A 55,888-nucleotide genomic window follows, 5' to 3' on the forward strand; every position below is an offset into this window, starting at 1 on the left:
ATTACAGGTTTGGTGATGATGGCGGAAGGGAACCACGCGTACCCATCCCGAACACGAACGTTAAGCCTTCCAGCGTCGATGGTACTTGGACCGCAGGGTCCTGGGAGAGTAGAACGTCGCCAAGCTAATAAAGACAGCCCGTATGGATTTAACTCCATACGGGCTGTCTTTGCATATATGCGTGCATCGAGTTTAGGGCCTGCGGACCGTCATCTCATCCAAGCTTTTGAACACATAGCCCTGCTGGCGGGCTGCGTCGATGATGGCACCCAGTGCCTCTGTGTTGTCCTTGGATACCGAGTGCAGCAGCAGCACGGCTCCAGGGTGTAGTTGAGCCATCACTTTGTCATAAGCGTGTTTCCAGCCTCTTTGGTCCTTCGTATCCCAGTCCCTGTAGGCGACTGACCAGAATACATTGGTATACCCCAGCTCCTTGCTAACCGCCAGCGACCGCTCGTTGAAAATTCCCCGGGGCGTACGCAGGTAAGGCATCTCTTGCTGACCAGTCACGGCTGCGACCTCTGTTTTTACCTTATTCAGCTCTTCACGAATACGTTCGGCAGAGATTTGGCTCATATCGGGATGATGCCACGAATGATTCCCGATCAGATGGCCCTCGGCTTTCATCCGTTTGAGCAGTTCGGCTTGCTCCTTCACATAATGACCGGTTACAAAGAAAATAGCGGGCACCTGCTTTTCCTTCAGGACATCCAGGATGCGAGAGGTAAACCCGTTTTCATATCCATTATCGAAGGTGAGGAAGAGCTCTTTTTGGCTGGGGTCTCCCGTGAAAATAGCCCCGTATTTCTGTAGGAGCGGTTTGAAGCCTTCTTCATCAATGGAAGGATCCCGGCCGTTGACGCTTTTCTTAAATCCAAAATGATAGGCAACGTCAGCATGCACGGAATCCGGAAGGGCACATACGGTAAATAGGCAGACGGTTAATATTGTCACGACAAGCATCCAACGGCAGCGGTTCTGCTTCAATCCATATTCCTCCTGATCTCCTGAGAATAGTTAGAGTCACCCTCTGTAAATGTCTCGATTTACTATCTCACAAGATACAGGGCAGCATGTATGGAGTGCCGGGTAAGGCAGCTTTATTTGTTGGCAGTATAGGCAGTTACTTGGTAATGGCGCAGGAATTGGTCGTTCCCCGTTCGTTAGCCTGCCCAGGGGATGTGCATACTGAGAACTATAACGTATACCTAATTAAAGACTCAGCTGTATCCCCAAAAATACGCCGAAAATAGGCTTAAAGAAGGTGTTTCCGGAATTGTTGCATTCTTCAGAAAATCTGCTATAATGTTACTAAAGTCAAAGAAAGTCAAAGTCAGAAATTGACGAATTGTGTTCTCAACTTTTGTCTTGGAGGTTGAACAGATTGCGCAGTGTTTCAGAGATGATTGAGCAGCATCTGAAGCAAATCATGCAGCAAAGCCCTGATGGCGTGATCGAAATCCAGCGTAATGATCTGGCCGATCAATTTAATTGCGTACCCTCGCAAATCAATTATGTCATCAGCACGCGCTTTACTCTCGAGAAGGGGTATATTGTCGAAAGCAAGCGGGGTGGCGGAGGCTATGTGCGTATTCAGAAGGTCGTGCTTCATTCTCATGGCACCGTGCTTGACTTCATTTTCCAGAATGTAGGCAATCACATCGACCAGACGACATCCGAAGGCTTGCTGTATCAGCTGGAGGAAGGCGGATTTGTCACAGCCCGTGAGGCTGCGCTGATGAAGGCCGCTGTAGCCCGTGAGGTGCTTGCCCTGAAGCTTCCGCTGCGCGACGAGATACGTGCCAGAATGCTGAAGGCGATGATGGTTTGCTTGCTCAGCAAGTAGCTTGAGGGTCCTTATATAACGCCGAAGGAGGGACTGCTTTGATTTGCCAGGAATGCGGGAAGAAGCAGGCGACACTTCATTTTACGAAGATCTTGAACGGCGAGAAGACGGAGTTCCATATCTGCGAGTCCTGCGCACGGGAGAAAGGGGAGCTCATCCCTGGAACCCCTGGCGGATTTTCGATCCATAATTTATTAAGCGGGCTGCTTGATTTCGAGCCTTCCTCGCATAACCAGTCATCAGCGAACAAGGTACAACCGACCCGTTGTGATCATTGCGGTCTTACTTACAGCCAGTTCAGTAAGGTGGGGCGGTTCGGCTGCAGCGAATGCTACAAGCATTTCAATGAGAAGCTGGACCCATTGTTCAAGCGGGTGCATGGAAATACAACCCATACAGGTAAGGTTCCCAAGCGTTCTGGAGGGTTAATAAAGCTCAAACGGGAAATCGAAGTTCTGAAGAAAGACCTGCACGACCGCATTGAGCAGGAGGAGTTCGAAGAAGCAGCCAAGCTGCGGGATCAGATCCGGGAGCTAGAGAAGCAGGCGTCGGAAAGCCAGACAGCAGGGGAATAAGGAGGAGTACCCTATGACGGAAGCGCAACGCTTCACGGAGCATGCATTAAGCGATTGGATGAAGGAGGAAGGTCCGGACTCGGATATCGTCATCAGCACGCGCATACGAATTGCCCGTAATGTGGGGGCTTATCCCTTCCCCATGCTATCGACGAATCAGCAGTCTCAAGAGGTGCTGGAGCGCATTGGTGGCGTAGTAGGCAATGACGATCTGGATACGATCAGCCGCTTCACGCTGCTGCCTCTGTCGGAGCTCGGTGAGCTAGAACGCCGGGTGCTGGTCGAGAAGCATCTGATAAGTCCGGCACTGGCTGACGAATCGCGCAACGGAGCAGTTATTCTGTCGGATAATGAATCCATCAGCATCATGGTGAATGAAGAGGATCATCTGCGAATACAATGCTTGTGCCCCGGGTTTCAGATTAAGGAAGCTTGGGACCTCGCCAATCAGATCGACGATATTTTCGAGGTTCAACTCGAGTATGCCTTCGACGAGAAGCGAGGCTATATGACAAGCTGCCCAACCAATGTCGGAACGGGGATTCGTGCTTCGGTGATGATTCATCTTCCGGCCCTGGTGCTTACGCAGCAGATCAACCGGATATTGTCGGCCATTACCCAGGTAGGTCTGGCTGTGCGAGGACTGTATGGGGAAGGGAGCGAGGCGCTAGGCAATCTGTTCCAGATTTCCAATCAGATTACCCTCGGGCAGTCAGAGGAAGAAATCATCGATAACCTGCACAGCGTGGTCCGGCAGATTATCGAGCATGAACGCGCAGCTCGGTATAAGCTCTCTGTCGAGAACAGAGCTAAAATTCTGGACCGGGTCAGCCGTTCCTTCGGCATTTTGTCCTATGCGGCGATTATGGATTCCAAGGAAGCGGCACAGCGGCTATCCGATGTAAGGCTTGGCATAGATCTGGGTTTTATCAAAAAAGTGCCGCCGCAAGTGCTCAATGAGCTGCTTGTGATGACGCAACCCGGTTTTTTGCAGCAGTTAGCAGGAGAAAAGCTATCGCCTGAAGAAAGAGACATTAGAAGAGCGCAGCTGATCCGTGACAAGATGTCCGAATCGGACGAAGTCAGCTAACACCAAGAGCTTCATTCGCAGCAAATAATCGAAATCGATTTTTACCAATCTTGGAGGTGTTACTCATGATGTTTGGCAGATTTACGGAACGCGCGCAGAAAGTGTTATCGTTGGCTCAAGAGGAAGCTGTCCGTTTGGGACATAACAATATCGGAACTGAGCACATCCTGCTTGGATTGATCAGGGAAGGCGAGGGCATTGCCGCTAAAGCGTTGATCGCGCTCGGCCTGGGACTGGAGAAGATCCAGGATGAAGTGGAATCCCTGATCGGGCGTGGACAGGAGCAGCCGACCAACATCGCCTACACGCCTCGCGCCAAGAAGGTCATCGAGCTCTCGATGGATGAAGCCCGCAAGTTGGGACATACGTACGTGGGTACTGAGCATATCCTGCTGGGGCTCATTCGCGAAGGCGAAGGCGTAGCCGCCCGCGTGCTCAATAATCTGGGCGTCAGCCTGAACAAGGCGCGCCAGCAAGTGTTGCAGCTGCTCGGCAGCAGCGAAGTTGTTTCGCCTAGCCACGGCAATCCGGTGAACGTCAATACACCGACGCTGGATGGCCTCGCACGCGATCTGACCGCCTATGCCAAGGACGGCAACCTCGATCCGGTTATCGGCCGCAGCAAGGAGATTGAGCGCGTCATCCAGGTGCTGAGCCGCCGCACGAAGAACAATCCCGTGCTGATCGGAGAGCCTGGAGTAGGTAAAACCGCGATTGCGGAAGGCCTCGCTCAAAAAATTATCGCAAACGAAATTCCCGAAACTCTGCGCGACAAGCGCGTGATGACGCTCGATATGGGCTCTGTTGTTGCCGGAACCAAATACCGCGGTGAGTTTGAAGACCGCTTGAAAAAAATTATGGATGAGATTCGCCAGGCCGGAAACATCATTTTGTTCATTGATGAGCTTCATACGCTGATCGGTGCAGGCGGTGCAGAGGGTGCGATTGACGCTTCGAATATTTTGAAGCCATCCCTAGCCCGCGGCGAGCTGCAATGCATCGGGGCCACGACGCTGGACGAATACCGTAAATATATTGAGAAAGACGCTGCTCTGGAGCGCAGATTCCAGCCGATTACGGTGGATCAGCCTTCTCCGGAAGAAGCGATTCAGATTCTGCACGGCTTGCGCGATCGCTATGAGGCGCATCACCGGGTGAAAATTACAGACGAGGCGATCGAGCAAGCCGTCAAGCTGTCGGACCGTTATATTACGGACCGGTTCCTGCCGGATAAGGCGATCGATCTGATCGACGAGGCCAGCTCCAAGGTAAGACTTCACTCCTACACGGTACCGCCTGATCTTAAGAAGCTAGAAAACAAGCTGGAGGATATCCGCAAGGAGAAGGACGCTGCCGTGCAGAGCCAGGAGTTCGAGAAGGCCGCTTCGCTCCGCGATACGGAGCAGAAGATGCGTGAAGAGCTGGATACGACCAAGAACGAGTGGAAAGAGAAGCAGGGCCGCACGGACTCCGAGGTAACACCGGAGGATATCGCTCAGGTCGTCGCGAGCTGGACGGGGATTCCGGTCGTCAAGCTGGCGGAAGAAGAAACTGAGCGTCTGCTGAAGATGGAATCGATTCTTCATGACCGGGTTATCGGTCAGGATGAAGCCGTCAAAGCCGTCAGCCGTGCGATCCGCCGCGCCAGAGCCGGTCTGAAGGATCCGAAGCGTCCTATGGGCTCCTTCATCTTCCTGGGGCCGACAGGCGTTGGTAAAACCGAGCTGGCAAGGGCGCTCGCCGAATCGCTCTTCGGCGATGAGAATGCGGTCATCCGCATCGATATGTCCGAATACATGGAGAAGCATTCGACGTCACGTCTGGTCGGAGCGCCTCCAGGATATGTCGGCTACGAGGAAGGCGGTCAACTGACCGAGAAGGTTCGCCGCAAGCCTTACTCCGTCGTGCTGCTGGACGAAGTGGAGAAGGCGCATCCTGAAGTCTTCAATATTTTGCTGCAGGTACTGGAGGATGGCCGTTTGACTGACTCCAAGGGCCGCACGGTCGATTTCCGCAATACCTTGATTATCATGACCTCCAACGTTGGGGCTGATGTGATCAAGAAGAACTCGACGCTAGGCTTCACCGCCACGATCGATTCGGGCCGCGAATACGGCAACATGAAGGATAAAGTGATGGGCGAGCTGAAAAAGAGCTTCCGTCCGGAATTCCTGAACCGGATCGACGAGATCATCGTGTTCCATTCCCTGGATGAGCAGCATATTGCTGAGATTGTCACGCTGATGGCTGATGATCTGCGCAAGCGGCTCAAGGAGCAGGAGGTAGACTTCGTGCTTACCGATGCAGCCAAGGCTTTCCTGGCCAAGGAAGGGTACGATCCTAGCTTCGGTGCGAGACCGCTCCGCCGGGCGATTCAGAAGCATATCGAGGACCGGTTGTCCGAGGAGCTGCTTCGCGGCAACATTACCAAAGGCGATAAGTTGACGATTGATGAGAAAGACGGAGAGCTGGTCGTCGAGCGAAATCAAGGCGTTAGCACGGAAGCTTAAGATAATAAGGCCATGCTTTACCGACACCTGCCGTACCGGACAACCGGACGGCGGGTGTTTTTTGCCTGTTTGCCTACTTTATTTGCTCAACCTGAGGCCCGAAGGGTTTTCTTTGCCTCATCGTCATGGTAAACTTTGTAATGGAACTTGAGGTGACAGCAGTTATGGTTAAAACAAAAACAAAATTTTATTGCGAGCAGTGCGGATACGAATCGGCAAAGTGGCTTGGCAAGTGTCCGGGCTGCGAGGCTTGGAATACATTTGTGGAAGAAATCGAAACGATCAGCAAGTCGAGGGGCGCAGGCACTTCGATTTCCAATAAGAAAGAAAAGCCGATTTCGATCATAAATATAGAGAGCAGCGAGGAAACGCGCGTCATCACGGGCAACCAGGAGTTGAACAGGGTGCTGGGCGGCGGGCTGGTGCCGGGTTCGCTAATCCTCGTAGGAGGCGATCCGGGCATCGGGAAGTCCACGCTGCTTCTGCAGACCTCGCATGAGCTGACGGAGCAGCAGCTGAAGGTGCTGTATATATCCGGCGAGGAATCGGTCAGGCAGACGAAGCTTAGGGCCGACCGGCTGCAAGCTGTATCTCCGCTGTTATTTGTCCTCAGCGAAACAAATGTGGAGCTGATCGAAGCGGCGATTGACGAGGTGCAGCCTGACTTCGTCGTCATCGACTCGATTCAGACTGTCTTTCATCCGGCCGTGACCTCGGCCCCTGGAAGCGTATCCCAGGTCAGAGAATGTACCGGTCATTTTATGCGTATCGCGAAGGTCCGAGGTATTGCAACGGTGCTAGTTGGTCATGTTACTAAAGAGGGTGCGATTGCCGGACCAAGGCTCCTCGAGCATATGGTCGATTGCGTGCTTTATTTCGAAGGAGAACGGCATCATTCGTATAGGGTGCTGCGGGCGGTGAAGAACCGCTTCGGATCGACCAATGAGATCGGCATATTCGAAATGCGCGAGAGCGGTCTCGTCGAAGTTAGCAACCCTTCCGAGCTATTCCTCTCCGAACGCCCGCTGGGCGTGGCCGGGTCTACCGTCGTCGCCAGTATGGAGGGAACTCGTCCGGTGCTGGTGGAACTGCAGGCGCTCATCTCATCGACGAACTTTCCATCGCCGCGGCGGATGGCAACCGGTTACGATCATAACAGGCTGTCGCTGATTATTGCGGTGCTGGAGAAGCGTATGGGCATGTTTCTACAAAATCAGGATGCTTATCTAAATATAGCCGGCGGCGTCAAGCTGGATGAACCGGCAGTGGATCTGGCGGTTGCCGTCAGCATTGCTTCCAGCTTTCGTGATCAGCCGACCCAGCCCTTCGATGTCGTATTCGGAGAGGTGGGTCTGACTGGCGAGGTCCGTGGCGTATCCCGTGTCGACCAGAGGGTCCGAGAGGCGCAGAAGCTGGGCTTCAAACGGGTCATTATGCCGGAGAAAAGCTTGAAGGGGTGGACGCCGCCCCCGGGTATCGAGATCATAGGCGTACAGACGGTGGCACAGGCACTGTCTGCCGCATTGGTATAGGTCTTACAGGAGGTTCCCCAAAGCCGTATGAACGGGACTTTGGGGCCCGCATTTATAGTCGTCAGGAAGTCAGGAGGGACAAAGCTTGAGCAGGGAAGATGCAAAACGCGATGTGATGAGCCAACTGTTGCAGTTGGTGGCGCCGGGGACGCCGTTTCGCGACGGACTGGAGAATGTACTTCGCGCCAAAACGGGCGGACTGATCGTAGTCGGGTATAGCCCGGAGGTTATGGAAATTGTGGACGGGGGATTTTCGATTAACTGTGATTTTTCCCCTAACTATTTATACGAATTGGCCAAGATGGATGGTGCGATTATCCTGAGTGAGGATCTGAAGCGTATTCTGTATGCGAATACCCAATTGATCCCCGACTCATCGATCTCATCTACCGAGACGGGAATTCGCCACCGGACAGCGGAGCGGGTTGCGAAGCAGACCTCCAAGCTGGTCGTCTCCATCTCCCAACGGCGAAATGTAATCACGTTGTATCAGGGAACGCTGCGCTATGCGCTTAAGGATATCGGGGTCATCTTGACCAAGGCCAATCAGGCGATTCAGACGCTGGAGAAGTATAAGTCGGTGCTGGATCAGGATATGACCAATCTCGGGGCTTCCGAATTCGAGGAACTGGTCACGCTGCATGACGTAACCGGCGTCATTCAACGGATCGAGATGGTGCTGAGGATCAAGGCGGAGATTAACCGCTATATCAATGAGCTGGGCAATGAAGGCCGTCTCATCAGCATGCAGTTGGAAGAACTTGTAGGAAATACGGAACGTGAAGCGCTGCTGCTCGTAAAAGATTATATAAAGGAAGCGAACGAGGACAAAGTGAAAGATGTGTTCTCACAGCTCAAGCGGTCTGCCAATGATGAAATACTCGATCAGGCCCAAATTGCACGGGTGCTCGGATATCCGCATTTTTCTGCCAATGCGGAGGAAATTGTATCGCCGCGCGGCTACCGCGTGCTGAACAAGATCCCGAGGCTACCCACGATCATTATTCACAATCTGGTCGAGAGGTTCCAGCAGCTGCCTCATCTCATGATGGCAACGATCGGAGAACTGGATGAAGTCGATGGAATCGGGGAAGTGCGGGCACGGACTATTAAAGAAGGTTTGAAGCGCATCCAAGATCAGGTACTCATTGACAGACATATCTAACTTGCTTACAATCATAAGGTGACCTCATAGCAGGGACAGCATTGGGGCACAGTAAAACCAGAGGTGGACTAATCCATGATAACTAAATCTTTGCCCAATATCTTTACTATTGGGAATTTGTTCCTCGGGATCATCGCCATAATATCCGTGTTCAACAACAAACCGGAGCTGGCGGCGATCATGGTCATTGTAGCCATGCTGCTGGACGGCTTGGACGGACGGGTAGCCCGTGCGCTGAACGCCCAGAGCGAGTTCGGTAAAGAACTCGATTCCTTGTCCGATGTCATTTCTTTCGGCGTAGCGCCGGCCTTTATTATGTATGTGGTAGCTTTTACAGAGCTGAACACGGCTGCAGCGTGGATTGTAACAGCTGCATTCCCGATTTGCGGAGCGCTTCGTTTGGCCAGATTCAACGTAGTTGCCGGTACCCCGGGTTACTTCATCGGGCTTCCGATTCCTGCTGCTGGCGGCGTGCTGTGTACGCTCGCTCTCTTCCATCAAGAACTTAACACGTATGTGCTTTTATTATCGACGCTGCTTCTGTCCTACCTGATGGTAAGTACCGTCAAATATCCTAACTTTAAAAAAATCGGTATTCCGAAAGCCGCGATCTGGATTACTCCGATCGTTGTCGTCATCGCTGTTGTGCTGGCGATTCAGTTCCCGGGCACGTTGTCCAAGCTTATTTTCGTGCCGCTGCTCCTCTATGCGCTGTACGGGTTAAAAAAAAACGTTGATCGGTTCTTTGTTTCCCTCCGCAGAAAGCGGAAAAAAGAGCGGGAGGATACGGACTCCCAGACAACGATCATGTAAGGCCAGCATACCTATGGGCGGAAATGAAAAGCATTTATTTTCCTGATGGAGAATAGATGCTTTTTTATTTTCCGCTCATTTTTGTATTTTTTCTTCGCTTTCAGGGATTAGCGGACGGGCTTTTGGTTCATAATTGTAACGAAGAACTAGGAAATAAATGGAGGTGAAGTCTATGATGAACAAATGGTTCCAGCTTTTATTCGCCGTTATCGGAGGCGCCTTGGGTGTGCAGTGGAGCGATAAGCTCGGTACACCTGTATTTGAAGTCATAGCCTTGGTTACGGGAGTAGAAGCCGTAAGAGGGCAAGCCGTTTATATGTTCGTGGTGTTTGCTCTGGTCTTCTATTCCGTCAGCGCTTGGGCGATGAGCTATATGCTGAGTGCGATCCGGAGCGGGGAGGAGCGCATCGCCACGATCCCAATCATCGATCTGATCGCCGGGTCCTCCGGAATGGGCATCGGACTGCTGCTGTCCTCACTGCTGCTGCTGCCGCTGGAACGCACAGGCTATTCGAACCCGCTGCTGCATATGCTCGTGATTGGCGTTCTCGGCTATGCCGGATTCCGCTTGGGGCTGGTGAAGAAGGAAGAACTGCTGGCGATGCTGGAGAAGCGCGGTGAGGCTCGTGGACGGCGTGGGGCGCAAGGTGAAGTCAAGGGCTTCGAGGAGCACAAGATTTTGGACACCAGCGTTATTATTGACGGCAGAATCGCCGATATTTGCAAAACCGGCTTTATCGAGGGGACGCTGGTCATTCCGGAATTCGTGCTGGAGGAGCTGCAGCATATCGCGGACTCGTCCGATCTGCTCAAGCGCAACCGCGGCCGCCGCGGTCTCGATATTCTGAACAAGATTCAGAAAGAGCTGGATGTGAAGGTGCTGATCTATGAGGGAGACTTCGATGAGATTTCCGAAGTGGACAGCAAGCTGGTCAAGCTGGCCAAGGTACTTCGCGGCAAGGTGATTACCAATGACTTCAACCTGAATAAGGTGTGCGAGCTTCAGGGAGTATCCGTGCTGAATATCAATGATCTCGCCAACGCGGTGAAACCGGTCGTGCTGCCAGGTGAAGAAATACTCGTGCAAGTCATCAAGGACGGCAAGGAGCACGGGCAGGGCGTCGCTTATCTGGACGATGGTACGATGATTGTGGTGGAAGGCGGCCGCGAGTTTATCGGGACAACGCTGGATGTACTGGTAACCAGCGTGCTTCAGACATCCGCGGGCCGAATGATTTTTGCTAAGCCCAAGCTCTTGGAAAAAGCGCTCTGAACCGTTATGATAGAGTAGGCACGCACTCGTAAGCCAAGAATCCGTTTCATTCGGGTGCTTGAATTGACGGGTGAGAACACAGGTTCTCACGTGGTGCCAGACGGTTGGCAGGCAGGTGGACGGAATGAAGAGCAAGACAGGGGTTATCGTCGTAGCGGCCGGTAGAGGCACACGCATGGGCACGACGGAAAGCAAGCAGTATTTGCAATTAGACGACAAACCGATACTTATACATACGCTCCTATCCTTCGAACGCATGGAGTTCGTCGATACGATAGTGCTGGTAACAGGAGCAGGCGATGTGGACCGCTGCCGCGTCTGGGCCCGGCAGTATGGTCTCACCAAGACAATCGCTGTCATCAGCGGAGGCAAGGAGCGGCAGGACTCTGTGCATGAAGGCTTGAAGGCTCTGCCGCTCGGTATCGAATGGGTGCTCGTGCATGATGGGGTCCGTCCGTTTGCCGCTTCGCGTCACGTGAAGGCTTGCCTGGAGCGGGCGTATCTGACGGAAGCGGCAGTGCTAGCCGTACCGGTGAAGGATACGATCAAAATCGTGAACGGCGATGGCGTAATTGCAGCTACGCCGGAGCGCAGCAGCTTGTGGGCGATCCAAACCCCGCAAGCTTTTCGTTTTTCCTTGCTGCTGAACGCTCATGAGCGGGCGAGGCAGGAGGGCTTCACAGGCACTGACGATGCCATGCTCGTCGAGCGTCTGGGGAAGAATGTCTCTGTGGTGGAAAGCGACTATTACAACATCAAGATCACAACGCCGGAGGATCTGTCTTGGGCGGAGTGGATATTACGCAATGTCGGGAGAGAGGGAAACGAATGATTCGCGTGGGACAAGGCTTTGACGTGCATCAATTGGTAGAGGGCCGCAAATGCATCATCGGCGGCGTTGACATTCCGTATGAGAAAGGCTTGCTCGGGCATTCCGATGCCGATGTGCTGCTGCATGCATTGAGTGATGCGATTCTCGGAGCGCTGGCGATGGGAGACATCGGGAAGCACTTCCCGGATACGGCTGCCGAATATAAGGATGCGGACAGCTATGAGCTGCTGCTTCATGTATGGAAGCTGGCTACGGAAGCGGGCTATCGTCTCGGAAATACAGATCTGACGATTATTGCGCAGAAGCCGAAAATGGCCCCGTATATCCCGGCCATGGTGGAGAGAATCGCGGCTGCACTCGGTGCGGATGCCTCGCAGGTCAACGTGAAGGCGACGACGACCGAGCAGCTCGGCTTCACCGGACGTGGCGAAGGAATCGCGGTGCAGGCGATTGTTTGTCTGGTTCAAGGTGTGCTATCATAACACATTATAGTTTCTAGGGGGAGTCAGGGGATGGCAGACGTTCGCGTAAGATATGCGCCGAGTCCGACGGGACATTTGCATATCGGCGGTGCCCGCACGGCCTTATTTGATTATTTGTATGCCCGCAGGCAAGGGGGGCAATTTATCGTCCGTTTCGAGGATACGGATCAGACCCGGCACGTGGAGTCCGGGGTGGACAATCAGCTGGAAGGCTTGCGCTGGCTGGGCGTTGACTGGGATGAGAGCGTAGATATTGGCGGTCCGTACGGCCCTTACCGCCAGATGGAAAGACTGGACCTGTACCAGCCGTTCATTGATCAACTGCTGCGAGAAGGTCATGCTTATTATTGCTTCTGTACGGAGGCTGAGCTGGAAGCAGAACGCGCAGCCCAGGAAGCGGCGGGAGAGATGCCGATGTACTCCGGCAAGTGCCGCAGCTTGACTCCAGAAGAGCAGCAGCGTTACCGGGATGAGGGGCGTAAGCCTTCCATTCGCTTCCGTGTTCCTGAGAATAAGACGATTGCCTTCACGGACCGGATCCGCGAGCGGGTCGAGTTCGACTCGAACGGCATCGGCGACTTTATCATCGTGCGTCCAGATGGTATTCCGACCTATAACTTCGCGGTCATTCTGGATGACCATCTGATGAAAATTACACTTGTCATCCGGGGAGAAGAGCATCTGACCAATACGCCGCGCCAGATTATGATGTACGAGGCGTTAGGATTGCCGGTTCCTGAGTTTGCTCACCTGGCGCTGATCTTGAATGCCGACCGCAAGAAGATGAGTAAGCGGGATGAGTCGATCATTCAATTCATTCAGCAATACCAGTCGCTCGGGTACTTGCCGGAGGCGGTTGTTAACTTCATCGCGTTGCTCGGCTGGTCGCCGAAGGGCGAGGAAGAAATGTTCACCAAGGAAGAGCTGATCGCGCAGTTCGATCTCGACCGGGTTTCCAAAAGTCCGGCTGTCTTCGATATGGACAAGCTCAATTGGATGAATAATGCGTATATCAAGAAAGCGGACCCTGAGCGGATCGCTCTTCTAGCGCTGCCGCATCTGCAGCAGGCCGGGCTTCTTCCTGCCGAGCTCAGTGAGGAGCAGCAGACGTGGGCCCGCTCGTTGATCCGGCTGTACCAGGATCAGCTGCGTTACGCGGCCGAGATCGTGCCATTGTCCGAGTTGTTCTTCCGCGAGGACGTGCAGCTTGATGACGAAGCGGGGGCGTTGCTCGGTGAAGAGCATGCTCCTATCGTGCTTAGCAGCTTCCAGAAGCAAGCTGAGGCGGCGGCGGACTTTGGCGTCGATGCGATCAAGGGGCTGATCAAGGCGGTTCAGACCGAGACGGGCTATAAGGGCAAGCCGCTCTTCATGACGATCCGTGTCGCGCTGACCGGACAGATGCATGGACCGGACCTGAATATGACGATCCATCTCCTGGGACGTGATCAGGTGCTCGCGAGGCTCAAGAAGTTATTGTAATCCCCAGGCATTTCTGCTAACATCGTAAGCAAACCTAATATTCCACATGGCGTAGAACGGGAAAGTACGCAGAAGCGGCGGATTCACAGAGAGGATGACCGGCATCAGTAGCCGGCTGCAAGTCATCCATTCCACCATCGGCGGAAGTGCACCCGGGAGCCGTAAAGACGATCTGAACCAAGGGGATTCCTCGGGGGCAGGGTAGTTTTGCCGTACCGTTCACGATACGAACGATCGAGATGTGTATGTATGCCAATTTTGGCGGTAGCCAAAGAGGGCATGATGTGCGCAAGCAGAGTGGAACCGCGAATGAATACGCCTCTGCAGCCTATGGGCTGCAGAGGCTTTTTTGATTATACGGGCGCTGGTCAGGGCGTGCGACCAGGCGATTGGAGCGTGCCGCGAATGGGAAATGTAGCAGAAGTGGATACAAGGAAGAGGGGTCCTGTAGTCATGTTCGGCAGAATGAAGGAAGACATCGCGACGATTTTCGAGAACGATCCGGCCGCACGGGGTTGGTTTGAAGTGGTGTTTACCTACTCGGGGCTGCACGCCTTGTGGGCGCACCGGGTCGCTCACTGGGTTTACAAGCGCAAGTGGTACACGTTAGCGAGAGTAATCTCCCAGGCCAGCCGGTTCATGACCGGGATCGAGATCCATCCAGGCGCTGTCATCGGCCGGCGCTTCTTCATCGACCATGGGATGGGCGTCGTCATCGGGGAAACCTGTGAGATCGGCGATGATGTGCTGCTGTACCATGGAGTCACGCTGGGCGGCACGGGCAAGGAAAAGGGCAAGCGGCATCCGACTATCGGCAACAATGTGGTCATCTCGGCAGGGGCCAAGGTGACCGGTTCCTTCACAGTTGGCGATAACTCCCGAATCGGCACGAACGCGGTCGTATTATCCGAAGTTCCCGCTAACAGCACGGTGGTCGGCATTCCCGGACGCATCGTCAAGCGGGACGGTGTGCGGATCGGTCGGCTGGAGCATGACAAGCTGCCGGATCCCGTGATCGAGATGTTTAAGAATACGCAGGAGCAGATGGATGAATTGAAGAGGAAATTGGAAATGCTGGAACATAAGAACGGAGGACATCAATCCCATGACGCTTAAATTATTCAATACGATGGCTCGCCGCAAGGAAGAGTTCAAACCGCTCGAGCCGGGTAAGGTGAAAATGTACGTCTGTGGACCCACGGTGTACGATTACATCCATATCGGCAATGCACGGCCGGTTATTTTCTTCGATGTGGTACGCCGTTACCTGGAATACAGCGGGTATGAAGTGAAGTTAATCGTCAATTTTACCGATGTGGATGATAAGCTGATCCGTAAAGCGGCCGAGATGAATCTGACGGTGCCGGAAGTGGCCGATCTGTTCGTCCAGCATTACTACGAAGATACACGGGGGCTTGGTGTACGGGAAGCGACCGTACATCCGCGGGTTACGCAAAATATGACCGAAATTATCGAGTTTATCTCGGAGCTGGAGTCCAAGCAGCTCGCTTATGAGGCGGGCGGGGATGTGTTTTTCCGGACCGCGAATTTTGCCGAATACGGGAAGCTGTCCCAGCAGAATCTGGAGGAGCTGCAGTTCGGCATCCGGGTTGATGTGGACCAGCGCAAGGAGCATCCGCAGGATTTCGTACTCTGGAAGGCTGCCAAGCCGGGAGAGATCAGTTGGTCTAGCCCATGGGGAGAGGGTCGGCCGGGCTGGCATATCGAATGCTCGGCGATGGTACGCAAGTATCTCGGTGATACGATCGACATCCATGGTGGTGGTCAAGACTTAACCTTCCCGCATCATGAATGCGAGATTGCCCAATCCGAGGGGCTCACTGGGCACACAATGAGCAATTATTGGATGCATAACGGCTTCGTGAACATTAATAATGAGAAGATGTCCAAGTCACTCGGCAACGGAATCACGGTGCATCAATTGCTCAAAACACTTACGGCCGAGGTCATCCGTTACTTTATGCTGTCGGGCCATTACCGGAACCCGCTGAATTTCAGCGATGAAGCGGTCGAGCAGGCCCGGGGAAGCCTGGCTCGTCTCGAGAATTGCCGGTCAGCCTTGAAGCATCGCCTCAAGACGGCGGACGCCCCGCAAGCGGATAGCGATGTCGCCGCGGCTGCGGCTGAAGTACGGACGCAATTCGAGGCGAAGATGGACGATGATTTCAATACGCCGGATGCGATAACCGCGATGTTCGAGCTGGTTAATGTGGCGAACCCTTACTTGAACCGGGATCATGTCCATGCGGAGACGGTGAAGCTGCTGCTCAGTCACTTTGCCGCGATGAACGAGGTGCTGGGCATTATGACGAGCGACTCGGATGAACTGCTGGATGCAGAGATCGAACAACTGATCATCGATCGGACGGAAGCCCGTAAAAGCAAGAATTGGGCGCGGGCAGACGAAATCCGCGATCTGCTGACGGAGCGCGGCATCGTGCTGGAGGATACTCCGCAAGGCATCCGCTGGCGGCGCAAATGACGGGCGGCGAGTACAAGGAAGGCGTCAGGGAAGCGCTCGTGCGGACTTCTTCCTCAGAGGCTGCTGCTGAGGCGCAGCAGCCCGGTGAGCCATCGCCGGCTGGGAGTGAAGCGAGCGTTGCAGGCGGTCACAACGAGGCAGCCTCAGGGCTGACCTCTGCCAGTTCGCCAACTTCCGGGCCGGACCCGTTCGGTCTGAATTTATTCGCCTTCCCGCCCTCCCGGGCACCGAGGCTGCTCAACCCGCTGGTGCTGGCCTATGTAGGGGATGCCGTCTACGAGGTGTTCATCCGGCAGTATGTCGTCTCACTAACCAATCATAAGCCGGATCATCTTCACCGGCTGTCCACCAAGTACGTATCCGCCAAAGCGCAGGCCAGGGCGCTGACCCGCTGGCTCCCTCTTCTAACCGAGGAGGAATCGGATATCGTGAAGCGCGGCCGCAACGCCAAGTCCGGGACCACAGCCAAAAATGCTGACGTGCTGGAATACCGGCACAGCACGGCCTTCGAGTGTCTCATCGGCTATCTTTATTACTGCCAGCGCTGGGAGCGGCTGCGCTTCCTGCTCGATCTCGCTCTGGAGCGGGATGACGTCTGATCCGGATGCCGAGCCGAGAGTCACTATCCAACTACATGTCCGGTCGTTATCTGGCTGCATGCCGCAGCGCGTTTTGTCGAACGGACTCTAAATAACCGAAGAGAAGAGGAACATCATCGTGGAAGATTTCATTGGCGGCAAGCATTCCGTACTGGAAGCGCTCCGTTCGGGACGGACGGTTAACAAGATATGGATTGCCGAGCAGGCTCAGAAGCAGTTGACCCAACCGATTATTGCCGAAGCGAAGCAGCATGGCGTCATCGTCCAATTCGCAGATAAGCGGAAGCTGGACCAGATGGCCGAAGGGCTGCAGCATCAGGGGGTTGTTGCTCAGGTAGCTCCTTATGAGTATGTAGAAGTCGAGGATCTGCTCGCCCGGGCGGCAGAGAAGAACGAGGAGCCCTTCCTGCTGATTCTGGACGAGATCGAGGATCCTCATAACCTGGGCTCGATTCTGCGTACGGCTGACTGTACGGGGGTGCATGGTGTCATTATACCGAAGCGCCGATCCGCCGCCATAACGGCAACGGTATCCAAGACGTCCGCCGGAGCCGTGGAATACGTGCCGGTCGCACGGGTGACCAACCTGGCGCAGACGATCGAACTCCTCAAGGAGCGGGGCGTCTGGATCGCTGGAGCGGATGTTGGGGCCAAGGCTCCGATCTACCAGACGAATCTGAACCTGCCGCTCGCGATCGTGATCGGGAATGAGGGTAAGGGCATCGGCCGGCTAATCCGGGAGAAGTGCGATTTCCTGCTGCAGCTTCCGATGTTCGGCCATATTAATTCACTGAATGCTTCAGTGGCCGCCTCCGTATTCATGTACGAAGTGGTTCGCCAGCGGCAAGCGGTCAAATGACGGACCGAAAGTCCCGGGCTTTCGGCAGGTGGGCGTTATGATCCAGGAGATTCTAATCGTGGACGGCTATAACATTATCGGTGCCTGGCCTGAGCTTCAGAAGCTGAAGGAGATCCGGCTGGAAGAAGCACGTGACCGGCTTATTCAGATTATGGCCGAGTACCAGTCCTTCTCGGGGATGAAGGTCATGCTGGTGTTCGACGCGTACTATGTGCCCGGTCATGGACGGCAGTACTTGCAGAGCAAGCTTCCGGTCTATTTCACCAAGGAAAAGGAGACGGCTGACGAGCTCATCGAGCGTCTGGTTACGACCCATGTGGGCCGCCGCAAGCAGGTTTATGTCGCGACTTCGGATATGACCGAGCAGCATGTCATCTTCGGAAAGGGCGCCTTCCGCGTCCCCGCCGGGGAGCTGCTGATTAAGGTCCGGCAGGCCAGGCAGGAGGTCCGGCGCAAAATCCGGGAGGAGACGGAAGTCAGGCGCAATACGTTCGACAATGCCCTCAGCGACGAGCTTCGAAAGCGGCTTGAGGAGTGGCGGAGAGGCCGCTGAAACTGCCGTAAAGTCTCGCTTATGGCAAGCTTAGGCAAGTCGAATTTTATTGACGGTGATAGATTACATAATGTATACTAGCCTTATCTTTCAAGCGCAGGCCGGAGGGATTGTGGTGAGTGTCGACCTCAAAGAGTTGAGAATGTACGAATACGACCTCAAGGCTGACGAAGACGTAGTCGAAGCGGTCCGCGAAGGCGACAGCGATGCGCTGGAGTACTTGATTAACAAGTATCGTAATTTCGTTCGAGCCAAGGCCCGGTCGTACTTTCTGATCGGTGCCGATCGAGAAGATATCGTACAGGAAGGTATGATCGGACTGTACAAGTCCATTCGCGACTTTCGTGGCGATAAGCTTGCCTCCTTCAAGGCGTTTGCCGAGCTTTGCATCACCCGTCAGATTATCACGGCCATTAAGACGGCCACCCGTCAGAAGCATATTCCTCTCAATTCTTACGTATCCCTGGACAAGCCCATCTATGATGAAGACTCCGATAGAACGCTGCTCGATGTCATATGCGGCTCGCGCGTGTCCGATCCGGAAGAATTGATTATTAATCAAGAGGAATTCAGCGGCCTGGAAGACAAGATGGGCGAGATTCTGAGTGATCTCGAACGCAAGGTGCTGATGCTGTATCTGGACGGCAGATCCTATCAGGAAATTGCCGTGGATCTGGACCGTCACGTGAAATCGATCGACAACGCATTGCAGCGGGTCAAACGCAAGCTGGAGCGATATTTGGAAGTACGCGATGCATAAACAAGCACCTCTCTCGAAAGTGAGAAGGTGCTCTTTTTTATGCCGTTCTTTCGGCTGCACTTGCTAGGGTTTATCCGCTCGGCTTACTGACTATACTGATAGGAGCAGGCAGCGGAGGAACTGACTATGCAGCTAGAGTTCCTATTTCCTTGACAGAAGAATAACCGTATGATAATGTATTCAGGTAGCCTTAGCGAAGTAGGCGTTTTTTTTGCTGAGCGTGTAAGGCTGTAAATCAGAGGCTGGTCCGTAGGAGGTGTACATCATGCGGGTGATCATCACATTAGCGTGCACAAACTGCAAGCAAAGAAACTATGCGTCTTCCAAGAACAAGCGCAACCATCCTGACCGCATGGAGCTCAAGAAATATTGCAAGTATTGCAATGAACAAACGGCTCATCGCGAAACTCGCTAGTTTTTCTGGAGGTGTAGGTTGTGTCCTTTTTGGCTAAAGTGAAGCAGGGATTCGGCAGCACGTTTTCTTTTTTTGGGGACGCATGGTCCGAATTGAAAAAAGTAAAGTGGCCTAGCCGTAAAGAGCTGATTAGTTACACGCTGGTCGTGTTATTTACGGTCATCTTCGTGACGGTGTACTTCTACGTTCTGGACTTAGGGATTTCGGAGCTGCTTCGCCTCGTGTTTAAATAATCTAGGCTGATTGGTGGCGCTAATGGGAATGGAAAAGAGATGGTACGTCGTACATACCTATTCCGGGTATGAAAACAAGGTGAAGGCTAACTTGGAAAAACGTGTGGAATCTATGGACATGAAGGACAAGATCTTTCGCGTGCTCGTTCCCATGGAAGAAGAGTTGGTGAATAAAGACGGTAAGAAGAAGACGGTAATGCGTAAAGTATATCCCGGATACGTGCTGGTGGAAATGATCCAGACCGACGATTCGTGGTATGTGGTGCGTAATACCCCTGGCGTTACCGGGTTTGTCGGGTCGACCGGTTCCGGTTCGAAACCGACCGCGCTGCTTCCTGAGGAAGTGGACTCGATTCTAAAGCACATGGGAATGGAAGAGCCGAAACCGAAGATCGATTTCGAGCTTCGAGATACGGTACGCGTGAAAGTCGGCCCGTTCGCCAACTTTGTTGGGTCCGTGGAGGAAATACTGGTCGACAAAAGCAAGCTAAAAGTTCACGTCAATATGTTTGGCAGGGAAACGCCGCTGGAGCTGGATTACCATCAGGTAGAAAAGCTGTAGGCTGACGGACTTGTCATACTACATGCGAGGAGGTGTCACACATGGCTAAAAAAGTTATTAAAATGGTGAAACTGCAAGTTCCTGCAGGGAAAGCGAACCCGGCGCCGCCGATCGGTCCTGCACTCGGTCAAGCAGGTGTTAACATCATGGCTTTCTGCAAAGAGTTCAACGCTCGTACTGCAGACCAAGCTGGCTTGATCATCCCGGTTGTTATCACAGTGTTCGAGGATCGTTCTTTCACGTTCGAGACGAAAACACCTCCGGCTGCTGTATTGCTTCGCGTTGCTGCTGGTATCGAGAAGGGTTCCGGCGAACCGAACAAGAAGAAAGTCGCTACGGTTAAGCGTTCGAAAGTACGTGAAATCGCTGAGCAAAAAATGCCTGACCTGAACGCTGCATCCGTAGAGGCTGCTATGCGCATGGTTGAAGGTACAGCTCGCAGCATGGGCGTTGTCATCGAAGACTAATTCGTGACCGCTTGTAGATGCAGCTAGGGTTTCAAACAGTGGGAGGATATTCCGCTAGTACCACATAGGAGGACTGTAAAGTGGCTAAACACGGCAAAACATACTTGGAAGCTGCCAAGTTGATTGACGCTGACAAATTCTACGAGCCGCTCGAAGCGATCGAGCTCGTGAAGAAATCGGCACGTGCCAAGTTCGACGAAACTGTCGAAGTGGCTGTACGTCTGGGCGTAGACCCGCGTAAACAAGACCAAGCCGTTCGTGGCGTGGTTGTACTGCCTCACGGCACAGGTAAAACCAAGCGTGTGCTTGTATTCGCCAAAGGCGACAAAGCTAAGGAAGCGGAAGCTGCCGGTGCTGACTTCGTAGGCGATCAAGACATGATCAACAAAATCCAGCAAGGCTGGTTCGACTTCGATGTCTGCGTAGCTACGCCGGACATGATGAGTGAAGTCGGTAAACTCGGCCGTATCTTGGGTGGTAAAGGTTTGATGCCTAACCCTAAAGCGGGTACTGTTACGTTCGACGTAACAAAAGCCGTTCAGGAAATCAAGGCAGGTAAAATCGAATACCGTCTGGATAAAGCCGGACAAATCCATGCTCCGATCGGGAAAGTTTCCTTCGATGCTGAGAAGCTCGCTGAAAACTTCAAAGCCCTGGTCGACGCGCTGAACAGAGCGAAACCGGCTGCAGCTAAAGGGGTATACCTGAAGAACATCGCGGTATCCTCGACGCAAGGTCCAAGCGCTCGTGTCAACGCAGCAGGTCAACGCTAGAAAATAGTAGCCCGTTGACTTTACCAGTCAACTGTGCTAACCTATTCTAGGTTGTTAACAAACGAATATGCTTACCGTAGACAGCAGGTGCCTGAGCTTCAGGCTTAATTTCCTGCCGAGGTGTTATGATAAACGTTCGATATTCAAAGCTTCACGGCTTGTGGAATATGGGAATCATCATGCCTTCGCTCTTGTCTGCGAAGGCATTTTTGCTGGTTGCGAAGATGCCTTCGTCGGACAATCGACACGTGCGGACGATGTTTACGATAGGTAAAATGCTTACGAAGCAGTTTCTTCACAGAAACTTGTAGGAGGTGCAAAAATGGCAAACGCAAAAATTATCGAGCAAAAAGCGGCACAAGTAACGGAAGTGGCAGAGAAGCTGAAAGGCAGCTCTTGCGCAATCGTTGCGGACTACCGTGGTTTGAACGTAGCTCAAGTAACCGAGCTGCGCAAACAACTGCGTGAAGCTGGCGTAGAATTCCAAGTATTGAAAAATACATTGGTGCGCCGTGCGACTGCTGGCGCGGAATTGACCGACCTGGACACATACCTGACTGGTCCTACCGCGATCGCATTCAGCAAGGACGACATCATTACTCCTGCGAAGATCTTGACGAACTTCGCTAAGAAGAATGACAAGCTGGAAGTGAAAGCAGGCGTGGTTGAAGGTAAAGTTGTTGATTTCAACCAAATCAAAGCTTTGGCCGAGCTGCCTTCCCGCGAAGGTTTGCTGTCCATGTTGCTTAGCGTCCTTCAAGCTCCAGTTCGCAACTTTGCCCTCGCGGTCAAAGCTGTTGCTGACAAACAAGAAGGCGGCGCGCAAGAAGCCTAAGAACCCAGCAAGAACTGCATTTCAAAATCAAATATCTTAATGGATATAATGGAGGTTTAACCATGAGCAAAGAGCAAATCTTGGAAGCCATCAAAGGCATGACTGTACTGGAACTGAACGATCTGGTTAAAGCAATCGAAGAAGAGTTCGGCGTAACTGCAGCAGCTCCTGTAGCTGTAGTAGCAGGCGGCGCAGCTGCTGAAGTTGAAGAGCAAACAGAATTCGACGTAATTCTGAACAACGCTGGCGCATCCAAAATCAACGTTATCAAAGCTGTTCGCGAACTGACAGGCCTGGGTCTGAAAGAAGCGAAAGATCTGGTAGACAGCGCTCCAAAAGCAATCAAAGAGAAGATCGGCAAAGAAGAAGCCGATACGATCAAAGCTAAATTGGAAGAAGCAGGCGCTTCCGTAGAAGTGAAGTAATTTTGCTTGGCGACAGACCCCTTGCCCGAGGCTGACCTCTGCAAGGGGTCTTCCTGTTGAGATGCCTCATTGAGCGGACGTTTTTCTTCCGACATCAAGGAAAGGCCTGGGTGATGTATCAAGAAAAGCTGCTGCTTGATGGGGATGCACCATTTGTAGATAGGGGGAGAGTCTGCCTTGTCCGAACATTATTACACCTCGAAGCCGAGCGCGCGTCATGATCTGCATCGCTTAGAAGAAACGCTGCGCGGGCATAAGCTCATCCTGGAGACGGATGCAGGCGTTTTCTCGAAGAAAGGGATCGATTTTGGGTCCAAGCTGCTGATTGAGACGATGGCCATCACGCCGAACGCGAATGCGCTGGATGTGGGCTGCGGTTATGGTCCGATCGGACTTAGCTCTGCGCTTCTGGCTCGTGATGGCCATGTCACCATGGTTGATATTAATGAGAGAGCGGTAGAACTTGCAAGGCGGAATGCGGTCCTCAACCAGATTGCCAATGTGACGGTACTGCAAAGCGACCGGCTCGAGGCTGTCGAAAGCAAGAAATTTGACGTGGTTTTGACCAATCCGCCTATTCGTGCGGGCAAAGAGATTGTGCACAGTATTTTCGAGCAGGCGCATCAGGTGCTGGTGCCTGGTGGGACTCTGTGGGTAGTCATCCAGAAGAAACAGGGAGCGCCTTCCGCATATGCCAAGCTGGAGTCCTTGTTTGCAGCAGTTGAGGAAGTCGAACGCGACAGGGGATACTGGATCTTGAAGGCCACGAAGGGCTGATCCCAGAGGCGTTCCCGGAATGTGTGATTTGATACGTTAGCCTAGATGGAAAAATGTTGACTTGCAAGTTTCAATGTGTTATTATTATAAAATGTCAGCCTTATAATTGGGGCATTTCTCTTTAGTTGACTAAAATGTCAAGGTTTTTTTGTACCGGGTTGAATAAAGTTTGAACATTTGACGTATAATGTTTAGATTTTACGTAAACCCTACAGGGTATGAAGAAAAATATGGTAAATATGCACGACAAGTGTCTATTATCTTGCATCAGGATTAGAAGCTTCTAAAAGAAGTTTGACTTCGCGAGATTTTTAGTCGAGAAGGCTTCCAGAGAGGCTTTTATTTTGTTCTATATGAACAAACATGAGGGGTGAATCTAAGTTGGCGGGTCATCTTGTTCAATTAGGTCGACGTAAACGCAGGTCGTACGCTCGGATTCATGAGGTTTTGGAAGTTCCGAATCTGATTGAGATCCAACAAAAATCGTACCAATGGTTTTTGGATGAGGGATTGCGCGAAATGTTTCAGGATATTTCCCCGATTCAGGATTTTACGGGGAATTTGGTGTTGGAATTTATCGACTATTCTCTCGGAGAACCTAAGTATTCGGTAGACGAATCCAAGGAGCGCGATGTAACCTACGCAGCACCGCTTCGTGTGAAGGTGCGATTGATCAATAAGGAAACCGGAGAAGTCAAGGAGCAAGAAGTGTTCATGGGGGATTTCCCACTCATGACCGAAACGGGGACCTTCATTATTAACGGCGCTGAACGGGTAATCGTCAGCCAGCTGGTTCGATCCCCTAGCGTATATTTCAGTACCAAGGTTGATAAAAACGGTAAAAAGACATACACCGCAACGGTGATTCCGAACCGTGGTGCATGGCTGGAGCTGGAGACGGACGCGAAGGACATTATCTATGTGCGTATCGACCGTACCCGTAAAATTCCGGTTACCGTTCTGCTTCGTGCTCTTGGTTTCGGCACAGATGCGGAGATCATCGAACTGCTCGGCGATGATGAATACATCCGTAACACGCTCGATAAGGATAACACCGATTCGACGGACAAGGCTCTGATTGAAATCTACGAGCGCCTCCGTCCAGGTGAGCCGCCGACTTTGGACAATGCAAGAAGCTTGCTCGTTGCTCGCTTCTTCGATCCGAAGCGGTATGATCTCGCTAACGTGGGACGGTATAAAATCAACAAGAAGCTTCATATTAAAAACCGTCTGTTCAACCAACGTCTGGCTGAAACGCTCGCTGATAGCAACACCGGTGAGATTATCGCAGAAGCAGGTCAAGTGATTGACCGCCGCCTCCTGGATACGATTCTGCCATATCTCGAAGATAGCGTTGGATTCAAAGAATATAATATTGCCAATGGCGTCATGGAGAACGAGCATATTCCGCTGCAGTGCATCCATGTGTACTCGCCGATCGAAGAAGGTAAAGTCGTTAAGGTTATTGCTAACGGCAAGATTGAGAAAAACGTTAAGCACATTACACCGGCTGACATTATCGCTTCCATCAACTATTTCATCGATCTGCTTCATGGTATCGGAAGCACGGACGACATTGACCACTTGGGCAACCGTCGTCTGCGTTCGGTAGGCGAATTGCTGCAGAACCAGTTCCGTATCGGTCTTTCCCGGATGGAGCGTGTAGTTCGTGAACGGATGTCCATCCAGGATGTCAACACGATTACGCCTCAGCAGCTGATCAACATTCGTCCGGTTATCGCTTCGATCAAAGAGTTCTTCGGTAGCTCCCAGCTGTCCCAGTTTATGGACCAGACGAACCCGCTGGCCGAGCTTACGCATAAACGTCGTCTGTCCGCACTCGGACCCGGCGGTTTGACGCGTGAGCGCGCAGGCTTCGAAGTTCGTGACGTGCATCACTCCCACTATGGGCGGATGTGTCCGATCGAGACTCCCGAAGGTCCGAACATTGGTTTGATCAACTCCTTGTCGACATTCGCGCGCGTGAACGAGTTCGGATTTATCGAAGCTCCTTACCGCCGGGTTGACCCGAATACGGAAATTGTCACCGATGAAATTTCTTATCTGACCGCCGATGAGGAAGATAACTACGTAGTCGCTCAGGCGAATGCGGAGTTGACTGAGGAAGGCTTGTTCGCTAACGATACGGTCATCGTCCGTTATAAGGATGATAACCTTCGGATTGCCAAAGAGCGCGTCGATTACATGGACGTATCTCCGAAGCAAGTCGTGTCTGTCGCAACAGCGCTGATTCCGTTCCTCGAGAACGATGACTCCAACCGTGCGCTCATGGGATCAAACATGCAGCGGCAAGCGGTGCCGCTCTTGATTCCTAAGGCTCCGCTGGTCGGTACGGGAATGGAGCATAAGTCGGCGAAAGATTCCGGCGTATGTATCGTTGCTAAGGTTAACGGTATTGTTGAGAAAGTATCTGCCAACGAGATCTGGGTCCGTAAACAAGAGACGGTCGATGGCCGCCTGGTTAACGGCGATATCGTGAAGCATAAGCTGCATAAATTCCTGCGTTCCAACCAAGGGACGTGCATCAATCAGCGTCCGATTTGTCACAAAGGCGAGCTGGTACGTGTTGGTGACATTCTCGCTGACGGTCCTTCGACCGAGCAAGGCGAGCTGGCACTGGGCCGTAACGTCGTCGTAGCCTTTATGACTTGGGAAGGCTACAACTATGAGGATGCGATCCTGCTAAGTGAGCGTCTGGTGAAGGAAGATGTATATACCTCGATCCATATCGAGGAATACGAATCTGAAGCCCGCGATACGAAGCTCGGACCGGAAGAAATTACGCGTGATATCCCGAACGTCGGGGAAGATGCGTTGAAAAATCTCGATGAGCGCGGCATCATTCGTGTCGGTGCTGAGATTGCTGCCGGCGATATCCTGGTCGGTAAAGTTACGCCTAAGGGCGTTACGGAGCTGACAGCGGAAGAACGCTTGCTGCATGCGATCTTCGGTGAGAAGGCGCGTGAAGTTCGCGATACGTCCCTGCGGGTTCCGCATGGTACGGACGGAATCGTCGTTGATGTTAAAGTATTTACCCGTGAGAACGGCGATGAGCTGCCTCCTGGTGTAAATCAGCTCGTTCGTGTCTATATTGCCCAGAAACGGAAAATTTCCGAGGGCGATAAAATGGCGGGACGTCACGGTAACAAGGGTGTCGTTGCCCGGATTCTGCCGGAAGAGGACATGCCGTTCATGCCGGATGGTACGCCGGTCGAAGTCGTTCTGAACCCGCTCGGCGTTCCGTCGCGGATGAACATCGGTCAGGTGCTCGAGGTTCACTTGGGTATGGCCGCACGTTTCCTCGGCATTCACACCGCCTCTCCGGTATTCGACGGAGCGCGTGAGTACGACGTGTTCGATGCGATGGAAGAAGCCGGCATGCAGCGCAACGGTAAGACGATGCTGTACGATGGCCGGACGGGCGATTCGTTCGAACGCGAAGTTACGGTCGGCGTTATGTATATGATCAAACTGGCGCACATGGTTGACGATAAGATCCATGCCCGTTCTACGGGGCCATACTCGCTCGTTACGCAGCAGCCACTCGGCGGTAAAGCCCAGTTCGGCGGCCAGCGCTTCGGGGAGATGGAAGTATGGGCGCTTGAGGCTTATGGCGCTGCCTATACGCTTCAAGAAATCTTGACCGTGAAGTCCGATGATGTGGTCGGTCGTGTCAAGACGTATGAATCCATCGTGAAGGGCGAGAACGTACCGGAGCCGGGCGTTCCTGAATCCTTCAAGGTTCTGATTAAAGAGCTTCAGAGCTTGGGTATGGACGTGAAGATTCTCTCTGGAGATGAGCAAGAGATCGAGATGAGAGAAATGGACGACGAAGACGAAGTAACCAGCGACAAGCTGAACTTGAATTTAGAAGGCGCAGAGATGGGCGTAGAGTAAACTGCTGCCATAGACGCGTGTTTTAGGCGCCGCAGGGCGCCTAAGGCCGTATTTTCGAGCTTGCAGGTGTTCCGATAGGATTTGATGAGAGACAATAGTTGGAGGAGGGTTGCTCCTTGATCGACGTCAACAATTTTGAGTTCATGAAAATCGGATTGGCTTCCCCGGAGAAAATCCGTTCGTGGTCTAGAGGCGAAGTAAAGAAACCGGAGACGATCAACTACAGAACGTTAAAGCCGGAGAAGGAAGGCTTGTTCTGCGAGAAAATTTTCGGGCCGACCAAGGATTGGGAATGTCACTGCGGTAAATATAAACGCGTCCGTTATAAAGGCGTCGTGTGCGATCGCTGCGGCGTAGAAGTTACCCGCCAGAAGGTACGCCGCGAACGGATGGGCCATATCGAGCTCGCGGCTCCCGTGTCGCACATCTGGTATTTCAAGGGTATTCCGAGCCGTATGGGTCTGGCCCTCGACATGTCGCCGCGTTCGCTGGAAGAGATCATTTACTTCGCTTCTTACGTAGTAACCGATCCAGGTGATACGCCGCTGGAGAAGAAACAGTTGCTCTCCGAGAAGGAATACCGCAGCTACCGCGAGAAATACGGCTATGCGTTCCAGGCTGGTATGGGTGCCGAAGCGGTGAAGAAACTGCTCTCGGATATCGATATTGAGAAGGAAGTCGACATGCTGAAGGAAGAGCTCCGTACGGCACAAGGCCAACGCCGTAACCGTGCGATCAAGCGCCTTGAAGTCATGGAAGCTTTCCGGAACTCGAAGAACCTGCCAGGCTGGATGGTACTTGATGTGCTGCCGGTCATTCCGCCGGAGCTTCGTCCGATGGTACAGCTGGACGGCGGACGTTTCGCAACGTCTGACCTGAACGATCTGTACCGCCGGGTTATCAACCGGAACAACCGCTTGAAGCGTCTGCTTGATCTTGGAGCGCCGGACATTATCGTGCAGAATGAGAAGCGGATGCTGCAGGAAGCCGTCGATGCATTGATCGACAACGGCCGCCGCGGCCGTCCGGTCACAGGACCGGGTAACCGTCCGCTCAAATCCCTCAGCCACATGCTGAAAGGGAAGCAAGGACGTTTCCGTCAGAACTTGCTAGGTAAACGGGTTGACTATTCCGGTCGTTCCGTTATCGTCGTAGGGCCTAGCCTGAAGATGTACCAATGCGGTCTGCCGAAGGAAATGGCTCTCGAATTGTTCAAGCCTTTCGTCATGAAGGAGCTTGTGAATAAAGGACTTGCCCATAACATCAAGAGCGCTAAACGCAAAGTTGAACGCGTCAGCCCGGAAGTGTGGGACGTATTGGAAGAAGTCATCAAGGAGCATCCGGTTCTGTTGAACCGTGCCCCTACGCTTCACCGTCTCGGTATTCAGGCATTCGAACCGATCTTGGTCGAAGGCCGCGCTATCAAGCTTCATCCGCTCGTATGTACGGCTTATAACGCCGACTTCGACGGTGACCAGATGGCCGTTCACGTACCGCTGTCTGCTGAAGCTCAAGCTGAAGCCCGCGTGCTGATGCTGGCGTCCGGTAACATCCTGAACCCTAAGGATGGCAAGCCGGTCGTTACACCTTCGCAGGATATGGTGCTGGGAAGCTTCTATCTGACGACGGAGAACAAAGAGTCCAAAGGCTCGTACACCATCATCCGCACGGTAGCGGAAGCCGTATCGATGTATCATCGCGGCGATGCTTCCCTGCATGCCCGTGTGGCTATTCCGGCCAAAGCGCTCGGCAAAACGAGCTTTACTCCGGAACAGCAGGAAGCGATGCTGGTCACGACGGTCGGTAAAATCATCTTCAACGAGATTTATCCGAAGGACTTCCCGTTCATCAACGAAGCGACCAAAGCGAACCTGCTGGGTGGCGTATCGGATGCGTATTTCGTCTTCGACAAGGGTGGAGACATCCGTGCCAAGATGGAAGAGCTGCCTGAGACGAAGGCTGTAGGTAAGGATTATCTCGGTACGATTATCGCGGAATGCTTCCGTCGCTACCATACGACGCAAACATCCGTGATCCTGGACAACATCAAACAGCTCGGATTTACGTACTCTACGCGCGCCGGGATTACGATCGCGGTTGCCGACGTTACGGTTCCTTCGGAGAAGGACGAAATCCTGGCACAGTCCGATGAGAAGGTCAAAGTGGTTACGAACCAGTACCGCCGTGGTCTGATTACCGACGACGAGCGCTATGACCGCGTTATCGCGATCTGGAGCAAAGCGAAGGACGAAATCACGGAAATCCTGATGAAGTCCCTCGATAAATACAATTCCATCAACATGATGGTGGAATCCAAAGCACGGGGTAACAAATCGCAGATCACTCAGCTGGGCGGGATGCGCGGTCTGATGGCCAATCCATCGGGTAAAATCATGGAGTTGCCAATCAAATCGAACTTCCGCGAAGGCCTGACGGTCTTGGAATACTTTATCTCGACGCACGGTGCCCGTAAAGGTTTGGCGGATACGGCCCTTCGTACGGCTGACTCCGGTTACCTGACGCGCCGTCTGGTCGACGTTGCCCAAGACGTTATCGTCCGTGACGAAGATTGCGGTACGGATAAAGGCTTTACGGTCAGCACCATTCGTGACGGTAAGGAAATCATCGAGGAGCTGTACGACCGGATCGAAGGACGTTATTCCTTCGAAACGATCCGTCATCCGCAAACCGGCGAAGTGCTGGTGAACCGCAACGAGCTGATCGAAGCTACGATTGCCGATCAGATCATTGCCGCAGGTGTCGAGCGTATCCAGATCCGTTCCGTCCTGAGCTGCCGTTCCAAGCATGGCGTCTGCAAGAAGTGCTACGGACGTAACCTGGCTACTGGCCAGCATGTGGAGATCGGTGAAGCTGTAGGTATTATCGCCGCGCAATCCATCGGGGAGCCGGGAACCCAGCTCACGATGCGTACGTTCCATACCGGGGGCGTTGCCGGAGACGATATCACCCAAGGTTTGCCGCGTATTCAGGAGCTTTTCGAAGCCCGGAATCCGAAGGGGCAAGCGATCATCACCGAAATCGACGGTGTCGTGAAGGAAATTCGCGAAGCGAAGGACCGCCGCGAGATCGAGGTTCAAGGCGAAGCTGAGTCCAAGACTTACAACGTCCCTTACGGCTCCCGGATTCGTGTAACTGCGAATCAGGCTGTAGAGGCCGGCGACGAGCTCACGGAGGGTTCGATCGATCCGAAGGAAATGCTGCGCATCAAGGGTATTCGCGGCGTGCAGAACTATATCCTGCAGGAAGTTCAGCGCGTTTACCGGAACCAAGGGGTAGAAATCAACGACAAACACGTTGAGGTCATGATCCGTCAGATGCTGCGCAAGATCCGTATCGTCGATGCAGGGAATACGACCTTGCTGCCAGGCTCCTTTGTGGATATCCACGAGTACGAGGAAGCTAACAAGGTGTCTCTGTTCGCTGGAGAAGAGCCTGCGGTTGCCAAGCCGGTATTGCTCGGTATCACCAAGGCTTCCTTGGAGACCGACTCCTTCTTGTCCGCAGCATCGTTCCAGGAGACAACTCGTGTCCTGACAGATGCGGCGATCAAGGGTAAAGTGGACCAATTGCTTGGTCTGAAGGAGAATGTTATCATCGGTAAGCTGATTCCAGCGGGTACGGGGATGAATCGTTACCGCAACATCCGGATCACCGATCCGAATGCAGAACCGATTGATGAATTGACGGATGAAGCAGAAGCTGTAACCGTCGAATAGTAAAGGGTGTCCGGCCGTCCACATGTGAATAATAAATTCATAAATAAGACGGTCGGGACTTCTTGACACGGTCATAGCAAGATGCTACTATATCAAAGTGTGCCAATTTGCAAGCCACGTAACCTCTACTTTGGAGGGGATTTACTTGGATCTCAATAAAGTAAAGCAGGCTGCGAAGCTGGCGATCGGTACCAAGCAAGCTACGAAGACAGTGGAGCAAGGCATAGCCGCTGAAGTATTCGTAGCAAAAGATGCAGATCCGCGAATTACGATAAAAATGATTAACCTCTGCAAGAAGATGGAGGTTAAGCTCACATACGTGGAATCCATGAATATGCTCGGTAAAGCGTGTGGCATCGAAGTAGGCGCCGCGATGGCGGCTGTAATAAATGAATAATAAGCCGACGTTTTTGTTCGGGAATTGCTTAAAAGTCCCGGGCAAAGACGTTTCCTTTGTTCATTTATGATTCGCCTGGATCTGTGGGCTTGAAAATGTAAGTTATTCTGTTGAAGGAGGTGGCCACTATGCCAACAATTAACCAGCTCGTCCGTAAAGGACGCCAAGCTAAAGTTGTAAAATCCAAATCCCCGGCTCTTCAAAGAGGTTTCAACGCCTTGAAAAGAGAGCAGACGGATATCAGCTCCCCTCAAAAACGCGGCGTTTGCACGCGTGTAGGTACCATGACGCCGAAAAAACCGAACTCCGCCCTTCGTAAGTATGCGCGTGTTCGTTTGACTAACCGTGTCGAGGTAACAGCTTATATTCCGGGTATCGGACACAACCTGCAAGAGCACAGCGTTGTACTGATCCGCGGAGGTCGTGTTAAAGACCTTCCAGGGGTACGTTATCACATCGTTCGCGGCGCGCTCGATACTGCAGGTGTGAACAACCGTAAACAATCTCGTTCCAAGTACGGTACGAAACGTCCTAAAGTGAAGAAGTAAGAACAGCTTAACCACATCACATGATTTTTTTGAGAAAGGGGGATAACTATGCCTCGTAAAGGTCCAGTTACTCGCAGAGACGTATTGCCAGATCCGGTGTATAACAGCAAATTGGTTACTCGTTTGATCAACCGTATTATGATCGACGGTAAAAGAGGAGTAGCACAATCTATTCTGTATAATGCATTCGGTCTGATTCAAGAGCGTACAGGCAAGGAGCCGATGGAAGTTTTCGAACAAGCCATCAAGAACATCATGCCTGTCCTCGAAGTCAAAGCTCGCCGTGTGGGGGGCGCGAACTACCAGGTGCCGATCGAAGTTCGTCCAGAACGCCGTTCGACATTGGGACTTCGCTGGCTCGTGAACTACTCCCGTCTTCGTGGTGAGAAGACGATGGAAGAAAGATTGGCAGCTGAAATCATGGATGCTGCTAACAACACCGGTGCTTCCGTTAAGAAGCGTGAAGATACGCACAAAATGGCTGAAGCCAACAAAGCGTTCGCTCACTATCGCTGGTAGAATATAATCCACGAGTTTAGGAAGGAGAAAACCTGATGGCTAGACAGTTCTCCTTGAAAGATACGCGTAATATCGGGATCATGGCGCATATTGATGCGGGTAAGACAACCACGACTGAACGTATCTTGTTCTACACAGGCCGTGTACACAAAATCGGTGAGGTCCACGAAGGTGGAGCTACGATGGACTGGATGGAGCAAGAGCAGGAGCGCGGAATCACGATCACGTCCGCTGCTACTACAGCTCAGTGGAAAGACCACCGCATCAATATTATCGACACCCCGGGGCACGTTGACTTCACCGTTGAAGTTGAACGTTCCCTCCGCGTATTGGACGGAGCAGTAGGCGTGTTCAGTGCCAAAGAAGGCGTTGAACCGCAATCGGAGACCGTTTGGAGACAAGCGGACCGTTATGGCGTTCCACGGATTGCCTACGTAAACAAAATGGACATCATCGGCGCAGACTTCTTGCAAGTTATCGAGTCGATGCGTGCTAAACTCGGTGCTAACGCAGTTGCGATCCAACTGCCGATCGGCGCAGAGAATGGTTTTGTCGGCGTAGTTGATCTGGTTGAGCGTAAATCCTATGTCTATAAAGACGATCTGGGTAAAGACCCTGTAGAAGGTCCAGTGCCAGACGATCTGAAAGAACAGGTCGAAGCACTTCGCCTGGAGCTCGTTGAGAAGGTTGCAGAACTCGACGAAGCCCTCATGGAGAAGTACCTCGAAGGCGAAGAGCTTACAATTGCGGAAATCAAAGCAGGACTGCGCAAAGGCGTTTGTTCTGTAAGTATCTTCCCGGTTATCTGCGGTTCGTCTTACCGTAACAAAGGCGTTCAGATGATGCTCGATGCCGTTATCGACTATCTTCCATCCCCAATCGACGTACCAGATATCAAAGGTACGCTTGAAGACGGTACAGAAGTAGTTCGTAAATCTGCTGACGATCAGCCATTCTCGGCGCTTGCTTTCAAAATCATGACAGATCCGTTTGTTGGACGTTTGACATTCTTCCGCGTATACTCCGGTGTGTTGAGCGCTGGTTCGTACGTATTGAATGCAACGAAAGGCAAGCGCGAGCGTATCGGACGTATTCTTCAGATGCATGCGAACAGCCGTCAGGAAATCAGCGATGTTTACTCCGGTGATATCGCGGCAGCTGTAGGCTTGAAGGATACCGTTACAGGCGATACACTGTCTGATGAGAAAAGCCCGGTTATCCTTGAGTCCATGAACTTCCCTGAGCCGGTTATCCAGCTCGCGGTTGAGCCTAAGACCAAAGCTGACCAGGACAAAATGGGTATTGCTTTGTCCAAGCTTTCCGAAGAAGATCCGACTTTCCGTGCGCACACGGATGAAGAAACAGGCCAAACGATCATTGCAGGTATGGGTGAGCTTCATCTGGAGATCATCGTAGACCGTATGCTTCGCGAGTTCAAGGTAGAAACCAACGTGGGTAAACCACAGGTTGCTTACCGTGAGACATTCAAGCAAGCTGCAAAAGTCGAAGGCAAGTTTGTTCGTCAATCCGGCGGCCGCGGTCAGTATGGCCATTGTTGGGTGGAGTTCTCGCCGCTTGAGCCAGGAACTGGCTTCCAGTTCGAAAGCAAAATCGTCGGTGGTTCGATTCCTAAGGAATTCGTAGCTCCGATCCAAGCGGGTATTGAAGAATCCATGAAAAACGGCGTATACGCAGGCTTCCCGCTTGTGGATATCAAAGCAACCGTTGTTGACGGATCGTACCACGATGTTGACTCCAGTGAAATGGCATTTAAGATCGCAGGTTCGATGGCACTCAAGGCAGCAGCCGAGAAGTGTAAGCCGGTATTGCTTGAGCCAATCATGAAAGTAGAAGTTACCGTTCCTGAAGAGTACATGGGCGATGTTATGGGTGACCTGAACTCCCGCCGTGGACGTATCGAAGGTATGGATGCACGCTTCGGCGCGCAAATCATCCGTGCTAAGGTGCCTTTGTCTGAAATGTTCGGTTATTCCACGACACTGCGTTCGCGTACCCAAGGTCGCGGCGTATACTCGATGGAAATCTCGCACTATGAAGAAGTACCTAAGTCGATTGCGGAAGAAATCGTCGCAAAAAACAAAGGTGCCTAAAATATATTCCATTATCTGAGGAGGCAATCCACTCATGGGAAAAGCGAAGTTTGAACGCAATAAGCCGCACGTTAACATCGGCACAATCGGTCACGTTGACCATGGTAAAACAACGCTGACAGCTGCAATCACAACTGTACTGTCCAAAAAATACGGCGGTGCTGCAGTAGCATTCGACCAAATCGACAAAGCTCCAGAAGAGCGCGAGCGCGGTATCACGATCTCCACAGCTCACGTTGAATACGAAACTCCTAACCGTCACTACGCACACGTAGACTGCCCAGGCCACGCCGACTATGTTAAAAACATGATCACCGGCGCAGCTCAAATGGACGGCGCTATCCTGGTTGTATCCGCAGCTGACGGCCCTATGCCGCAAACTCGCGAGCACATCCTGCTGTCCCGTCAAGTAGGCGTTCCTTACATCGTCGTATTCCTGAACAAATGTGATATGGTTGAAGACGAAGAGCTCTTGGAACTGGTTGAAATGGAAGTTCGCGACCTGCTCAACGAGTACGAGTTCCCAGGCGACGATACTCCAATCGTTCGTGGCGCAGCTCGTGAAGCTCTGCAAAACCCAGATGGTCCTTGGGCTGACAAAATCGTTGAGCTGTTCGAGCACATCGATACTTACATCCCAACTCCAGAACGCGACACTGACAAGCCTTTCCTGATGCCAGTAGAGGACGTGTTCACGATCACTGGTCGTGGTACCGTTGCTACAGGTCGTGTAGAGCGCGGTGTAGTTAAAGTCGGCGACGAAGTTGAAATCATCGGTCTGCAAGAAGAAACTCGTAAGAGTGTCTGCACAGGCGTTGAAATGTTCCGTAAATTGCTCGATTCCGCTCAAGCGGGCGACAACATCGGCGCACTGCTTCGCGGCGTAGAGCGTAAAGATATCGAGCGTGGACAAGTTATCGCGAAACCGGGTTCGGTTAAGCCACACACAAACTTCACAGCTCAAATCTACGTTCTGACTAAAGAAGAGGGTGGCCGTCACAAGCCTTTTTTCACAGGCTACCGTCCACAATTCTACTTCCGTACAACTGACGTTACAGGTATCATCAACCTGCCAGAAGGTACTGAAATGGTAATGCCAGGCGACAACATCTCCGTAACGGTTGAGCTGATCTCGCCAATCGCTATCGAAGAAGGTACTCGCTTCGCTATCCGCGAAGGCGGACGTACTGTTGGTGCCGGTGCGGTTGCATCGATCCAAAAGTAATAGCTTTTCAAGGCCCTTCATCCTTATGGATGAAGGGTTTTTTGGCGTTAAAAAAAAATTAGGCGCACCACTAGGTTTTTGCTTGCTTTTTTCCTCCCGATTTAATATAATAGTGAACGTTGGTCTGTGACGTTGCGATGATGTGAGAGGTTGCTGACACACCCGGCCCCTTTGCCATAGGGGTGGAGCGTCAGGAGATTTTCACGGAGTATGTCCGATACTAAATTGGGCGATAGAAGGAGGGAATACAATGGCAAAGCAAAAGATTCGTATTCGTTTGAAGGCTTATGATCACAGAATTCTGGATCAATCCGCAGAAAAAATCGTGGATACAGCCAAACGTTCCGGTGCAGGAGTGTCTGGTCCGATTCCGCTTCCAACCGAGAAGCAAATCATCACGATTCTTCGTGCTGTTCATAAGTACAAAGATTCGCGTGAGCAATTCGAAATGCGCACACATAAGCGTTTGATCGATATCGTGAATCCTACGCCGCAAACGGTTGATGCGCTGATGCGTCTGGATCTGCCGTCCGGTGTGGACATCGAAATCAAACTGTAATATACACATTGTGGATAAATACAAACAAGCTACAAAAGAAAAGAGGTGTCAACGATGACTAAAGGTATCTTAGGAAAAAAACTTGGGATGACTCAAGTGTTTACTCCAGAAGGATTGGTTGTACCGGTTACTGTAATCCAAGCAGGTCCTAACACGGTTCTGCAGAAGAAGGACGCGGAGAACGACGGTTACGAAGCTATCCAAATCGGTTTTGACGAAAAGAAAGAACAAAGAGCCAATAAACCGGAGCTCGGCCATGTGAAGAAAGCCGGTGCTACGCCTAAGCGCTACATTAAGGAAATTCGCGGCGTTGATATTGCTGGTTATGAAGTTGGCCAGGAAATCAAAGCAGATCTGTTCTCCGAAGGCGAATTCGTTGACGTAACGGGTATCTCCAAAGGTAAAGGATTCCAAGGCGTTATCAAGCGTCATAACCAATCCAGAGGCCCAATGACTCACGGTTCCCGTTATCACCGCGGTCCTGGTTCCATGGGTTCCATCCAAGCTAACCGTGTACCGAAAGGCAAGAAATTGCCAGGACACATGGGTAAAGAAACGGTAACGATTCAAAAGCTTGAAGTGGTTAAGGTTGATGTTGAGCGCAACGTGCTTCTGATTAAAGGTTCCATTCCGGGTCCTAAAAATAGCTACGTAACCGTCAAAGCTACGGTGAAGAAGTAAGCAAGCAGGAAAGGAGGATAACAAATGCCAAAAGTAGCAGTATTTAATGTCAGTGGTTCGCAAGTGGGCGAAGTCGAATTGGCCGAGAGCGTATTCGGAATCGAACCCCATGCACATGTACTGAATCAAGCTGTTCTGTTGCAACGCGCTTCGCTTCGTGCAGGTACGCACAAAACGAAGGGTCGTTCCGAAGTTCGTGGCGGTGGCCGTAAGCCTTGGAAACAAAAAGGTACTGGACGTGCTCGTCAAGGTAGTATCCGCTCTCCTCAATGGAAAGGCGGCGGTGTGGTTTTCGGACCAACTCCTCGCAGCTACTCGTTCAAACTGCCTAAGAAAGTTCGTCGCTTGGCGATTAAATCCGCGTTGTCTTCTAAGGTGAAGGCTAGCGAAATCATCGTTCTGGACCAACTGCAACTGTCCGCTCCTAAGACGAAGGAATTTGCAGCTATCCTGAACAACCTGAAAGTTGAGCGTAAAGCCTTGGTAGTGACAGCTGGCTACGAAGAAAACGTAGCATTGTCCGCACGCAACATTCCTGGCGTTAAGTTTGTTATCGCTGAAGGAATCAACGTGCTCGACGTATTGTCTTATGACAAGCTGATCATTACGAAGGACGCGGTGCAAAAGGTAGAGGAGGTGTTTGCGTAATGAAGAACCCTCGCGATATTATTAAGCGCCCGATCATTACTGAACGTACTAGCGAAATGATGGCCGACAAAAAATATGTGTTCGAGGTTGACATCCGTACGAACAAAACGGAAATCAAGCAAGCGATCGAACAAATCTTCAAAGTGAAAGTAACGAACGTGAACACACTTAGAATGCCGGCTAAGCCAAAGCGTTACGGCCGTTACTCCGGTTATACATCCGAGTGGAAAAAAGCGATTGTAACTCTTTCGGCAGACAGCAAAGAGCTGGAGTTCTTTGAGTCCGTCTAAGACACTTCTCAAGTAAGGAGGGAAACCACGTGCCAATTAAAAAGTATAAACCAACGTCCCCGGCGAGACGTGCGATGTCCGTTTCGACTTTCGAAGAAATCACAACATCCACACCGGAGAAATCGCTTTTGGCTCCATTGAGCAAAAAAGCTGGACGTAACAACCAAGGTAAAATTACGGTTCGTCACCAAGGCGGCGGACATAAGCGTAAATACCGGATTATCGACTTCAAACGTAACAAAGATGGAATACCTGGACGCGTTGCTACGATCGAATACGATCCAAACCGTTCGGCTAACATCGCGCTGATCCACTACGTGGATGGCGAAAAACGCTACATCATCGCTCCTAAAGGCTTGAAAGTGGGCGATCAAATCGTATCCGGCCCTGAGGCTGATATCAAAATCGGTAACGCTCTTCCTATGGAGAACATTCCGGTTGGTACGGTTATCCACAACATTGAGCTGAAGCCAGGCAAAGGCGGCCAATTGGTTCGCGCGGCAGGTACAGAAGCTCAATTGCTTGGTAAAGAAGAACGTTATGTAACAGTTCGTCTGTCTTCCGGCGAAATGAGAAAAATCCTTAAAGTTTGCCGCGCTACAATCGGTTCCGTCGGTAACGAGGATTATGAACTCATTAAAATCGGTAAAGCTGGCCGTTCCCGCTGGCTCGGACAAAGACCGGAAGTTCGCGGTTCCGTCATGAACCCTAACGATCACCCACACGGTGGTGGTGAAGGCCGTTCCCCGATCGGTCGCAAATCTCCAATGTCCCCATGGGGCAAGCCGACGCTTGGTTACAAAACACGGAAGAAAAACAAAGCTTCCAATCAATACATTGTACGTCGCCGTACGAAGTAAGACGGTTGACTCGGAAACACGCGTTGCTTAAAGAAGGGAGGAACAACATATGGGTCGCAGTTTGAAAAAAGGACCGTTTATCGATGGCTATCTGCTTAAGAAAGTTGCAGAGGTAGACGCTTCCTCGAAAAAGCAAGTGATCAAGACTTGGTCCCGCCGCTCCACGATTTTCCCGCAATTCATCGGTCACACATTTGCTGTTTATGATGGCAGAAAGCATGTACCGGTTTACGTAACGGAAGATATGGTAGGACATAAGCTTGGCGAATTCGCACCAACCCGTACTTACAAAGGTCACGACGACGACAAGAAAACGGGCAAGCGCTAAGATAACTTTTGGATATAGATTCAGTTTTTGAACGAGAGGAGGTACATCCATGCAACAAGCAAAAGCTATTGCAAGATACGTACGCATCGCTCCCCGTAAAGCTCAGCTCGTGGTTGATTTGATCCGCGGTAAGCAAGTGGGCGAAGCTATTGCAATCCTGAACCACACGCCTAAAGCGGCATCCCCGATCATCGAGAAGCTGCTGAAATCGGCGATTGCGAATGCGGAGCATAACAACTCCCTGGACCCTAACAGTCTGGTGATTTCGCAAGTGTTCGTAGATCAAGGACCAACCTTGAAAAGATTCCGTCCTCGCGCTATGGGTCGTGCGAGCCGCATCAATAAACGTACCAGCCACATCACTGTAGTGGTATCTGAGAAATAAGGAGGGACAACGTGTGGGTCAAAAAGTAAACCCGGTGGGACTTCGTATCGGTATCATTCGCGATTGGGAGTCTAAATGGTATGCCGGCAAAGATTTCGGCGATCTGTTGATGGAAGACGTAAAAATTCGTGAGTACTTGAAACAGAAATTGAAAGAATCCGCAGTTTCCCGCATCGAGATCGAGCGTGCGGCTAACCGCGTGAACGTTACGATTCATACAGCTAAGCCAGGTATGGTTATTGGTAAAGGCGGTTCTGAAGTTGAAGTTATCCGCGCTTACCTGACCAAGCTGACGAACGGCAAAAAGGTTCACATCAATATCACGGAAATCAAAACCCCTGATCTCGATGCAATCCTGGTCGCTGAAAGCATTGCACAACAACTGGAACGTCGCGTATCGTTCCGTCGTGCACTGAAACAAGCTATCCAAAGATCGATGAGATCCGGCGCTAAAGGTATCAAAACTGCAGTTAGCGGCCGTTTGGGCGGAGCGGAAATTGCAAGACAGGAAGGCTACAGCGAAGGTACAGTACCTCTTCATACCTTGCGTGCGGATATCGACTATGGTACAGCTGAAGCTCATACCACTTATGGACGTATCGGCGTAAAAGTATGGATCTATCGCGGCGAAGTTCTTCCTGCGGCTAAGAAAAAGGCTGCTACGGAAGGAGGCAACTAATCCATGTTAGTTCCTAAACGTGTAAAACACCGTAAAGAGCACCGCGGCAACATGCGCGGTAAAGCTAAAGGCGGACAGGAAGTGCATTTCGGTGAGTTCGGCCTGCAAGCGATGGAGCCGGCTTGGGTAACCAACCGTCAAATCGAAGCAGCTCGTATTGCCATGACTCGTTATATTAAGCGGGGCGGTAAAGTTTGGATCAAGATTTTCCCTTCCAAGCCAATCACCCAAAAGCCGCTTGAAGTCCGGATGGGTAGCGGTAAAGGTAACGTAGAGAAATGGGTTGCTGTCGTAAAACCGGGTAAGGTTCTGTTTGAACTGGCCGGCGTAAGCGAAGAAATCGCCCGTGAAGCTATGCGTCTCGCCTCTCACAAGCTCCCGATCAAGACGAAGTTTGTGAAAAGAGAAGAACTGGGTGGTGAAGCAAATGAAAGCTAGTGAATTTCGCAACCTAACCTCTGCTGAGCTCGAACAAAAGATTGCCGGATTTAAAGAGCAACTCTTTAACCTCCGTTTTCAACTGGCTACAGGTCAACTGGATAATCCCGTACAGATTCAAAAAGTACGCAAAGAGATTGCTCGGGCAAAGACTGTTTTGCGTGAAAGAGAATTGGGAATCACTAGTTAATGAAAGAGAGAGGAGGATCTCGCAATGGCTGAACGCAACGAGCGTAAAACGCAAGTGGGCAGAGTCGTAAGCGACAAAATGGATAAAACCATCGTTGTTGCCGTTGAGACTTACAAAAAGCACGACTTGTACCACAAGCGGATTAAATATACGAAAAAGTTCAAGGCTCATGACGAGAATAACGACGCTAAAATCGGCGACGTTGTCGAAATCATGGAAACACGTCCGCTCTCCAAGGACAAACGCTTTAGACTGGTTAAGGTCGTAGAAAAAGCGGTTATCGTTTAATATAAGCAATCGGCATCAATACCGGAAGGAGGAACTACACAATGATTCAACCATTTACACGATTGAAGGTAGCTGACAATTCTGGTGCGAAGTCTCTGATGTGTATCCGCGTGTTGGGTGGTACAGGACGTCGTACAGCTAATATCGGAGATTTGATCATCTGCTCGGTGAAAGAAGCAACACCAGGTGGCGTTGTCAAGAAGGGCGATGTTGTCAAAGCTGTAGTGGTACGCACGAGACGCGGTGCTCGTCGTAAGGACGGATCCTACATTACGTTTGACGAGAATGCAGCAGTTATCGTGAAGGATGACAAGAGCCCACGCGGCACTCGTATCTTCGGACCGGTAGCTCGTGAACTTCGCGACAGAGATTTCATGAAAATCGTTTCTCTGGCACCAGAAGTTATCTAAGCATTAAACGGCTAGTCCGCGATATATTGAACAAGCTTTACTTACGAAGCGGTTTTCATTCGCGAAAACCTGTAGGAGGTGTAACACTACAATGCCAAAACAACCGAAGAAACTGGAGTCCCACAACAATAAATTGCACGTGAAGAAAGAAGACACGGTTATCGTCATCACCGGTAAAGACAAAGGCAAAAAAGGCCGCGTACTCGCAGCTTACCCTCGTCAAAACCGCGTGCTGGTCGAAGGCGTAAACATGATCAAGAAGCATGCGAAACCTTCCCAGGCGAACCCGCAAGGGGGCATCCTCACTCAAGAGGCTGCAATCCACGTCTCCAACGTGATGCTGGTAGATCCGAAGAGCGGCCAACCGACTCGTATCGGCTACAAAGTATTGGATAACGGTAAAAAAGTCCGCGTCGCGAAAAAATCCGGCGAGGTTATCGATTAATCGTAAAGGTAAAGAAAGGAGGTAAACGAGTCTTATGGCAGCAAGAATGAAAGATCGTTTTCTGAACGAAGTAACGCCATCGTTGATTCAAAAGTTTAACTACACTACGGTTATGCAAGTTCCTAAAATCGAGAAAGTAGTTATCAACATGGGTGTTGGCGAAGCGGTTTCCAACTCCAAAGTGCTTGATACCGCCGTATCCGACCTGCAACTGATCGCTGGTCAAAAGCCGGTTATCACTCGCGCTAAAAAATCGATCGCAGGCTTCAAACTGCGTGAAAATATGCCTATCGGCGTTAAGGTAACACTGCGCGGCGAGCGCATGTACCACTTCCTCGACAAGTTGTTCAACGTTGCGCTTCCACGCGTACGTGACTTCCGCGGTGTATCGACCAAAGCCTTCGACGGCCGTGGTAACTACACACTCGGTTTGAAAGAACAACTCATTTTCCCTGAGGTTGAATACGATAAAGTGGACAAAGTCCGCGGTATGGATATCGTAATCGTAACTACAGCGAAAACTGACGAAGAATCCCGCGAATTGCTGACGCAGCTCGGCATGCCGTTCACGAAATAAATAGCTTACGATACGGGTTTCAGTGGAACCTATGGAGGTGTAAACGAAAGTGGCAAAAACTTCGATGAAGATTAAGCAGCAGCGTCCTCCGAAATTTAAGGTGCAGGCCTACACGCGCTGCGAGCGCTGCGGACGTCCCCATTCGGTATTGCGTAAATTTAAAATTTGCAGAATTTGCTTCCGCGAATTGGCATACAAAGGCCAGATTCCTGGCGTAAAGAAAGCAAGCTGGTAAAACTCAAAGTTTCGGGAAGGAGGTTTACAACACATGGTTATGTCCGATCCAATTGCAGATATGCTTACACGCATTCGCAACGCTAATGTCGTTCGTCATGAGACTGTTGAAATTCCAGCTTCGAAGATCAAGCGCGAAATCGCTGAGATCCTCAAGAAGGAAGGCTTCATCCGTGACGCTGAATATATCGAAGACAGCAAGCAAGGCATCATCCGCTTGTTCCTGAAATACGGCTCCAACAACGAGCGCGTTATTACAGGTCTGAAAAGAATCAGCAAGCCAGGTCTTCGCGTTTACGCGAAAAGCCAAGAAGTACCTCGTGTACTCGGCGGTCTGGGTATCGCAATTCTCTCGACTTCTAAAGGTGTAATGACCGACAAAGAAGCTCGTCAATCCAAAGCTGGCGGAGAGGTTATCTGCTACGTTTGGTAATATCGATTTTTAAAGAACGGAGGTGCACAACATGTCCCGTATTGGTCGCAAACCAATCACGATCCCTAGCGGAGTTAGCGTGACTTTAGACAATACATTAATTACGGTAAACGGACCGAAAGGTACGCTTAGCCGCGAGCTTCACAAAGACATGAAGGTTAGCGTTGAAGAGAGCATCATCAATGTAGAGCGTCCTTCTGACAATAAACTGCATCGTTCCCTGCATGGCACGACGCGTAGCGTCGTTCAAAATATGGTGAGCGGTGTAACTGACGGTTTTGCTAAGAATCTTGAACTCGTTGGCGTAGGTTACCGTGCGAACAAATCCGGCAACAAGCTGGTATTGAACGTAGGTTACTCTCACCCAGTTGAAATCGAGCCTGCAAACGGCATCGAATTCGATGTTCCATCGAACACGAAGATCACGGTTAAAGGTATCGACAAAGAGCTGGTTGGCGCATATGCTGCCAAAATCCGCTCCGTGCGTGAGCCAGAGCCGTATAAAGGTAAAGGTATCAAGTACGAAGGCGAACGGATCCTTCGCAAAGAAGGTAAAGCCGGTAAGAAGAAGTAAGGCAGCCTAGGCTAATGGCCTGACCTGCTTCGTCAAGAAAACCGAAAGGAGTGAAGACTCGAATGATTACTAAAGGCGATAAGAACAAAGCGCGTCTGAAAAGACATCTTCGCGTTCGTAAGAAAATTCAAGGAACGGCTGAGCGTCCACGCCTCAACATTTTCCGTTCTTCCAAACATATGTATGCGCAGCTGATCGACGACGTTACGGGAGTAACGATCGCTTCCGCTTCCACGCAAGACAAAGCACTGAAAGAAACGATCGGCAACGGCGGCAACGCTGAGGCTGCTACGAAAGTCGGTTCTTTGATTGCAGAGCGTGCGAAACAAGCAGGCGTTGAGAAGGTTGTATTTGACCGCGGCGGATACTTGTACCATGGTCGTGTAAAAGCATTGGCTGACGCTGCTCGCGAAGCAGGTCTTGATTTCTAAAACAAATCTACACATAAGGAGGTAAGGACTTGCGTATCGATCCAAACACATTGGAATTGACTGAAAAAGTCGTTCAAATCAACCGCGTAGCTAAAGTTGTAAAGGGCGGACGTCGTTTCAGCTTTAGCGCACTTGTTGTCGTAGGCGATGGCAACGGCTGGGTAGGCGCTGGAATCGGTAAAGCTTCTGAAGTACCTGATGCTATCCGTAAAGGTATCGAAGATGCTAAGAAAAACCTGATTCAAGTTCCAATCGTCGGAACAACGGTTCCTCACTTGGTAGTGGGTCACTTCGGCGCTGGTAGAGTGCTGCTGAAGCCGGCTTCCAAAGGTACAGGAGTTATTGCAGGTGGCCCGGTTCGTGCCGTGCTCGAGCTTGCAGGCGTTGGCGACATCCTGACGAAATCCCTTGGTTCTTCCAACTCCATGAACATGGTTAACGCTACCCTGGAGGGCTTACAGCGCCTGAAGCGTGCGGAAGATGTTGCTAAGCTTCGCGGTAAAACCGTAGAAGAACTTTTAGGTTAGGAGGGATAACATGGCTAAGCAATTGCAAATTACCCTCAAGCGCAGCCTGATCGGCCGACCAGAGACTCAACGTCGCACGGTTACCGCTCTCGGACTTCGCAAGCTTCATCAATCGGTCACGCAAGCTGACAATGCTGCAATCCGCGGCATGGTTACTCAAGTGAGCCACTTGGTAGAAGTTAAAGAAATCGAAGCGTAATGACTTAACATAAAGCTAGAGGAGGTGCAAACGATGAAATTGCATGAACTAACTTCTGCCCCAGGTTCGCGTCATTCCCGCAAGCGTGTGGGTCGCGGTGTTGGTAGCGGCATGGGTAAAACTTCGACTCGTGGTCACAAGGGTCAAAACGCTCGTTCCGGCGGCGGTGTTCGTCCTGGATTCGAGGGCGGTCAAAACCCATTGTATCGTCGCTTGCCGAAGCGTGGATTTAACAACCAGTTCCGCAAAGAGTACGCAATCGTCAACCTGACGGACTTGAACAAGTTCGAAGCAGGCACGGAAGTGACTCCGGAAGTATTGCTGGAATCCGGTATCGTTAAGAATCCACTTAGCGGCATCAAGATCCTTGGTAACGGTGAAATCACGGTTCAACTGAATGTAAAGGCGAGCAAATTCTCCCAATCTGCGGTAGAGAAGATCACAGCTGCCGGCGGTAAAACCGAGGTGATTTAATGTTCCGTACCATATCCAATATTATGAAAGTAGACGATCTGAGGAGACGGATCCTATTCACCCTTCTGGTGCTGATCGTCTACAGAATTGGTGCTTTTATTCCGGTACCTAACATCAACACAGAACTACTGAAAATGCAAGACCAGGCAACCAGCGGAGTATTCGCATTGTTGAATACTTTCTCCGGTGGTGCGCTGTTCCAGTTCTCCATCTTCGCCATGACGATCACACCGTACATTACGGCGTCGATCATCGTGCAGCTGCTGTCGATGGATGTCATCCCGACATTCACGCAGTGGGCCAAAGAAGGGGAAGTCGGCCGCAAGAAACTTAGTCAAATCACCCGATACGGAACCATCGTGCTGGGGCTTATCCAAGCGTTCAGCTTTGCGATCGGCTTTAACCGGATGGTAAACGGCTTGGTCATCAATCCGAGCTTTACGACGTATGCTTTGATTGCGATTGTGCTCACGGCTGGTACAGCATTTCTGATGTGGTTAGGGGAACAAATCACCGAGAATGGCATTGGAAATGGTATTTCCATTATCATCTTCGCGGGCATTGTCGCTGCGATTCCGACAGGCATTCGACAAATTTATCAAACTCAATTTGTGGATGCAGGCGGTGCGGTTTTCCTTAACATTATTAAGGTATTGATCATCGCTGCTGTTGTAGTCGCCTTGATTGTTGGTGTCATATTCGTCCAGCAGGGCATTCGCAAGATTCCGGTTCAGTACGCGAAACGGGTGGTCGGTCGCAAAATGTTCGGCGGTCAATCTACACATATTCCGCTTAAAGTGAACGCTGCGGGCGTCATTCCGGTCATTTTCGCACTGTCCTTACTCGTGTTTCCGCCGACCATTGCCGGCTTCTGGCGTGGAAATCCGGTTGCCGAGTGGATCATCGCGAATCTTAGCTACACGCATCCGCTAGGTATGGTACTGTACGTGCTTCTGATTATCGGATTTACGTACTTCTATACGTTTGTACAGATTAACCCTGTACAGATGGCAGAGCAGATGAAGAAGAACGGCGGATACATCCCGGGCATTCGCCCAGGTAAGAACACCGAAGTGTATTTGACCCGTGTGATGACTCGGATCACCCTTTCCGGAGCGCTGTTCTTGGCCGCGGTATCTATTGTTCCGATGATTTTCGCTGCGCTGGCTGGTTTGCCACAATCCGTGCAAATCGGCGGTACTTCCTTACTCATCGTAATCGGTGTAGGTTTGGAAACGATGAAAACCATCGAAAGCCAATTGATCAAACGCCATTACAAGGGCTTCATTAATAAATAGCATATAGGTTCTGATAGTACGCTCGCCCCGACGCCTGTGACGACCGATACTCGGCATCATTGGCGTCCAGAGGTTGACGGGACCGCCCAGGGCGGATTCCGTGAGAACTATCGGCACCTATTGTGCTGTTAGCATCGCATGATGCAAATGGGGGAGGAAGTCACGGTGAACATCATCTTTATGGGACCTCCTGGTGCAGGTAAAGGTACGCAAGCGGAACGGATCATTGAAGAGTTCCATATTCCGCATATCTCCACCGGTGATGCTTTTCGGCTTGCGATGAAGCAAGAGACACCTCTTGGTGTCGAAGCGAAGAAGTTTGTGGATCAAGGCTTGCTTGTTCCGGATGAGATCACGATCGGCATCGTACGCGACCGTTTGGCGCAAGACGATTGCACGAAGGGATTTCTGCTGGACGGCTTTCCGAGAACAATCTCCCAAGCGGAAGCGCTGGACGAAATCGCGGCTGGTTTGAATCGGAAGATCGATCATGTCATCAACCTGAGTGTAGATCGTGATTTGCTGCTTGCCCGTTTGACAGGCCGCCGGATCTGCAAATCCTGCGGTGCCACGTATCATGTCTTGTTTAACCCTCCGGCAGTTGACCAGGTCTGCGATAAATGTTCAGGTGAATTGTATCAGCGTTCGGACGACAACGAAGAGAAGGTCGGCAATCGTCTGGACGAATATATCAATAAAACCGCTCCGCTTCTGGATTACTACCGGAATCAAGGCATATTGCGTGAGGTTAACGGTGAGCAAGAAATCGATACGGTTACTGCACAAATCAGTTCACTATTGCGAGGACAAGCGGAATGATCATTTGTAAATCTGCCGCTGAATTGGAGTATATGCGCGAGGCCGGACGCATCGTTGCTGAAACGCATCGCGTGCTGCAGAAGGCCATTCAGCCCGATATTACAACCAAAGAGCTCGATCAGATCGCAGAAGATTATATTCGCAGTCAGGGCGCGATTCCATCTTTTAAAGGCTACAATGGTTTTCCTGGAAGCATCTGCGCTTCGGTCAATGATGAATTGGTTCATGGAATCCCCGGTCAGCGCAAGCTGAAGGACGGTGACATCATCAGTGTCGACATCGGTGCTCAATACAAAGGATATCATGGCGACTCCGCTTGGACGTATGGTGTAGGAACGATCTCTGAGACGGCGAGCAAACTGCTCGAGGTTACGGAGCGGTCGCTCTTCGCCGGACTTGCGGAAGCGAAACCGGACGCAAGGTTGTACACGATATCCAATGCCATTCAAAGATGTGCGGAGAGTGAAGGATTTTCGATTGTGCGGGAGTATGTAGGACATGGCATCGGTACCGAGCTCCATGAGGAGCCGCAAATTCCTAACTACGGCGTTGCCGGTCACGGACCGCGCTTGCGACCGGGTATGGTGCTTGCGATCGAACCGATGGTCAACGTGGGTGAACGATACGTCCGGACGCTTGAAGACAACTGGACGGTGGTCACGGTGGATGGCACACTGTGCGCACATTTCGAACATACCATCGCCATTACGCAGGACGGCTTCGAGATTTTGACGCTGCCGGGCTCGTAAGGCATATGGCACCAACGAATGTTCCGCAGCCCGGGCAAATCGTGAGGGTAAATCGGGGACGGGATTCCGGAAAGCTTGCCGTTATAATCGGCGTCGTAGACCAACGATACGTGCAGATCGCAGACGGCAGCAAACGGAAGTTCGATGATCCCAAGAAGAAAAGTCTACTTCATCTCCAGCTTCTTCCGGCAGTTAGCGCCGAAGTAGCCGATAGTCTCCGTGATACCGGCCGGGTAACTAATGCTAAGCTCAGACATGTTTTGATGCAGGCAGCGAGCCAATTTACGCATGATGCGCAAGAGAAAGGAGAATGACTGTGGCCAAAGAAGATGTAATTGAAGTTGAAGGTACAGTGATTGAACCCCTTCCGAATGCAATGTTCAAGGTTGAACTGGAGAACGGTCATCAAATACTTGCTCACGTATCCGGCAAAATCAGAATGCACTTTATTCGGATTCTGCCAGGTGATAAAGTAACGGTGGAGCTTTCCCCGTATGATTTGACCAGAGGCCGTATAACCTATCGTTTTAAATAGATCGTTCGTCCTATGAAGCATTAAGCACACATCTTATGATGTAGCTTCCTTCGGGAAGCCAGAATCCTTACGAGGCAGCTTTCTTACGAAAGCTTTGAGGAGGTAACCACCATGAAGGTTAGACCGTCGGTCAAACCGATTTGCGAAAAATGCAAAGTCATTCGCCGCAAAGGTAACGTTATGGTCATTTGCGAAAATCCGAAACACAAACAAAAACAAGGCTAAGGAGGTGCTGCATTCATGGCACGTATTGCTGGTGTAGACTTACCGCGTGACAAGCGCGTGATCATCGCTTTGACTTACATTTTCGGGATTGGCAACACGACTTCCGCGAAAATCGTAGCTCAAACCGGTATCAGCCCGGATACTCGCGTTCGCGATCTGACAGAGGACGAAGTGAGCAAAATCCGTGATGTCATCGACAAGACGCTGAAGGTTGAAGGTGACCTTCGTCGTGAAATCTCGCTGAACATCAAGCGCCTGATCGAAATCGGCTGCTACCGCGGTGTTCGTCATCGTCGCGGCCTGCCTGTTCGTGGTCAACGTACTAAAACTAATGCTCGTACACGTAAAGGTCCTCGTCGTACGGTAGCTAATAAGAAAAAATAGTAAAGGAGGGTAATGTTACATGGCTAAACCAAAAAAAGTCGTTCGTACTAAACGTCGCGACCGGAAAAATATCGACAGCGGAGTGGCTCATATCCGTTCTACGTTCAACAACACGATTGTTACCATCACAGATCCGCATGGTAATGCAATCTCTTGGGCAAGCGCAGGTAACCTGGGCTTCAAGGGTTCCCGTAAAAGCACGCCGTTCGCTGCTCAAATGGCAGCTGAATCCGCAGCTAAAGCTGCAATGGAGCATGGCATGAAAGTGGTTGAAGTTATGGTTAAAGGACCGGGCGCAGGCCGTGAGGCAGCTATCCGTTCTTTGCAAGCAGCAGGTTTGGAAGTAAACCTGATTAAAGACGTGACTCCGATTCCTCATAACGGTTGCCGTCCTCCAAAGCGTCGTCGTGTATAGTTCAGGATTGCTAAGCCCAGTGGTATAAATATCCAAATGGTGTCTATACTATTTGGATAGGCATACTGCGCGTTTTATACGTCTTACGTTATCCAGAATGAAACGACGTTTGAAGGAGGGTTTACAATGATCGAAATCGAAAAGCCGAAAATAGAAACCGTATCATTAAGCGAAGATGGCACGTACGGCAAATTTGTCGTAGAGCCTTTGGAAAGAGGCTACGGAACTACGCTCGGCAACTCGTTACGCAGAATCTTACTGTCTTCCCTTCCGGGTGCGGCAGTAACATCCGTTCAAATCGACGGCGTCCTGCACGAGTTCTCAACGGTTCCAGGTGTCATGGAAGATGTTACGGAAATCATCCTGAACCTGAAAGGTCTCTCACTGAAAATTCATTCCGATGAAGAGAAAGTGCTGGAGATCGATGCAGAGGGTGAAGGGGCTGTTGTGGCTGGCGATATTCGCGGCGATAGCGATGTGGAGATTTTAAACCCGGATCTGCACATTGCTACGCTGTCCTCCGACTCCAGACTTCACATGAGAATTCATGCGAACCGTGGACGGGGATATGTATCGGCAGACAAGAACAAAAGAGAGGATCAGCCGATCGGCGTGATTCCGATCGATTCGATCTACACTCCTATTACTCGTGTCAATTACAGTGTTGAGAATACCCGCGTAGGGCAAGTCACGAACTATGACAAGCTTACGCTTGAAGTATGGTCCGACGGCAGCATTCGTCCTGAAGAAGCCGTTAGCTTGGGCGCTAAAATCCTGACGGAGCATCTGCTGCTCTTCGTCGGTCTGACCGATGAAGCGAAGGATGCCGAGATTATGGTAGAGAAGGAAGAAGACAAGAAGGAGAAAGTGCTCGAGATGACCATCGAAGAGCTCGACCTCTCCGTACGTTCTTACAACTGTCTCAAGCGTGCAGGCATCAATACGGTTCAGGAATTGATTACGAAAACGGAAGAAGATATGATGAAGGTCCGCAACCTGGGACGCAAATCTCTCGAAGAAGTACAAGAAAAGCTCGAAGAGCTGGGTCTTGGACTTCGCATGGAAGACTAGCACCCGAGAAGGACTTTCCACCATCAAGAAGAAGGAGGTTGCTCACATGGCTGCTTACAAAAAGTTAAATCGTGACTCCAGTTCGCGTAAGGCACTGTTCCGCGACCTGGTAACCGACTTGTTTATACACGAACGTATTCAAACGACAGAAGCGAAAGCGAAAGAACTTCGTTCGATCGCTGAGAAGCTGATTACTCTCGCTAAGCGCGGAGATCTGCATGCTCGCCGCCAAGTGGCTTCGTTTGTTCGTCGTGAACAAGCTAATGAAAACCAAGATGCGATTCAAAAACTTTTCTCTGATTTGGCTCCTCGTTACGCAGAGCGTCAAGGCGGATACACACGTATCCTGAAACTTGGCCCGCGTCGCGGTGATGCTGCGCCTATGGTTTACCTGGAACTCGTAGACCGCGCTTAAGAGATAAAGGATGGGAAAGGGTGGACGGGATCTTTTTGATTCTGATGAAACCCTTTTTTTGTATGCAGGAAACGGGTTAGGTTGATGGTTGCGGAGGGCAGCCCGTGAGAAATATATGTATAACCGTGAGCTACGACGGTGCCGGGTATAACGGCTTCCAGGTACAGCCCGGTCTGAATACCGTGCAGCATCAGCTGGAACAGGCGATTCGCTGGTTGACTGGGGAAGAGGTTAAGATCCATGCTTCCGGACGAACCGATGCCGGCGTGCATGCTCGCGGTCAAGTGTTTCACTTCCATACGGGCTCCAAGATTCCTGTTACCCGCTGGGGCATGGCGCTGAACGGCAGGCTTCCTCATGATATCAGGATCTGGGATGTCAGAGAAGTTCCGCTCGAGTTTCACTCGCGGCGCTGGGCCAAGCGCAAGACCTACCGCTATGCGATCCGCTGTGGCAAGATTTTCGATCCGATGACCCGGCATATGGAATTTTACCATCCGCCCTCTCTGGACCTCGACGCGATGCGTGAGGCCTTGTCTTATGTGGAGGGAGAGCACGACTTCACGTCGTTCTGCTCCGTCCGTACGAAGGCTGTGAGCCATGTGCGCACCATATACGAGGCCAGGCTGGATTGTGCATGGACCGATGAGCACTTGCGCTCAAGCGTCATTCATATTTACCTGACGGGCAATGGATTTTTATACAATATGGTACGGATCATCGTCGGCACCTTGCTGCAGATTGGAGAAGGCAAGCGTAAGGCCTCAGATATGAAGCGAATCTTGGAGGCTCAGGACCGGGGAGCTGCAGGACCGACGGCCATGGCACATGGCCTGACGCTCTGGGAAGTTTTTTATGAAGAAGCGCCGCCTACTACTTGATTATATAGGGAATTTGTAGTATGATTATCAATGGTGTTTCTGACTGGCTATCCCACGGCCCCGGGTCTGAAAACCATTGGATTGTTGATTAATGATCATGGATGAAGATAGATCTAGGAGGAACATTTACATGCGTACCACATATATGGCGAAGCCAAATGAAGTTGAACGCAAATGGTACATCATCGATGCTACCGATAAAACGCTTGGCCGTCTTGCGAGTGAAGCAGCAGCTATCCTGCGCGGCAAGCACAAACCTGAATTTACTCCACATGTTGACACTGGCGATTTCGTTATCGTGATCAACGCTGAGAAAATTCACCTGACTGGTAAAAAACTGCAAAATAAAAAATACTATCGTCACTCCCTGTATCCGGGCGGTCTCAAAGTCGCTACGGCTCAAGAGCTCTTGAACACAAAACCAGAGCGCGTGCTGGAGTTTGCGATCCACGGGATGCTTCCTAAGACTCGTCTGGGCAACCGTCTGAAAACGAAACTTAATGTATACGCTGGTTCGGAACATCCGCATCAAGCACAACAACCTGTAGTTTGGGAACTTCGCGGTTAATAAAGGGAGGACTGTCTTGTGGCACAAGTACAATATTATGGCACCGGCCGTCGTAAGCATTCGGTAGCACGTGTACGTTTGGTACCGGGTGAAGGCCGTATCGTTATCAATAAACGCGAGTTGGACGAATACTTCGGTCTTGAGACTTTGAAGCTGATCGTTAAACAACCGCTTAACCTGACTGAAACGCTGTCCAAGTACGATGTTCTCGTTCTTGCACATGGCGGCGGTATTTCCGGACAAGCCGGAGCTATCCGTCACGGAATTTCCCGTGCTCTGCTCAAAGCAGATCCAGAATTCCGCGGCGCTCTGAAAAGAGCAGGCTTCCTGACTCGTGACCCTCGTATGAAAGAGCGTAAGAAGTACGGCTTGAAAGCCGCTCGTCGCGCTCCACAATTCTCGAAGCGTTAAGATTCGGGTATACATGCAAAACCTCTTTGTTCCCTTATGGGAGCGAAGAGGTTTTTTTGTTTTGTGCATCACCATCTGGGCCATCGACCCATAAACTAACAGAATAGACTTCATAAATTTAAATTGACAAAAAGTCCGTATTATTTATAATTGTAAATAAATGATATAAAACTTATGACAATACTCGGAAATAAAAACGGGAGGCGTTAGCCAGTATGAATTTATTTGAGAAAGAAGCCCTGATTACGCAAGCGGCCGAAGAATTCGAACATAAGACTCCTGAAGAACTTTTATCCTGGGCGGTAGAAAGATTCCCGAATATTACACTTGCCTGTAGTTTCGGGGCTGAAGACGTTGTATTAGTCGACATGCTCCAGAAGGTAAGCCCCAAATCCGACATTTTCTACTTGGATACCAACGTACATTTTCAAGAAACATACGAGACCCGAGATCGCCTGCAGCAGCACTATGGACTGGAGTTCGTACATGTACTGCCGAAGCTCACACTGGAGGAGCAAGCGTCCGCACATGGCGAGGAACTGTGGAAGTCTAATCCTACCCAGTGCTGCAACATCCGTAAAGTTGATCCACTAACAGATATCCTGAGCAATTACGATGCCTGGATTACAGGGATTCGCCGCGATCAGGCGCCTACTCGTGCCAATGCCAAAAAGGTGGAGTACGATGTGAAATTTGGCTTGGTGAAATTCAATCCGCTGGCTGATTGGTCGACCGAAGATGTCTGGAACTATATTCGCGCTAACAACATCATTTATAACCCGCTGCATGACCGTAATTTCCCAAGCATCGGCTGTGAGCACTGCACGCGTCCGGTGGCAGCCGGGGAAGACCCTCGTGCAGGACGCTGGGCCGGCTTCGAGAAGACGGAGTGCGGACTTCACAAGTAAGACCCTGAGTCCCTTAGACCACAGCACAGGCTAGGAGGAAGCGGAAACCATGGGTGTATCGATTCAACCGCACGGAGGCACATTAATTAACCGTGTTGTCGAGGGTGCAGAGCGTGAGCAATTAGTGAGCCGCGCGGCAGGACTTTATCAGCTCCGCATCAATACGTGGGCGATTTCGGATCTGGATCTGATCGGAGTAGGCGCATTTTCGCCTCTGACTGGCTTTATGGGAGAAGAAGATTACCGCTCTGTCGTCGAGCGTATGCGTCTTGCAGACGGTACGGTTTGGAGCATACCGATTACATTGGGAGTTCAGGAAGTGCAAGCGGCCGAGCTGAAGCTCGGTCAGGAGATTGCCCTTGTTGGCGAGAATGACGGTATTGTCTACGGTATTCTGACTTTGGAGAGTATCTATAAGGTCGATCAGAAGCATGAGGCTGTCCAAGTTTTCAAAACAGGTGAGCTGGCTCATCCGGGGGTTCAGAAGCTCTTCACGAAGCCTTCTACGTATCTTGGCGGTCCGATCCAGGTGCTGAGCCGTCCGAAGCCGGAGAAATTCGAGGAGTTTTATTTTGACCCTGTCCAGACACGCCGAATTTTCGCGGAGAAGGGCTGGAGAACGGTTGTAGGCTTCCAGACGCGCAACCCGGTGCACCGAGCCCATGAGTATATTCAGAAGAGCGCCATGGAGATCGTGGACGGACTATTCCTGAATCCGTTGGTCGGGGAAACGAAGTCCGATGATATTTACGCTGATGTACGGATGAAGAGCTATCTGGTCCTTCTGGAGAATTATTACCCCGAAGACCGGGTATTCCTGGGTGTGTTTCCTGCGGCGATGCGCTATGCGGGCCCAAGAGAAGCGATCTTCCACGCTATGGTCCGTAAAAATTATGGCTGCTCCCACTTTATCGTCGGCCGTGATCATGCGGGCGTAGGCGATTACTACGGTACTTACGAAGCACAGGAAATCTTCAGCAACTTTACGGCCGAAGAGCTGGGGATTACTCCGTTGTTCTTCGAGCACAGCTTCTACTGCACGAAGTGCGGCAATATGGCTTCCAGCAAAACTTGCCCGCACCCGTCCTCCGATCATATGCATCTGTCCGGCACCAAGGTACGTGCGCTCCTGCGTGACGGGCAATGTCCGCCGCCGCAATTTACCCGTCCGGAAGTGGCGGAAGTGCTTATCGAAGGCATGAAAGAGCCTGAGTATCAGGTATAACCATAAGGTATAAAGCGCCACCTCGTCCCATATAGATGATAAGGAGTCTATGCGGATGCGAGGTGGATTTTTCATGTTCGGAAGAAGAAGGGTCGTGGTATGGCTTACGATGCACAGCTGGCTGAAGATCATCATGTCGGCGCTGCTCGTGGCTTTGATGGTATTCATGTTCACTTACGAGCTGCCGGCGACTCGGACGTGGTCCTACTGGACGACGCCTCTATCAGGGAAGATCATCGCGCTCGACCCGGGACATGGAGGTCCTGACGGCGGAGCCAGCAGTAAGGAAGGTGTGGTCGAGAAGAATATCAATCTCGCCATCGCCCTGCAGCTCAGAGACTATCTTCAGCAGGCAGGTGCTCTCGTCATTATGACCCGGGAGGATGATCGCGACCTGGCTGATTCGTCCACCAAGAGCTACAGCAGGCGGAAAACGGAAGACTTATTGAAGAGAGCGGAGCTTGTGTCTCAGCAGAAAGCGGACATGCTGATCAGCATTCATCTGAATTCGATTCCAT

At 51.4% G+C, this 55,888-nt stretch carries 69 protein-coding genes, 1 rRNA gene and 1 other annotated feature (1 of these 71 cut by a window edge); of the genes, 69 read left to right on the forward strand and 1 reads right to left on the reverse strand.

Features of this window, described 5'->3' with window-relative positions; genetic code table 11:
- Window positions 1–8 precede the first annotated feature (8 nt).
- Window positions 9–125 (forward strand): 5S ribosomal RNA (gene rrf, locus WMW72_RS32785).
- A gap of 67 nt (window positions 126–192) precedes the next feature.
- On the opposite strand, the gene pdaA is transcribed toward rrf, so the two are convergent.
- A complete protein-coding gene (gene pdaA / locus WMW72_RS32790; protein WP_341419809.1) occupies window positions 193–987 on the reverse strand; it encodes a delta-lactam-biosynthetic de-N-acetylase in 795 nt (264 codons plus the stop codon).
- A 397-nt stretch (window positions 988–1,384) separates the two neighbouring features.
- Here pdaA and WMW72_RS32795 point away from each other — a divergent pair, with 397 nt between their 5' ends.
- The 68 genes from WMW72_RS32795 to cwlD form a co-directional block, all read left to right on the forward strand.
- On the forward strand, window positions 1,385–1,846 hold the full coding sequence (locus WMW72_RS32795; protein WP_341419810.1) for a CtsR family transcriptional regulator: 462 nt from the start codon (window positions 1,385–1,387) through the stop codon (window positions 1,844–1,846).
- Window positions 1,847–1,884: 38 nt separating this feature from the next.
- Complete coding sequence (gene mcsA, locus WMW72_RS32800; RefSeq protein WP_341419811.1) at window positions 1,885–2,421, forward strand: protein-arginine kinase activator protein McsA; 537 nt, start codon at window positions 1,885–1,887, stop codon at window positions 2,419–2,421.
- 13 nt (window positions 2,422–2,434) lie between these two features.
- Window positions 2,435–3,511, forward strand: coding sequence for a protein-arginine kinase McsB (gene mcsB / locus WMW72_RS32805; RefSeq protein WP_341419812.1), 1,077 nt, complete (start codon window positions 2,435–2,437; stop codon window positions 3,509–3,511).
- A gap of 65 nt (window positions 3,512–3,576) precedes the next feature.
- A complete protein-coding gene (gene clpC, locus WMW72_RS32810) occupies window positions 3,577–6,021 on the forward strand; it encodes an ATP-dependent protease ATP-binding subunit ClpC (RefSeq protein ID WP_341419813.1) in 2,445 nt (814 codons plus the stop codon).
- A gap of 164 nt (window positions 6,022–6,185) precedes the next feature.
- Entirely contained in the window at window positions 6,186–7,553 is a 1,368-nt protein-coding gene (gene radA / locus WMW72_RS32815; protein ID WP_341419814.1) for a DNA repair protein RadA, read from the forward strand.
- Between the two features lie 115 nt (window positions 7,554–7,668).
- Entirely contained in the window at window positions 7,669–8,718 is a 1,050-nt protein-coding gene (disA, locus tag WMW72_RS32820; protein ID WP_341419865.1) for a DNA integrity scanning diadenylate cyclase DisA, read from the forward strand.
- A 75-nt stretch (window positions 8,719–8,793) separates the two neighbouring features.
- The gene (gene pssA, locus WMW72_RS32825) at window positions 8,794–9,531 is read left to right on the forward strand and encodes a CDP-diacylglycerol--serine O-phosphatidyltransferase (protein ID WP_341419815.1); all 738 of its coding nucleotides are present in this window, start codon (window positions 8,794–8,796) and stop codon (window positions 9,529–9,531) included.
- A 172-nt stretch (window positions 9,532–9,703) separates the two neighbouring features.
- Entirely contained in the window at window positions 9,704–10,804 is a 1,101-nt protein-coding gene (locus WMW72_RS32830; RefSeq protein ID WP_341419816.1) for a PIN/TRAM domain-containing protein, read from the forward strand.
- 124 nt (window positions 10,805–10,928) lie between these two features.
- The gene (gene ispD, locus WMW72_RS32835; protein ID WP_341419866.1) at window positions 10,929–11,636 is read left to right on the forward strand and encodes a 2-C-methyl-D-erythritol 4-phosphate cytidylyltransferase; all 708 of its coding nucleotides are present in this window, start codon (window positions 10,929–10,931) and stop codon (window positions 11,634–11,636) included.
- Window positions 11,633–12,118, forward strand: coding sequence for a 2-C-methyl-D-erythritol 2,4-cyclodiphosphate synthase (gene ispF, locus WMW72_RS32840; protein WP_341419817.1), 486 nt, complete (start codon window positions 11,633–11,635; stop codon window positions 12,116–12,118). The genes ispD and ispF overlap by 4 nt, the downstream gene beginning before the upstream one ends.
- Before the next feature lie 30 nt (window positions 12,119–12,148).
- The gene (gene gltX / locus WMW72_RS32845) at window positions 12,149–13,600 is read left to right on the forward strand and encodes a glutamate--tRNA ligase (protein ID WP_341419818.1); all 1,452 of its coding nucleotides are present in this window, start codon (window positions 12,149–12,151) and stop codon (window positions 13,598–13,600) included.
- Window positions 13,601–14,053: 453 nt separating this feature from the next.
- Window positions 14,054–14,716, forward strand: a complete 663-nt coding sequence (gene cysE, locus WMW72_RS32850) for a serine O-acetyltransferase (protein ID WP_341419819.1) — start codon at window positions 14,054–14,056, stop codon at window positions 14,714–14,716.
- Window positions 14,706–16,103 (forward strand): cysteine--tRNA ligase, encoded by a 1,398-nt coding sequence (gene cysS, locus WMW72_RS32855; RefSeq protein ID WP_341419820.1) that lies wholly within the window; start codon window positions 14,706–14,708, stop codon window positions 16,101–16,103. Before cysE ends, cysS begins: the two co-directional genes overlap by 11 nt.
- A 149-nt stretch (window positions 16,104–16,252) precedes the next feature.
- Window positions 16,253–16,702, forward strand: coding sequence for a Mini-ribonuclease 3 (locus WMW72_RS32860; protein WP_423227633.1), 450 nt, complete (start codon window positions 16,253–16,255; stop codon window positions 16,700–16,702).
- A gap of 118 nt (window positions 16,703–16,820) precedes the next feature.
- Entirely contained in the window at window positions 16,821–17,561 is a 741-nt protein-coding gene (gene rlmB / locus WMW72_RS32865) for a 23S rRNA (guanosine(2251)-2'-O)-methyltransferase RlmB (RefSeq protein ID WP_341419821.1), read from the forward strand.
- Window positions 17,562–17,598: 37 nt separating this feature from the next.
- A complete protein-coding gene (locus WMW72_RS32870; RefSeq protein ID WP_341419822.1) occupies window positions 17,599–18,114 on the forward strand; it encodes an NYN domain-containing protein in 516 nt (171 codons plus the stop codon).
- Window positions 18,115–18,229: 115 nt separating this feature from the next.
- Window positions 18,230–18,874 (forward strand): RNA polymerase sporulation sigma factor SigH, encoded by a 645-nt coding sequence (sigH, locus tag WMW72_RS32875; RefSeq protein ID WP_341419823.1) that lies wholly within the window; start codon window positions 18,230–18,232, stop codon window positions 18,872–18,874.
- 265 nt (window positions 18,875–19,139) lie between these two features.
- Window positions 19,140–19,289, forward strand: coding sequence for a 50S ribosomal protein L33 (gene rpmG / locus WMW72_RS32880; protein ID WP_072338042.1), 150 nt, complete (start codon window positions 19,140–19,142; stop codon window positions 19,287–19,289).
- 20 nt (window positions 19,290–19,309) lie between these two features.
- Window positions 19,310–19,522, forward strand: coding sequence for a preprotein translocase subunit SecE (gene secE / locus WMW72_RS32885; RefSeq protein ID WP_072338041.1), 213 nt, complete (start codon window positions 19,310–19,312; stop codon window positions 19,520–19,522).
- Between the two features lie 28 nt (window positions 19,523–19,550).
- Window positions 19,551–20,084, forward strand: a complete 534-nt coding sequence (nusG, locus tag WMW72_RS32890) for a transcription termination/antitermination protein NusG (RefSeq protein ID WP_341419824.1) — start codon at window positions 19,551–19,553, stop codon at window positions 20,082–20,084.
- A gap of 41 nt (window positions 20,085–20,125) precedes the next feature.
- On the forward strand, window positions 20,126–20,551 hold the full coding sequence (gene rplK / locus WMW72_RS32895) for a 50S ribosomal protein L11 (RefSeq protein ID WP_072338039.1): 426 nt from the start codon (window positions 20,126–20,128) through the stop codon (window positions 20,549–20,551).
- 80 nt (window positions 20,552–20,631) lie between these two features.
- Entirely contained in the window at window positions 20,632–21,324 is a 693-nt protein-coding gene (gene rplA, locus WMW72_RS32900; protein WP_341419825.1) for a 50S ribosomal protein L1, read from the forward strand.
- Window positions 21,325–21,380: 56 nt separating this feature from the next.
- Window positions 21,381–21,544 (forward strand) — a sequence feature (ribosomal protein L10 leader region).
- Between the two features lie 102 nt (window positions 21,545–21,646).
- A complete protein-coding gene (rplJ, locus tag WMW72_RS32905) occupies window positions 21,647–22,159 on the forward strand; it encodes a 50S ribosomal protein L10 (protein WP_341419826.1) in 513 nt (170 codons plus the stop codon).
- Between the two features lie 62 nt (window positions 22,160–22,221).
- Window positions 22,222–22,584 (forward strand): 50S ribosomal protein L7/L12, encoded by a 363-nt coding sequence (gene rplL, locus WMW72_RS32910; protein WP_341419827.1) that lies wholly within the window; start codon window positions 22,222–22,224, stop codon window positions 22,582–22,584.
- Between the two features lie 177 nt (window positions 22,585–22,761).
- On the forward strand, window positions 22,762–23,361 hold the full coding sequence (locus tag WMW72_RS32915) for a class I SAM-dependent methyltransferase (protein WP_341419828.1): 600 nt from the start codon (window positions 22,762–22,764) through the stop codon (window positions 23,359–23,361).
- 381 nt (window positions 23,362–23,742) lie between these two features.
- Window positions 23,743–27,279: a DNA-directed RNA polymerase subunit beta gene (rpoB, locus tag WMW72_RS32920; RefSeq protein WP_341419868.1), complete on the forward strand. Its 3,537-nt coding sequence runs from the start codon at window positions 23,743–23,745 to the stop codon at window positions 27,277–27,279.
- A gap of 116 nt (window positions 27,280–27,395) precedes the next feature.
- Window positions 27,396–31,016, forward strand: coding sequence for a DNA-directed RNA polymerase subunit beta' (gene rpoC, locus WMW72_RS32925; RefSeq protein ID WP_341419829.1), 3,621 nt, complete (start codon window positions 27,396–27,398; stop codon window positions 31,014–31,016).
- Between the two features lie 145 nt (window positions 31,017–31,161).
- On the forward strand, window positions 31,162–31,413 hold the full coding sequence (locus tag WMW72_RS32930; RefSeq protein WP_341419830.1) for a ribosomal L7Ae/L30e/S12e/Gadd45 family protein: 252 nt from the start codon (window positions 31,162–31,164) through the stop codon (window positions 31,411–31,413).
- A gap of 128 nt (window positions 31,414–31,541) precedes the next feature.
- Window positions 31,542–31,961 (forward strand): 30S ribosomal protein S12, encoded by a 420-nt coding sequence (gene rpsL / locus WMW72_RS32935; RefSeq protein WP_341419831.1) that lies wholly within the window; start codon window positions 31,542–31,544, stop codon window positions 31,959–31,961.
- 48 nt (window positions 31,962–32,009) lie between these two features.
- A complete protein-coding gene (gene rpsG, locus WMW72_RS32940; RefSeq protein WP_072338031.1) occupies window positions 32,010–32,480 on the forward strand; it encodes a 30S ribosomal protein S7 in 471 nt (156 codons plus the stop codon).
- A 35-nt stretch (window positions 32,481–32,515) separates the two neighbouring features.
- Entirely contained in the window at window positions 32,516–34,591 is a 2,076-nt protein-coding gene (gene fusA, locus WMW72_RS32945) for an elongation factor G (RefSeq protein WP_341419832.1), read from the forward strand.
- A 34-nt stretch (window positions 34,592–34,625) separates the two neighbouring features.
- Window positions 34,626–35,816: an elongation factor Tu gene (gene tuf / locus WMW72_RS32950; RefSeq protein WP_341419833.1), complete on the forward strand. Its 1,191-nt coding sequence runs from the start codon at window positions 34,626–34,628 to the stop codon at window positions 35,814–35,816.
- A gap of 250 nt (window positions 35,817–36,066) precedes the next feature.
- Window positions 36,067–36,375: a 30S ribosomal protein S10 gene (gene rpsJ / locus WMW72_RS32955; protein WP_062410373.1), complete on the forward strand. Its 309-nt coding sequence runs from the start codon at window positions 36,067–36,069 to the stop codon at window positions 36,373–36,375.
- A gap of 54 nt (window positions 36,376–36,429) precedes the next feature.
- Window positions 36,430–37,056, forward strand: coding sequence for a 50S ribosomal protein L3 (rplC, locus tag WMW72_RS32960; RefSeq protein ID WP_341419834.1), 627 nt, complete (start codon window positions 36,430–36,432; stop codon window positions 37,054–37,056).
- A gap of 24 nt (window positions 37,057–37,080) precedes the next feature.
- Window positions 37,081–37,704 carry a 50S ribosomal protein L4 gene (gene rplD, locus WMW72_RS32965; RefSeq protein WP_341419835.1) on the forward strand — a complete coding sequence of 208 codons (624 nt, stop codon included), beginning with the start codon at window positions 37,081–37,083 and terminating at the stop codon, window positions 37,702–37,704.
- A complete protein-coding gene (gene rplW / locus WMW72_RS32970) occupies window positions 37,704–37,994 on the forward strand; it encodes a 50S ribosomal protein L23 (RefSeq protein ID WP_072338026.1) in 291 nt (96 codons plus the stop codon). The genes rplD and rplW overlap by 1 nt, the downstream gene beginning before the upstream one ends.
- Window positions 37,995–38,023: 29 nt before the next feature.
- Window positions 38,024–38,854: a 50S ribosomal protein L2 gene (gene rplB / locus WMW72_RS32975; protein ID WP_341419836.1), complete on the forward strand. Its 831-nt coding sequence runs from the start codon at window positions 38,024–38,026 to the stop codon at window positions 38,852–38,854.
- A 49-nt stretch (window positions 38,855–38,903) separates the two neighbouring features.
- On the forward strand, window positions 38,904–39,182 hold the full coding sequence (gene rpsS / locus WMW72_RS32980) for a 30S ribosomal protein S19 (RefSeq protein ID WP_072338024.1): 279 nt from the start codon (window positions 38,904–38,906) through the stop codon (window positions 39,180–39,182).
- A gap of 49 nt (window positions 39,183–39,231) precedes the next feature.
- Window positions 39,232–39,567 carry a 50S ribosomal protein L22 gene (rplV, locus tag WMW72_RS32985; protein WP_072338023.1) on the forward strand — a complete coding sequence of 112 codons (336 nt, stop codon included), beginning with the start codon at window positions 39,232–39,234 and terminating at the stop codon, window positions 39,565–39,567.
- Between the two features lie 13 nt (window positions 39,568–39,580).
- Window positions 39,581–40,246 carry a 30S ribosomal protein S3 gene (rpsC, locus tag WMW72_RS32990; RefSeq protein ID WP_341419837.1) on the forward strand — a complete coding sequence of 222 codons (666 nt, stop codon included), beginning with the start codon at window positions 39,581–39,583 and terminating at the stop codon, window positions 40,244–40,246.
- Between the two features lie 3 nt (window positions 40,247–40,249).
- Window positions 40,250–40,684, forward strand: a complete 435-nt coding sequence (gene rplP, locus WMW72_RS32995) for a 50S ribosomal protein L16 (RefSeq protein WP_341419838.1) — start codon at window positions 40,250–40,252, stop codon at window positions 40,682–40,684.
- A complete protein-coding gene (gene rpmC / locus WMW72_RS33000) occupies window positions 40,674–40,874 on the forward strand; it encodes a 50S ribosomal protein L29 (RefSeq protein ID WP_341419839.1) in 201 nt (66 codons plus the stop codon). The genes rplP and rpmC overlap by 11 nt, the downstream gene beginning before the upstream one ends.
- Before the next feature lie 24 nt (window positions 40,875–40,898).
- On the forward strand, window positions 40,899–41,162 hold the full coding sequence (rpsQ, locus tag WMW72_RS33005; RefSeq protein WP_341419840.1) for a 30S ribosomal protein S17: 264 nt from the start codon (window positions 40,899–40,901) through the stop codon (window positions 41,160–41,162).
- A 41-nt stretch (window positions 41,163–41,203) separates the two neighbouring features.
- Window positions 41,204–41,572 (forward strand): 50S ribosomal protein L14, encoded by a 369-nt coding sequence (rplN, locus tag WMW72_RS33010; protein WP_072338018.1) that lies wholly within the window; start codon window positions 41,204–41,206, stop codon window positions 41,570–41,572.
- Window positions 41,573–41,663: 91 nt separating this feature from the next.
- Window positions 41,664–42,017, forward strand: coding sequence for a 50S ribosomal protein L24 (gene rplX, locus WMW72_RS33015; RefSeq protein WP_341419841.1), 354 nt, complete (start codon window positions 41,664–41,666; stop codon window positions 42,015–42,017).
- A 34-nt stretch (window positions 42,018–42,051) separates the two neighbouring features.
- Complete coding sequence (gene rplE, locus WMW72_RS33020) at window positions 42,052–42,594, forward strand: 50S ribosomal protein L5 (RefSeq protein ID WP_341419842.1); 543 nt, start codon at window positions 42,052–42,054, stop codon at window positions 42,592–42,594.
- A 49-nt stretch (window positions 42,595–42,643) separates the two neighbouring features.
- Window positions 42,644–42,829, forward strand: coding sequence for a type Z 30S ribosomal protein S14 (locus tag WMW72_RS33025; RefSeq protein ID WP_010498863.1), 186 nt, complete (start codon window positions 42,644–42,646; stop codon window positions 42,827–42,829).
- Between the two features lie 33 nt (window positions 42,830–42,862).
- Window positions 42,863–43,261 (forward strand): 30S ribosomal protein S8, encoded by a 399-nt coding sequence (gene rpsH / locus WMW72_RS33030; RefSeq protein ID WP_054797092.1) that lies wholly within the window; start codon window positions 42,863–42,865, stop codon window positions 43,259–43,261.
- A gap of 31 nt (window positions 43,262–43,292) precedes the next feature.
- On the forward strand, window positions 43,293–43,835 hold the full coding sequence (gene rplF / locus WMW72_RS33035) for a 50S ribosomal protein L6 (RefSeq protein WP_341419843.1): 543 nt from the start codon (window positions 43,293–43,295) through the stop codon (window positions 43,833–43,835).
- A gap of 62 nt (window positions 43,836–43,897) precedes the next feature.
- Window positions 43,898–44,266: a 50S ribosomal protein L18 gene (gene rplR / locus WMW72_RS33040; RefSeq protein WP_341419844.1), complete on the forward strand. Its 369-nt coding sequence runs from the start codon at window positions 43,898–43,900 to the stop codon at window positions 44,264–44,266.
- 29 nt (window positions 44,267–44,295) lie between these two features.
- Window positions 44,296–44,793: a 30S ribosomal protein S5 gene (gene rpsE / locus WMW72_RS33045; protein ID WP_341419845.1), complete on the forward strand. Its 498-nt coding sequence runs from the start codon at window positions 44,296–44,298 to the stop codon at window positions 44,791–44,793.
- A gap of 10 nt (window positions 44,794–44,803) precedes the next feature.
- Entirely contained in the window at window positions 44,804–44,992 is a 189-nt protein-coding gene (rpmD, locus tag WMW72_RS33050) for a 50S ribosomal protein L30 (protein ID WP_341419846.1), read from the forward strand.
- A 33-nt stretch (window positions 44,993–45,025) separates the two neighbouring features.
- The gene (rplO, locus tag WMW72_RS33055; protein ID WP_341419847.1) at window positions 45,026–45,466 is read left to right on the forward strand and encodes a 50S ribosomal protein L15; all 441 of its coding nucleotides are present in this window, start codon (window positions 45,026–45,028) and stop codon (window positions 45,464–45,466) included.
- Window positions 45,466–46,764: a preprotein translocase subunit SecY gene (secY, locus tag WMW72_RS33060; protein WP_341419848.1), complete on the forward strand. Its 1,299-nt coding sequence runs from the start codon at window positions 45,466–45,468 to the stop codon at window positions 46,762–46,764. Before rplO ends, secY begins: the two co-directional genes overlap by 1 nt.
- Window positions 46,765–46,929: 165 nt before the next feature.
- Window positions 46,930–47,583, forward strand: coding sequence for an adenylate kinase (locus WMW72_RS33065; RefSeq protein WP_341419849.1), 654 nt, complete (start codon window positions 46,930–46,932; stop codon window positions 47,581–47,583).
- Window positions 47,580–48,332 carry a type I methionyl aminopeptidase gene (gene map / locus WMW72_RS33070; RefSeq protein WP_341419850.1) on the forward strand — a complete coding sequence of 251 codons (753 nt, stop codon included), beginning with the start codon at window positions 47,580–47,582 and terminating at the stop codon, window positions 48,330–48,332. Before WMW72_RS33065 ends, map begins: the two co-directional genes overlap by 4 nt.
- A gap of 316 nt (window positions 48,333–48,648) precedes the next feature.
- Entirely contained in the window at window positions 48,649–48,867 is a 219-nt protein-coding gene (gene infA, locus WMW72_RS33080) for a translation initiation factor IF-1 (protein ID WP_072338006.1), read from the forward strand.
- Between the two features lie 111 nt (window positions 48,868–48,978).
- Entirely contained in the window at window positions 48,979–49,092 is a 114-nt protein-coding gene (rpmJ, locus tag WMW72_RS33085; RefSeq protein ID WP_003333770.1) for a 50S ribosomal protein L36, read from the forward strand.
- Window positions 49,093–49,107: 15 nt separating this feature from the next.
- Complete coding sequence (rpsM, locus tag WMW72_RS33090; RefSeq protein ID WP_341419852.1) at window positions 49,108–49,476, forward strand: 30S ribosomal protein S13; 369 nt, start codon at window positions 49,108–49,110, stop codon at window positions 49,474–49,476.
- A gap of 19 nt (window positions 49,477–49,495) precedes the next feature.
- Window positions 49,496–49,891 (forward strand): 30S ribosomal protein S11, encoded by a 396-nt coding sequence (rpsK, locus tag WMW72_RS33095; RefSeq protein ID WP_159887882.1) that lies wholly within the window; start codon window positions 49,496–49,498, stop codon window positions 49,889–49,891.
- A gap of 126 nt (window positions 49,892–50,017) precedes the next feature.
- Window positions 50,018–50,962, forward strand: coding sequence for a DNA-directed RNA polymerase subunit alpha (locus WMW72_RS33100; RefSeq protein WP_072338003.1), 945 nt, complete (start codon window positions 50,018–50,020; stop codon window positions 50,960–50,962).
- Between the two features lie 46 nt (window positions 50,963–51,008).
- Complete coding sequence (rplQ, locus tag WMW72_RS33105; RefSeq protein ID WP_341419853.1) at window positions 51,009–51,377, forward strand: 50S ribosomal protein L17; 369 nt, start codon at window positions 51,009–51,011, stop codon at window positions 51,375–51,377.
- A gap of 104 nt (window positions 51,378–51,481) precedes the next feature.
- Window positions 51,482–52,258 carry a tRNA pseudouridine(38-40) synthase TruA gene (gene truA, locus WMW72_RS33110; RefSeq protein WP_341419854.1) on the forward strand — a complete coding sequence of 259 codons (777 nt, stop codon included), beginning with the start codon at window positions 51,482–51,484 and terminating at the stop codon, window positions 52,256–52,258.
- 130 nt (window positions 52,259–52,388) lie between these two features.
- Window positions 52,389–52,826, forward strand: coding sequence for a 50S ribosomal protein L13 (gene rplM, locus WMW72_RS33115; protein WP_341419855.1), 438 nt, complete (start codon window positions 52,389–52,391; stop codon window positions 52,824–52,826).
- Between the two features lie 18 nt (window positions 52,827–52,844).
- A complete protein-coding gene (rpsI, locus tag WMW72_RS33120; protein ID WP_281884102.1) occupies window positions 52,845–53,237 on the forward strand; it encodes a 30S ribosomal protein S9 in 393 nt (130 codons plus the stop codon).
- Window positions 53,238–53,452: 215 nt separating this feature from the next.
- Window positions 53,453–54,145, forward strand: coding sequence for a phosphoadenylyl-sulfate reductase (locus tag WMW72_RS33125; protein WP_341419856.1), 693 nt, complete (start codon window positions 53,453–53,455; stop codon window positions 54,143–54,145).
- A 49-nt stretch (window positions 54,146–54,194) separates the two neighbouring features.
- The gene (gene sat / locus WMW72_RS33130; RefSeq protein WP_341419857.1) at window positions 54,195–55,370 is read left to right on the forward strand and encodes a sulfate adenylyltransferase; all 1,176 of its coding nucleotides are present in this window, start codon (window positions 54,195–54,197) and stop codon (window positions 55,368–55,370) included.
- 73 nt (window positions 55,371–55,443) lie between these two features.
- On the forward strand, window positions 55,444–55,888 hold the 5' portion of the coding sequence (gene cwlD / locus WMW72_RS33135; protein ID WP_341419858.1) for an N-acetylmuramoyl-L-alanine amidase CwlD. 311 nt of this gene lie beyond the right edge of the window; 445 of the gene's 756 nt are visible here — the first part of the coding sequence; its start codon is at window positions 55,444–55,446; its stop codon lies off the right edge, out of view.

Origin of the sequence: Paenibacillus filicis (assembly GCF_038070315.1) — a bacterium.
GTDB classification, from domain to species: Bacteria; Bacillota; Bacilli; order Paenibacillales; family NBRC-103111; genus Paenibacillus_G; species Paenibacillus_G filicis.

What these genes read in the sequence shown, in the direction of transcription:
- rpsJ (WP_062410373.1), top strand. Translation starts at nt 36,067, where the DNA reads ATGGCAAAGCAAAAGATTCGTATTCGTTTGAAGGCTTATGATCACAGA.
- clpC (WP_341419813.1), top strand. Translation starts at nt 3,577, where the DNA reads ATGATGTTTGGCAGATTTACGGAACGCGCGCAGAAAGTGTTATCGTTG.
- sat (WP_341419857.1), top strand. Translation starts at nt 54,195, where the DNA reads ATGGGTGTATCGATTCAACCGCACGGAGGCACATTAATTAACCGTGTT.
- rpsH (WP_054797092.1), top strand. Translation starts at nt 42,863, where the DNA reads ATGGTTATGTCCGATCCAATTGCAGATATGCTTACACGCATTCGCAAC.
- rpsS (WP_072338024.1), top strand. Translation starts at nt 38,904, where the DNA reads ATGGGTCGCAGTTTGAAAAAAGGACCGTTTATCGATGGCTATCTGCTT.
- rplL (WP_341419827.1), top strand. Translation starts at nt 22,222, where the DNA reads ATGAGCAAAGAGCAAATCTTGGAAGCCATCAAAGGCATGACTGTACTG.
- mcsB (WP_341419812.1), top strand. Translation starts at nt 2,435, where the DNA reads ATGACGGAAGCGCAACGCTTCACGGAGCATGCATTAAGCGATTGGATG.
- rpmC (WP_341419839.1), top strand. Translation starts at nt 40,674, where the DNA reads ATGAAAGCTAGTGAATTTCGCAACCTAACCTCTGCTGAGCTCGAACAA.
- nusG (WP_341419824.1), top strand. Translation starts at nt 19,551, where the DNA reads ATGGAAAAGAGATGGTACGTCGTACATACCTATTCCGGGTATGAAAAC.
- radA (WP_341419814.1), top strand. Translation starts at nt 6,186, where the DNA reads ATGGTTAAAACAAAAACAAAATTTTATTGCGAGCAGTGCGGATACGAA.
- ispF (WP_341419817.1), top strand. Translation starts at nt 11,633, where the DNA reads ATGATTCGCGTGGGACAAGGCTTTGACGTGCATCAATTGGTAGAGGGC.
- cysE (WP_341419819.1), top strand. Translation starts at nt 14,054, where the DNA reads ATGTTCGGCAGAATGAAGGAAGACATCGCGACGATTTTCGAGAACGAT.
- rpmD (WP_341419846.1), top strand. Translation starts at nt 44,804, where the DNA reads ATGGCTAAGCAATTGCAAATTACCCTCAAGCGCAGCCTGATCGGCCGA.
- rplQ (WP_341419853.1), top strand. Translation starts at nt 51,009, where the DNA reads ATGGCTGCTTACAAAAAGTTAAATCGTGACTCCAGTTCGCGTAAGGCA.
- rpsQ (WP_341419840.1), top strand. Translation starts at nt 40,899, where the DNA reads ATGGCTGAACGCAACGAGCGTAAAACGCAAGTGGGCAGAGTCGTAAGC.
- rplX (WP_341419841.1), top strand. Translation starts at nt 41,664, where the DNA reads ATGCCAAAACAACCGAAGAAACTGGAGTCCCACAACAATAAATTGCAC.
- pssA (WP_341419815.1), top strand. Translation starts at nt 8,794, where the DNA reads ATGATAACTAAATCTTTGCCCAATATCTTTACTATTGGGAATTTGTTC.
- rplC (WP_341419834.1), top strand. Translation starts at nt 36,430, where the DNA reads ATGACTAAAGGTATCTTAGGAAAAAAACTTGGGATGACTCAAGTGTTT.
- gltX (WP_341419818.1), top strand. Translation starts at nt 12,149, where the DNA reads ATGGCAGACGTTCGCGTAAGATATGCGCCGAGTCCGACGGGACATTTG.
- rplP (WP_341419838.1), top strand. Translation starts at nt 40,250, where the DNA reads ATGTTAGTTCCTAAACGTGTAAAACACCGTAAAGAGCACCGCGGCAAC.
- WMW72_RS32870 (WP_341419822.1), top strand. Translation starts at nt 17,599, where the DNA reads ATGATCCAGGAGATTCTAATCGTGGACGGCTATAACATTATCGGTGCC.
- rpsK (WP_159887882.1), top strand. Translation starts at nt 49,496, where the DNA reads ATGGCTAAACCAAAAAAAGTCGTTCGTACTAAACGTCGCGACCGGAAA.
- rplV (WP_072338023.1), top strand. Translation starts at nt 39,232, where the DNA reads ATGCAACAAGCAAAAGCTATTGCAAGATACGTACGCATCGCTCCCCGT.
- rpsM (WP_341419852.1), top strand. Translation starts at nt 49,108, where the DNA reads ATGGCACGTATTGCTGGTGTAGACTTACCGCGTGACAAGCGCGTGATC.
- disA (WP_341419865.1), top strand. Translation starts at nt 7,669, where the DNA reads ATGAGCCAACTGTTGCAGTTGGTGGCGCCGGGGACGCCGTTTCGCGAC.
- tuf (WP_341419833.1), top strand. Translation starts at nt 34,626, where the DNA reads ATGGGAAAAGCGAAGTTTGAACGCAATAAGCCGCACGTTAACATCGGC.
- rpmJ (WP_003333770.1), top strand. Translation starts at nt 48,979, where the DNA reads ATGAAGGTTAGACCGTCGGTCAAACCGATTTGCGAAAAATGCAAAGTC.
- rplK (WP_072338039.1), top strand. Translation starts at nt 20,126, where the DNA reads ATGGCTAAAAAAGTTATTAAAATGGTGAAACTGCAAGTTCCTGCAGGG.
- rpsG (WP_072338031.1), top strand. Translation starts at nt 32,010, where the DNA reads ATGCCTCGTAAAGGTCCAGTTACTCGCAGAGACGTATTGCCAGATCCG.
- rplN (WP_072338018.1), top strand. Translation starts at nt 41,204, where the DNA reads ATGATTCAACCATTTACACGATTGAAGGTAGCTGACAATTCTGGTGCG.
- ispD (WP_341419866.1), top strand. Translation starts at nt 10,929, where the DNA reads ATGAAGAGCAAGACAGGGGTTATCGTCGTAGCGGCCGGTAGAGGCACA.
- WMW72_RS33100 (WP_072338003.1), top strand. Translation starts at nt 50,018, where the DNA reads ATGATCGAAATCGAAAAGCCGAAAATAGAAACCGTATCATTAAGCGAA.
- rplD (WP_341419835.1), top strand. Translation starts at nt 37,081, where the DNA reads ATGCCAAAAGTAGCAGTATTTAATGTCAGTGGTTCGCAAGTGGGCGAA.
- rplF (WP_341419843.1), top strand. Translation starts at nt 43,293, where the DNA reads ATGTCCCGTATTGGTCGCAAACCAATCACGATCCCTAGCGGAGTTAGC.
- rpsL (WP_341419831.1), top strand. Translation starts at nt 31,542, where the DNA reads ATGCCAACAATTAACCAGCTCGTCCGTAAAGGACGCCAAGCTAAAGTT.
- cysS (WP_341419820.1), top strand. Translation starts at nt 14,706, where the DNA reads ATGACGCTTAAATTATTCAATACGATGGCTCGCCGCAAGGAAGAGTTC.
- secY (WP_341419848.1), top strand. Translation starts at nt 45,466, where the DNA reads ATGTTCCGTACCATATCCAATATTATGAAAGTAGACGATCTGAGGAGA.
- map (WP_341419850.1), top strand. Translation starts at nt 47,580, where the DNA reads ATGATCATTTGTAAATCTGCCGCTGAATTGGAGTATATGCGCGAGGCC.
- WMW72_RS32830 (WP_341419816.1), top strand. Translation starts at nt 9,704, where the DNA reads ATGATGAACAAATGGTTCCAGCTTTTATTCGCCGTTATCGGAGGCGCC.
- rplW (WP_072338026.1), top strand. Translation starts at nt 37,704, where the DNA reads ATGAAGAACCCTCGCGATATTATTAAGCGCCCGATCATTACTGAACGT.
- WMW72_RS33125 (WP_341419856.1), top strand. Translation starts at nt 53,453, where the DNA reads ATGAATTTATTTGAGAAAGAAGCCCTGATTACGCAAGCGGCCGAAGAA.
- rplR (WP_341419844.1), top strand. Translation starts at nt 43,898, where the DNA reads ATGATTACTAAAGGCGATAAGAACAAAGCGCGTCTGAAAAGACATCTT.
- rplO (WP_341419847.1), top strand. Translation starts at nt 45,026, where the DNA reads ATGAAATTGCATGAACTAACTTCTGCCCCAGGTTCGCGTCATTCCCGC.
- rplE (WP_341419842.1), top strand. Translation starts at nt 42,052, where the DNA reads ATGGCAGCAAGAATGAAAGATCGTTTTCTGAACGAAGTAACGCCATCG.
- fusA (WP_341419832.1), top strand. Translation starts at nt 32,516, where the DNA reads ATGGCTAGACAGTTCTCCTTGAAAGATACGCGTAATATCGGGATCATG.
- rpmG (WP_072338042.1), top strand. Translation starts at nt 19,140, where the DNA reads ATGCGGGTGATCATCACATTAGCGTGCACAAACTGCAAGCAAAGAAAC.
- rplM (WP_341419855.1), top strand. Translation starts at nt 52,389, where the DNA reads ATGCGTACCACATATATGGCGAAGCCAAATGAAGTTGAACGCAAATGG.
- rplJ (WP_341419826.1), top strand. Translation starts at nt 21,647, where the DNA reads ATGGCAAACGCAAAAATTATCGAGCAAAAAGCGGCACAAGTAACGGAA.